This is a genomic window from Calidifontibacillus oryziterrae (genome assembly GCF_000331575.1).
Lineage (GTDB): Bacteria > Bacillota > Bacilli > Bacillales > Bacillaceae_J > Calidifontibacillus_A > Calidifontibacillus_A oryziterrae.
On the sequence record NZ_ANOK01000003.1, the window covers coordinates 461,371 to 519,041 of the forward strand.

52 protein-coding genes and 3 pseudogenes (1 of these 55 running past the window's edge) are annotated in these 57,671 nt (G+C 35.6%); 29 read left to right on the forward strand and 26 right to left on the reverse strand.

Annotated features, from left to right (window positions below):
• Positions 1 to 100 precede the first annotated feature (100 nt).
• The 3 genes from selB to D612_RS0102350 are packed head-to-tail and all read left to right on the forward strand — an operon-like array spanning position 101 to position 3,958.
• Positions 101 to 1,990, forward strand: coding sequence for a selenocysteine-specific translation elongation factor (gene selB, locus D612_RS0102340; protein ID WP_017753872.1), 1,890 nt, complete (start codon positions 101 to 103; stop codon positions 1,988 to 1,990).
• Between the two features lie 5 nt (positions 1,991 to 1,995).
• Positions 1,996 to 3,051 carry a glycosyltransferase gene (locus D612_RS0102345; RefSeq protein ID WP_017753873.1) on the forward strand — a complete coding sequence of 352 codons (1,056 nt, stop codon included), beginning with the start codon at positions 1,996 to 1,998 and terminating at the stop codon, positions 3,049 to 3,051.
• Between the two features lie 16 nt (positions 3,052 to 3,067).
• Positions 3,068 to 3,958, forward strand: coding sequence for a selenium metabolism-associated LysR family transcriptional regulator (locus D612_RS0102350; protein WP_017753874.1), 891 nt, complete (start codon positions 3,068 to 3,070; stop codon positions 3,956 to 3,958).
• 105 nt (positions 3,959 to 4,063) lie between these two features.
• Here the strand turns inward: D612_RS0102350 and selD are convergent, their stop codons facing one another.
• Complete coding sequence (gene selD, locus D612_RS0102355; RefSeq protein WP_407637443.1) at positions 4,064 to 5,095, reverse strand: selenide, water dikinase SelD; 1,032 nt, start codon at positions 5,093 to 5,095, stop codon at positions 4,064 to 4,066.
• Positions 5,096 to 5,282: 187 nt separating this feature from the next.
• Here selD and D612_RS0102360 point away from each other — a divergent pair, with 187 nt between their 5' ends.
• Positions 5,283 to 5,519 carry an Rdx family protein gene (locus D612_RS0102360; protein ID WP_407637441.1) on the forward strand — a complete coding sequence of 79 codons (237 nt, stop codon included), beginning with the start codon at positions 5,283 to 5,285 and terminating at the stop codon, positions 5,517 to 5,519.
• A 57-nt stretch (positions 5,520 to 5,576) separates the two neighbouring features.
• On the opposite strand, the gene D612_RS0102365 is transcribed toward D612_RS0102360, so the two are convergent.
• Positions 5,577 to 5,996 carry an Hsp20/alpha crystallin family protein gene (locus D612_RS0102365; RefSeq protein WP_017753877.1) on the reverse strand — a complete coding sequence of 140 codons (420 nt, stop codon included), beginning with the start codon at positions 5,994 to 5,996 and terminating at the stop codon, positions 5,577 to 5,579.
• Positions 5,997 to 6,133: 137 nt separating this feature from the next.
• Here D612_RS0102365 and selA point away from each other — a divergent pair, with 137 nt between their 5' ends.
• On the forward strand, positions 6,134 to 7,561 hold the full coding sequence (selA, locus tag D612_RS0102370) for an L-seryl-tRNA(Sec) selenium transferase (protein ID WP_017753878.1): 1,428 nt from the start codon (positions 6,134 to 6,136) through the stop codon (positions 7,559 to 7,561).
• Positions 7,562 to 7,669: 108 nt separating this feature from the next.
• Here the strand turns inward: selA and D612_RS0102375 are convergent, their stop codons facing one another.
• Positions 7,670 to 8,341 carry a YczE/YyaS/YitT family protein gene (locus tag D612_RS0102375; protein WP_017753879.1) on the reverse strand — a complete coding sequence of 224 codons (672 nt, stop codon included), beginning with the start codon at positions 8,339 to 8,341 and terminating at the stop codon, positions 7,670 to 7,672.
• A 246-nt stretch (positions 8,342 to 8,587) separates the two neighbouring features.
• Between D612_RS0102375 and D612_RS0102380 the strand changes: the two genes are divergently transcribed.
• The 3 genes from D612_RS0102380 (at position 8,588) to thrC (ending at position 11,169) form a co-directional block, all read left to right on the forward strand.
• A complete protein-coding gene (locus D612_RS0102380; protein ID WP_017753880.1) occupies positions 8,588 to 9,307 on the forward strand; it encodes an AzlC family ABC transporter permease in 720 nt (239 codons plus the stop codon).
• Positions 9,297 to 9,605, forward strand: coding sequence for an AzlD domain-containing protein (locus D612_RS0102385; protein ID WP_017753881.1), 309 nt, complete (start codon positions 9,297 to 9,299; stop codon positions 9,603 to 9,605). Before D612_RS0102380 ends, D612_RS0102385 begins: the two co-directional genes overlap by 11 nt.
• A gap of 163 nt (positions 9,606 to 9,768) precedes the next feature.
• Positions 9,769 to 11,169, forward strand: coding sequence for a threonine synthase (gene thrC, locus D612_RS0102390; RefSeq protein WP_017753882.1), 1,401 nt, complete (start codon positions 9,769 to 9,771; stop codon positions 11,167 to 11,169).
• A 100-nt stretch (positions 11,170 to 11,269) separates the two neighbouring features.
• On the opposite strand, the pseudogene D612_RS0102395 reads toward thrC, so the two are convergent.
• A pseudogene (locus D612_RS0102395) lies at positions 11,270 to 12,397 on the reverse strand (glycosyltransferase family 4 protein); the annotation flags it as partial.
• A 401-nt stretch (positions 12,398 to 12,798) separates the two neighbouring features.
• Positions 12,799 to 13,887 (reverse strand): annotated as a pseudogene (locus D612_RS0102400) (CotS family spore coat protein); the annotation flags it as partial.
• 305 nt (positions 13,888 to 14,192) lie between these two features.
• Between D612_RS0102400 and D612_RS0102405 the strand changes: the two are divergent.
• From D612_RS0102405 to D612_RS0102415, 3 genes are all read left to right on the forward strand, one after another.
• Positions 14,193 to 15,161: an NAD-dependent epimerase gene (locus D612_RS0102405; protein WP_407637444.1), complete on the forward strand. Its 969-nt coding sequence runs from the start codon at positions 14,193 to 14,195 to the stop codon at positions 15,159 to 15,161.
• A 345-nt stretch (positions 15,162 to 15,506) separates the two neighbouring features.
• Positions 15,507 to 16,499, forward strand: a complete 993-nt coding sequence (locus D612_RS0102410) for an MBL fold metallo-hydrolase (protein ID WP_017753886.1) — start codon at positions 15,507 to 15,509, stop codon at positions 16,497 to 16,499.
• Positions 16,500 to 16,692: 193 nt separating this feature from the next.
• Positions 16,693 to 17,124, forward strand: a complete 432-nt coding sequence (locus D612_RS0102415; protein WP_017753887.1) for a flavodoxin — start codon at positions 16,693 to 16,695, stop codon at positions 17,122 to 17,124.
• A gap of 95 nt (positions 17,125 to 17,219) precedes the next feature.
• Here D612_RS0102415 and D612_RS0102420 read toward each other — a convergent pair whose 3' ends face one another.
• Positions 17,220 to 17,354: a small acid-soluble spore protein P gene (locus tag D612_RS0102420; RefSeq protein WP_017753888.1), complete on the reverse strand. Its 135-nt coding sequence runs from the start codon at positions 17,352 to 17,354 to the stop codon at positions 17,220 to 17,222.
• Positions 17,355 to 17,546: 192 nt separating this feature from the next.
• Between D612_RS0102420 and D612_RS0102425 the strand changes: the two genes are divergently transcribed.
• Positions 17,547 to 17,807 carry a hypothetical protein gene (locus tag D612_RS0102425; RefSeq protein ID WP_017753889.1) on the forward strand — a complete coding sequence of 87 codons (261 nt, stop codon included), beginning with the start codon at positions 17,547 to 17,549 and terminating at the stop codon, positions 17,805 to 17,807.
• Positions 17,808 to 18,080: 273 nt separating this feature from the next.
• Here D612_RS0102425 and sspO read toward each other — a convergent pair whose 3' ends face one another.
• Positions 18,081 to 18,230, reverse strand: coding sequence for a small acid-soluble spore protein O (gene sspO, locus D612_RS0102430; protein WP_017753890.1), 150 nt, complete (start codon positions 18,228 to 18,230; stop codon positions 18,081 to 18,083).
• Between the two features lie 226 nt (positions 18,231 to 18,456).
• Between sspO and acnA the strand changes: the two genes are divergently transcribed.
• The 6 genes from acnA (at position 18,457) to D612_RS0102460 (ending at position 23,755) form a co-directional block, all read left to right on the forward strand.
• Entirely contained in the window at positions 18,457 to 21,162 is a 2,706-nt protein-coding gene (gene acnA / locus D612_RS0102435; protein WP_017753891.1) for an aconitate hydratase AcnA, read from the forward strand.
• A gap of 129 nt (positions 21,163 to 21,291) precedes the next feature.
• Positions 21,292 to 22,344, forward strand: a complete 1,053-nt coding sequence (locus D612_RS0102440) for a redoxin domain-containing protein (protein ID WP_017753892.1) — start codon at positions 21,292 to 21,294, stop codon at positions 22,342 to 22,344.
• Between the two features lie 188 nt (positions 22,345 to 22,532).
• Entirely contained in the window at positions 22,533 to 22,664 is a 132-nt protein-coding gene (locus tag D612_RS18915) for an FbpB family small basic protein (RefSeq protein WP_017753893.1), read from the forward strand.
• A 103-nt stretch (positions 22,665 to 22,767) separates the two neighbouring features.
• Positions 22,768 to 22,908, forward strand: a complete 141-nt coding sequence (locus D612_RS0102450; RefSeq protein WP_017753894.1) for an acid-soluble spore protein N — start codon at positions 22,768 to 22,770, stop codon at positions 22,906 to 22,908.
• A gap of 64 nt (positions 22,909 to 22,972) precedes the next feature.
• On the forward strand, positions 22,973 to 23,200 hold the full coding sequence (tlp, locus tag D612_RS0102455; protein ID WP_154649423.1) for a small acid-soluble spore protein Tlp: 228 nt from the start codon (positions 22,973 to 22,975) through the stop codon (positions 23,198 to 23,200).
• 129 nt (positions 23,201 to 23,329) lie between these two features.
• Positions 23,330 to 23,755 carry an acyl-CoA thioesterase gene (locus D612_RS0102460; protein ID WP_017753896.1) on the forward strand — a complete coding sequence of 142 codons (426 nt, stop codon included), beginning with the start codon at positions 23,330 to 23,332 and terminating at the stop codon, positions 23,753 to 23,755.
• Between the two features lie 27 nt (positions 23,756 to 23,782).
• Here D612_RS0102460 and D612_RS0102465 read toward each other — a convergent pair whose 3' ends face one another.
• Positions 23,783 to 24,070 carry a HesB/YadR/YfhF family protein gene (locus D612_RS0102465; RefSeq protein ID WP_017753897.1) on the reverse strand — a complete coding sequence of 96 codons (288 nt, stop codon included), beginning with the start codon at positions 24,068 to 24,070 and terminating at the stop codon, positions 23,783 to 23,785.
• 371 nt (positions 24,071 to 24,441) lie between these two features.
• Here D612_RS0102465 and D612_RS17715 point away from each other — a divergent pair.
• Positions 24,442 to 26,160, forward strand: a pseudogene (locus tag D612_RS17715) (IS1634 family transposase).
• A 222-nt stretch (positions 26,161 to 26,382) separates the two neighbouring features.
• Here D612_RS17715 and D612_RS0102475 read toward each other — a convergent pair.
• The 4 genes from D612_RS0102475 to yidD are packed head-to-tail and all read right to left on the reverse strand — an operon-like array spanning position 26,383 to position 28,732.
• Positions 26,383 to 26,796 (reverse strand): Fur family transcriptional regulator, encoded by a 414-nt coding sequence (locus D612_RS0102475; protein ID WP_017753900.1) that lies wholly within the window; start codon positions 26,794 to 26,796, stop codon positions 26,383 to 26,385.
• A 4-nt stretch (positions 26,797 to 26,800) separates the two neighbouring features.
• Positions 26,801 to 27,658, reverse strand: coding sequence for a metal ABC transporter permease (locus D612_RS0102480; RefSeq protein WP_017753901.1), 858 nt, complete (start codon positions 27,656 to 27,658; stop codon positions 26,801 to 26,803).
• The gene (locus tag D612_RS0102485) at positions 27,658 to 28,443 is read right to left on the reverse strand and encodes a metal ABC transporter ATP-binding protein (RefSeq protein ID WP_017753902.1); all 786 of its coding nucleotides are present in this window, start codon (positions 28,441 to 28,443) and stop codon (positions 27,658 to 27,660) included. Before D612_RS0102485 ends, D612_RS0102480 begins: the two co-directional genes overlap by 1 nt.
• A 22-nt stretch (positions 28,444 to 28,465) precedes the next feature.
• Positions 28,466 to 28,732 (reverse strand): membrane protein insertion efficiency factor YidD, encoded by a 267-nt coding sequence (gene yidD / locus D612_RS0102490; protein ID WP_017753903.1) that lies wholly within the window; start codon positions 28,730 to 28,732, stop codon positions 28,466 to 28,468.
• A gap of 189 nt (positions 28,733 to 28,921) precedes the next feature.
• On the opposite strand from yidD, the gene D612_RS0102495 reads away from it, so the two are divergent.
• Positions 28,922 to 29,896 (forward strand): HD-GYP domain-containing protein, encoded by a 975-nt coding sequence (locus D612_RS0102495; protein WP_017753904.1) that lies wholly within the window; start codon positions 28,922 to 28,924, stop codon positions 29,894 to 29,896.
• Positions 29,897 to 29,988: 92 nt separating this feature from the next.
• Here D612_RS0102495 and D612_RS0102500 read toward each other — a convergent pair whose 3' ends face one another.
• The 6 genes from D612_RS0102500 to D612_RS0102530 all read right to left on the reverse strand — a co-directional run bounded on the left by D612_RS0102500 (position 29,989) and on the right by D612_RS0102530 (position 37,997).
• Positions 29,989 to 31,164 (reverse strand): CapA family protein, encoded by a 1,176-nt coding sequence (locus D612_RS0102500; protein ID WP_017753905.1) that lies wholly within the window; start codon positions 31,162 to 31,164, stop codon positions 29,989 to 29,991.
• Between the two features lie 550 nt (positions 31,165 to 31,714).
• A complete protein-coding gene (locus D612_RS20020; protein WP_017753907.1) occupies positions 31,715 to 33,169 on the reverse strand; it encodes a C40 family peptidase in 1,455 nt (484 codons plus the stop codon).
• Between the two features lie 221 nt (positions 33,170 to 33,390).
• Positions 33,391 to 34,500, reverse strand: a complete 1,110-nt coding sequence (locus D612_RS0102515; protein WP_017753908.1) for a UDP-N-acetylmuramoyl-tripeptide--D-alanyl-D-alanine ligase — start codon at positions 34,498 to 34,500, stop codon at positions 33,391 to 33,393.
• On the reverse strand, positions 34,493 to 35,164 hold the full coding sequence (locus D612_RS0102520; protein ID WP_017753909.1) for a YheC/YheD family protein: 672 nt from the start codon (positions 35,162 to 35,164) through the stop codon (positions 34,493 to 34,495). Before D612_RS0102520 ends, D612_RS0102515 begins: the two co-directional genes overlap by 8 nt.
• Positions 35,164 to 36,567, reverse strand: coding sequence for a Mur ligase family protein (locus D612_RS0102525; protein WP_017753910.1), 1,404 nt, complete (start codon positions 36,565 to 36,567; stop codon positions 35,164 to 35,166). Before D612_RS0102525 ends, D612_RS0102520 begins: the two co-directional genes overlap by 1 nt.
• Before the next feature lie 110 nt (positions 36,568 to 36,677).
• Entirely contained in the window at positions 36,678 to 37,997 is a 1,320-nt protein-coding gene (locus D612_RS0102530; protein ID WP_017753911.1) for a YheC/YheD family protein, read from the reverse strand.
• A 193-nt stretch (positions 37,998 to 38,190) separates the two neighbouring features.
• On the opposite strand from D612_RS0102530, the gene D612_RS0102535 reads away from it, so the two are divergent.
• A complete protein-coding gene (locus D612_RS0102535) occupies positions 38,191 to 38,541 on the forward strand; it encodes a hypothetical protein (protein ID WP_017753912.1) in 351 nt (116 codons plus the stop codon).
• Positions 38,542 to 38,980: 439 nt separating this feature from the next.
• On the forward strand, positions 38,981 to 40,213 hold the full coding sequence (locus D612_RS0102540) for an ATP-grasp domain-containing protein (protein ID WP_017753913.1): 1,233 nt from the start codon (positions 38,981 to 38,983) through the stop codon (positions 40,211 to 40,213).
• Positions 40,214 to 40,406: 193 nt separating this feature from the next.
• On the opposite strand, the gene D612_RS18920 is transcribed toward D612_RS0102540, so the two are convergent.
• Positions 40,407 to 42,581, reverse strand: a complete 2,175-nt coding sequence (locus D612_RS18920) for a YheC/YheD family protein (protein WP_017753914.1) — start codon at positions 42,579 to 42,581, stop codon at positions 40,407 to 40,409.
• Between the two features lie 95 nt (positions 42,582 to 42,676).
• Positions 42,677 to 43,174, reverse strand: a complete 498-nt coding sequence (locus tag D612_RS0102550) for a hypothetical protein (protein ID WP_017753915.1) — start codon at positions 43,172 to 43,174, stop codon at positions 42,677 to 42,679.
• Between the two features lie 284 nt (positions 43,175 to 43,458).
• On the opposite strand from D612_RS0102550, the gene D612_RS0102555 reads away from it, so the two are divergent.
• Positions 43,459 to 44,049, forward strand: coding sequence for a guanylate kinase (locus tag D612_RS0102555; protein ID WP_017753916.1), 591 nt, complete (start codon positions 43,459 to 43,461; stop codon positions 44,047 to 44,049).
• 238 nt (positions 44,050 to 44,287) lie between these two features.
• The gene (locus D612_RS18595) at positions 44,288 to 46,906 is read left to right on the forward strand and encodes an EAL domain-containing protein (RefSeq protein ID WP_017753917.1); all 2,619 of its coding nucleotides are present in this window, start codon (positions 44,288 to 44,290) and stop codon (positions 46,904 to 46,906) included.
• 75 nt (positions 46,907 to 46,981) lie between these two features.
• On the opposite strand, the gene gdhA is transcribed toward D612_RS18595, so the two are convergent.
• The gene (gene gdhA / locus D612_RS0102565; protein ID WP_017753918.1) at positions 46,982 to 48,364 is read right to left on the reverse strand and encodes an NADP-specific glutamate dehydrogenase; all 1,383 of its coding nucleotides are present in this window, start codon (positions 48,362 to 48,364) and stop codon (positions 46,982 to 46,984) included.
• 201 nt (positions 48,365 to 48,565) lie between these two features.
• Between gdhA and D612_RS0102570 the strand changes: the two genes are divergently transcribed.
• A complete protein-coding gene (locus D612_RS0102570) occupies positions 48,566 to 49,468 on the forward strand; it encodes a LysR family transcriptional regulator (protein ID WP_017753919.1) in 903 nt (300 codons plus the stop codon).
• Positions 49,469 to 49,568: 100 nt separating this feature from the next.
• Positions 49,569 to 50,834 (forward strand): glycosyl hydrolase family 18 protein, encoded by a 1,266-nt coding sequence (locus D612_RS0102575; RefSeq protein ID WP_017753920.1) that lies wholly within the window; start codon positions 49,569 to 49,571, stop codon positions 50,832 to 50,834.
• Between the two features lie 57 nt (positions 50,835 to 50,891).
• Here the strand turns inward: D612_RS0102575 and D612_RS0102580 are convergent, their stop codons facing one another.
• Positions 50,892 to 51,086 (reverse strand): hypothetical protein, encoded by a 195-nt coding sequence (locus D612_RS0102580; protein ID WP_017753921.1) that lies wholly within the window; start codon positions 51,084 to 51,086, stop codon positions 50,892 to 50,894.
• A 290-nt stretch (positions 51,087 to 51,376) separates the two neighbouring features.
• On the opposite strand from D612_RS0102580, the gene D612_RS0102585 reads away from it, so the two are divergent.
• Together D612_RS0102585 and D612_RS0102590 are read left to right on the forward strand one after the other, a co-directional pair.
• On the forward strand, positions 51,377 to 51,577 hold the full coding sequence (locus tag D612_RS0102585; RefSeq protein ID WP_017753922.1) for an RNA chaperone Hfq: 201 nt from the start codon (positions 51,377 to 51,379) through the stop codon (positions 51,575 to 51,577).
• A 226-nt stretch (positions 51,578 to 51,803) separates the two neighbouring features.
• On the forward strand, positions 51,804 to 52,154 hold the full coding sequence (locus D612_RS0102590) for a hypothetical protein (RefSeq protein WP_017753923.1): 351 nt from the start codon (positions 51,804 to 51,806) through the stop codon (positions 52,152 to 52,154).
• A gap of 49 nt (positions 52,155 to 52,203) precedes the next feature.
• On the opposite strand, the gene D612_RS0102595 is transcribed toward D612_RS0102590, so the two are convergent.
• From D612_RS0102595 to plsY, 4 genes are all read right to left on the reverse strand, one after another.
• The gene (locus D612_RS0102595; protein ID WP_017753924.1) at positions 52,204 to 53,994 is read right to left on the reverse strand and encodes an FAD-dependent oxidoreductase; all 1,791 of its coding nucleotides are present in this window, start codon (positions 53,992 to 53,994) and stop codon (positions 52,204 to 52,206) included.
• Between the two features lie 76 nt (positions 53,995 to 54,070).
• The gene (locus D612_RS0102600; protein ID WP_017753925.1) at positions 54,071 to 54,391 is read right to left on the reverse strand and encodes a hypothetical protein; all 321 of its coding nucleotides are present in this window, start codon (positions 54,389 to 54,391) and stop codon (positions 54,071 to 54,073) included.
• A gap of 197 nt (positions 54,392 to 54,588) precedes the next feature.
• Positions 54,589 to 55,080, reverse strand: a complete 492-nt coding sequence (locus tag D612_RS17730; protein WP_017753926.1) for a copper amine oxidase N-terminal domain-containing protein — start codon at positions 55,078 to 55,080, stop codon at positions 54,589 to 54,591.
• Positions 55,081 to 55,214: 134 nt separating this feature from the next.
• A complete protein-coding gene (gene plsY, locus D612_RS0102615; protein WP_017753927.1) occupies positions 55,215 to 55,802 on the reverse strand; it encodes a glycerol-3-phosphate 1-O-acyltransferase PlsY in 588 nt (195 codons plus the stop codon).
• Between the two features lie 162 nt (positions 55,803 to 55,964).
• Here plsY and D612_RS0102620 point away from each other — a divergent pair, with 162 nt between their 5' ends.
• Positions 55,965 to 57,671, forward strand: the 5' portion of a protein-coding gene (locus tag D612_RS0102620; protein WP_017753928.1) for a glycosyl hydrolase family 18 protein. Its footprint extends 45 nt past the window's final position; 1,707 of the gene's 1,752 nt are visible here — the first part of the coding sequence; the start codon lies at positions 55,965 to 55,967; its stop codon lies beyond the right edge, outside the window.

Genomic DNA, 57,671 nt, shown 5'->3' on the forward strand with positions numbered 1-57,671 from the left:
TCTAATGCTATAATAAAATAATAGGCAATGTGTTTATACTTTTGTACGTACTATAGTATGATTATAGTATATATCGAGATTGAAAAAGCAGGTGGAATAGGTGACAGAACGATTTTTTACAATAGGAATGGCTGGTCATATTGATCACGGTAAGACGTCCCTTACGAAAGCATTGACGAACGTTGATACAGACCGTTTGAAGGAAGAAAAGGAACGGAATATTTCTATCGAATTAGGGTATGCCCCACTGAAAATAGATGATGAACTCCAAGTTTCAGTTATTGATGTACCAGGACATGAACGCTTTATTAGGCAAATGATTGCCGGTGTTGCAGGGATTGATTTAGTTGTTCTTGTCATAGCTGCTGACGAAGGGGTTATGCCGCAAACGAAGGAGCATGTTGAGATACTATCCTTTTTAGGAATAAAAAAAGGAATCATTGCGATTAGTAAAATTGATCGTGTTGATGAAGAGATGCTAGAGCTTGTGCAAGAGGATATTAAAGATCAGTTGGAGGGCACAATGTTTGCCTCATCACCAATCATTTTTGTTGATAGTTTATCAGGAAAAGGTATCGATGAGCTGAAACGACAAATAAAGTTTGAACTTCAGCATCAGGAATTAAGAGACTCCCGTGGTGCATTCCGTTTGCCAATTGATCAAGTGTTTACTGTGCAAGGTCAAGGCACTGTCGTTCGTGGGACTGTGTATGAAGGCTTTGTTGAAAAAGGAAATACATTACTTGTGTTACCCCAAGGAATTCCTGTTAAAGTAAGGCAAATTCAAGTCCATCACAAGCAAACAGATGCAGCAAAGGCCGGGCAAAGAGCAGCTTTGAACTTAGGGGGAATATCAAAGCATGAAGTCACTAGAGGTGACGTGCTAGTTTCTTCCGAACACTTTATCGTGACCGATATGATTGATATTACTGCTAAATTTGTACAGCATATGCTCGCACCAATAAAACAACGAGCACCGATTAAGCTACATATCGGCACAACTGAAGTTATGGGAAAGATCATTTTCTTTGACCGCAATGAAGTGCTCAATGAAGAAAATGAGATAGTTTGTCAGCTTCGTTTAGATGAACCGATCGTGTCAAAACGAGGGGATCGTTTCATTTTGCGACGACCAACCCCAGTAGAGACGATAGGTGGTGGTTGGGTGATTGATCCGAAAGGGAGCCGCTATCGTTTCGGTGAAAAGACAATTGAAATGCTCCAACAGAAAAGAGAAGGCACACCTGAGGATCGAGTTATTTCATTATTAAAACAGAAAAAAGTGATGACATTTACAGATATGATCACATTATCATCAATGGATAAGGACGAGCTTCATGACATTATAACAGACCAGCTCGGGATAACAATTTTTGAACTTGGACGAGATGAATTTGCGTTACTTGCTGATTTTGATTATTTGAAGGATAAGCTCTCCGAAAAACTAAACGAATATCATAGTGAATACCCGCTAAGATTAGGATTTAATAAAACAGAGATTGTTCATTTATTTGAAGAGTTTTATCCGAAGCGCTTTATTGAGTATGCAATTGATAAATTACTGACTGACGGCTTCTTACATAAAAAGGAACAATATTTGCACTTAGCAAGTTTCACGCCGCATTACCCTGAAAAGTGGAGCAAGCGTATGGAAGGGATTGTTGTTTCGATAGAAAGAGATGCAATTGAGGTTCAACCGTTTGAACAATACAGTAAGAATTCTGGAATTCCTCATGAGTATACGGAAGAATTAAAGTATTATTTATTACTAACAAAACAAGTAGTTGCCTTAGATGACAATCATGTTATTTCGTTAAAAGTTGTTCATAAGGCCGCAGACTTATTAAAATCAAAAACTGAAGGGGAATTTACTGTTAAAGATGCAAAAGATATTCTTGGATTAACAAGAAAATATTTAATTCCACTATTAGAACTATTTGATACGTTAAAGCTAACGAGGAGAATAGAAGACAAGCGGAAGTGGGTGTAATATTGTTGCAGCAGACACCTCGGATTATGCTATACACACCTTATTTACATGGGAATAGAGGTAATTCGACAACAGCAAAAAGAATTTATAATGGTTTACAGAGAAAAGGTTATAAGGTTGCAATCTTTTCTTATGAGGAGGATAAGTGGGATGAGGAAGCGAAAGTGCAGACAGAAAAGGCAGACCTTATTCACATTATTCATTTTTACCGATTTGCAAAGTGGCAAAAACAATCAGGCTACGAGTTGAAAAATCCTTATATCCTTACAAGCGGTGGTACGGATGTGAACGAGAATTTATTTAATAAACGTGATAGACTTGAGATGCAACATCTGTTGGAAAACGCAAACGCAATTACGGTTTTCACAGATGATGCGAAACAAAAATTAATCGCTGCCTATGAAAGCATACAATTAAAAATTGAAGTTATTAACCAAAGTGTTTGGTTTCCTAAGAAAGGAATTTCTCATCAAAAAAATATCTTAATAAATGGGAACCCAACTATTTTATTACCATCAGGTCTTAGAAAAGTGAAGGATATTTTCTACTTAATGGATGAAATTATTTCATTGAAATCAATCTATGAAAGGCTTCAGTTGGTCATCGTCGGAATGGCACTTGAAGCGGATGTATATAAGGTGCTACAACAATATATGTTGGAATATGACTGGATCACATTTTTTGAAAATATACCAATTGAGGGAATGCCCAGTTTTTATGAGTGGGCCGATATCGTCCTCAATACATCCATTTCAGAGGGACAATCTTCAGCTATCCTTGAGGCAATGCACTTTGGATGTTTAGTTTTTGCACGACAAAATCCGGGGAATGCCAGTATTGTTGACGATGGTAAAAATGGTTTTCTTTTTCAAGATGGAAGTGAATTTTTGGAAAAATTCAATGCGGTGCAACATGATCATGAACTAAAGCATAAGTTAATCACACAAGCAAAGCAATATGTTCAACAATATCACAGCTTTGAAGAAGAAATAAACTCGTATATTACAGTTTACAGCAATTGTCTGGAGGATCGGAAGGGCTTCGTGAAGGAAAAAGAATAGTAAGTGGGGAATTAGTATGAATTTAAATCATCTCAAAGCCTTTGAAAAGGTTGTTCAAGTAAAAAGCTTTCAAGAGGCAGCAAAGCAGCTGGCTGTTTCCCAGCCAGCAATTTCATTAAGAATTCAAGCACTTGAGGAGCACTTTAAAACAAAGTTAGTCAAACGGACGACGGACGGTGTTCAGCTTACTCCACAGGGTGAGATCATTTTTGCAAAAGTGAAAGAAATACTTAAGCTCTGGGATGAGCTAGAAGGGCAAATATTGGGCGGTCAACCAGTAGGAAAACTTGTATTAGGCGCGAGCACGATTCCATCTGAATATATTTTGCCTAAGATTATTAAAGCATTTAAAGCAATCTATCCGGATGTGGACTTTAGCATGAAAATTTCTGGGAGCAAGGATGTTGTCGAATGGCTGAAAAATCGCTCGGTTGATTTTGTTATCACTGGAGAACCAGCTGCTAATCAAATTTTATATTCGGTCCCTATTTTAAGTGAACACTTAAGCGTTATCGCACCTGTTGAATTTATTGCTGGGGATCCAATCCCTTTTCAAGACTTATTTGTTGAAGAATGGATTTTACGGGAAGTAAATTCGGATACTAGAGCTTCTTTTGAAAAAACAATCAAAAAGCTCGGTTATGCGTATGATAGTATTAATGTAATCGCGGAGCTAGGCAGTACAGAAGCAGTTATTGCCGCTGTAGAAGCAGGGTTAGGTGTTTCTGTCATATCTTCATTCGCAGCTGAAAAAGCTGAAAGGTATGGACGAATTAAAATTATCAAATGTCATGACTTTAACGTCGAACGGAAGTTCTATTTTTCCTGCTTAGAAGAAAATAAAAATCATCCATTAGTATCTGCATTTCTAAGCTTTATTCAAAAGCATGTTAAAGAATTCAGTTGATAATAATGTATTTTATACAAATGTTGAATTACAAAGAAGAAGGCTCTGGCTAAGCCCTAGAGCCTTCTTTTACCTTGAAGAAAAAGTACATCTAAAGTCTAAATTTTAAGCGTCACTATCTTTCACTTTTATTGAAACGCCATCAAACTCATGAACTTCACCTATCATGCAGGCGTCACTAATTCCATTTTCGTGTAATCTTCGTACATACGAAATTGCTTCCTCTTTGGGCATACTCACTAAGAGACCTCCTGAAGTAATTGCGTCACATAACGAATATTGGATATGTTGAGGTATCGAAGCATCATAGCTGACGTCATCCTTCACCCATTCATGATTTGCTTTTGAACCCCCAGGCAAAACCCCTTGTTCAGCAAGTTCGTATGTACCAACAAGAACAGGGACAGCATTTTTGTAAATAGTGAAACTCACGTTGCTTCCTTTTGCCATTTCACAGGCATGCCCTAATAGACCAAAACCGGTTACATCTGTGACTGCATGAACTTGGAAGCCATCCAAGCATTCTGCAGCAGTTTTGTTTAATGTGGCCATTGTTTCAATAACCTTCTGTTCCTGTGCTTCGGTTACAACCCCCCGTTTTATCCCAGTTGTAATAATTCCGACACCAATTGGTTTTGTCAGTACTAGTGCGTCTTTCGGCTTTGCACCGATATTCCGATAAAATTTTTTAGGGTGAACATAACCTGTAACTGCCATCCCGAATTTAGGCTCTTGATCATCGATCGAGTGACCACCTACAATTAAAGCCCCTGCTTCCTTAACTTTATCAGCAGCACCTTTTAAAATGTCTGCGAGCATGTCAGCGCCAAGTTTTTTGATAGGGAAGCCAACAATATTAAGGACTGTTTTTGGTACCCCTCCCATTGCATACACATCACTTAGCGCGTTGGCAGCAGCGATTTGACCAAACATATAAGGATCGTCAACTATCGGGGTGAAATAATCTAGCGTTTGAATAAGTGCTAATTCGTCAGATACACGGTATATTCCGGCATCATCTGATGTATCTAAACCAACTAATAGGTTTGGATCATGTTCACGTTCTGGTAATAGTCGCAAAACTTGCGACAATTCGGCAGGGCCAATTTTACAGCCTCAGCCAGCTTTTGTGGACATCGCGGTTAGGCGGATTTTTTCTTGTTCGCTCACACTTGTCACCTCCAACATATAGTATAGTATATCCTTGTACACTTTCTCTATCAAAATGAATTATAAGTAAAAATTTTGATGTTAAGTTATACTTATATTAAAATAATAGCACATTAAATTTACGAATCATTTTTAATTTTGAGGAGGAGTTTTAATGGCTTATAAACTTACAGTAGAATTTTGCATGCAGTGAAATTACGCTCCAAAGGCTGCGAGTTTCGCAGAACAACTATTGAATCACTTTCGCACAAATATTACGTCAATTGAATTGATTCCGAGCTCCGGTGGTGCATTTGAACTAACAGTGAATGGTGAAAAGATCTATTCCAAGCTTGATACAGGCGAATTTCCTAATACTGATCAAATGATTTCTGAAATTGAAAAAATATAAATAATCAAAAAGCGGTGCCTACTGGCACCTTTCTATTTTTATAAAAAATTAAACAAACTACTCAATGTTAATATAACGTTGTTTTTTGCGTGAGTCTTTTGGAATGTGGATTTCTAGTATTCCATTTTTATAATGAGCTTTTGTGTTTGCAGTAGATACTTCGTAAGGTAAGGAAATGATTCGCTCAACACGATGAACATTCCTTTCCTTTTTGAAATATTTTATCGACTCATCAATCGTTTCCAGTTCACGTTTATCTTCAGCAATTATTTTCAATCCTTCATGAATCGCTTCTATTTTTATTTGATTTTGTTCAAATCCTGGTAGCTCAGCTTCAACCACAATTTTTGATCCTACATCATATATATCGACACGGAAAGATTGATAGAAAAAGGAAGGGAATGGATTCTCAAAAAAATGATTAAATATATCGTGAATGTTGTTTGAAGAAGGTAAAGATTTTTTTTCGTTATTCATCGTCTTGCCTCCTTATGCTTTTTCAATATAAAAGTATTCATATATGCGAGAAAATGTCTAGGCTACTATCATAGTTATTGATAAAACGGATAACATGATATAATATGTGTGAATTGTATGAATGGAGGACCTATAAGATGAAGCAGTATTTACGCTATTTACCACCTGTTCATGAGCTACAAAAATCCGCTAGCTTCACAGAGCTATTACAAAAATATAATGTCAGTTTTGAGCGCCTAACCGCGATTTTACAAGAACAGCTTGAAAGTATTAGAGCGGAGATTTTGCAGCAGCAACTTGAAACGAATTGTAATCAGATTAATAAGGAATATTTATCGAATTTGATCTTTGTAAGGGTAGAAGCTGCTGTTAGCCAGCTATCACAGTATTATTTAAAAACAATCATTAATGCAACAGGAACAATCATACATACAAACTTAGGACGTGCTCGATTAGGTGAAAAACAAATTGAGCATGTTGTTAACGTTGCTAGAAATTATTCCAATCTGGAATATAAAATTAGCGAAGGGAAACGAGGTTCACGGCATGATATAATCGAAGACCTCATTCGTCGAGTAACAGGAGCTGAGGCCGCAATGGTTGTGAATAATAATGCTGCTGCAGTCTATTTAATTTTGCGGGCGTTAGCGAAAGATCATGAAGTCATTGTGTCTCGTGGTGAGCTTATTGAAATCGGCGGCTCGTTTCGGATTTCTGCGATTATGGCAGAAAGCGGAGCGAAGCTAATTGAGGTTGGGACAACAAATAAAACACATTTATATGATTATGAAGAGGCAATCTCAGAAGAAACCGCGATTGTTATGAAAGTTCATACGAGTAATTTTAAAGTGGTCGGGTTTACAGAAAGTGTTAATAGCAAACAATTAATTGAGCTTGCAAATCAGCATGAGAATGTCATTTTCTATGAGGACTTAGGTAGCGGAGCGTTATATGACTTCCGAGCACATGGGATAGGGAATGAGCCGGTGGTGAGGGATGTGCTATCACAAGGAGCACATATCGTTTCCTTTAGCGGAGATAAGCTATTAGGTGGGCCGCAAGCTGGTATCATTGCCGGAAAGAAGGAATTAATTGCGAAGCTGAAAAAGCACCAGCTTGCCCGTGTTCTTCGTGTAGACAAAATGACATTTGCAGCACTTGAAGCAACATTAAAGTCTTATTTATTAGGAGAACATGCGCTTAAAGATATTCCAACTCTACGCGACATTTTGCAAACAGAAGAGGCGATATTTACGCGGGCAGAAAAATTCCAAGACAAGTTAACTGAAGCAACTACTAGTTATACTTGCGCGCTTGAAAATGACTTTTCCCAAATTGGTGGCGGAACAATGCCAGGAGAAGAACTACCAACATATGTTGCATCTGTTTCTCACATTTCTATGACTAGTGATGAGCTAGCAACTAAACTACGACTATCCACCCCAAGCATTATAACACGCCAAAGAGATGGAAAAATATTATTAGATTTCCGTACGATTACGGATGATGAACTATCACTATTAGTGGCGGGGTTTCAGGCTATTAATATTGAAAGTGAAAAATAGAATGACCGAAAACTATAATTATCAAATGATTTATAGGAGATAGTTATCTAATTACAGAAAGTACAACATTACCTTGATACGTAATCGACAAGTGTCAGCACTTGTCGATTACTCATTTCTAGGCACCTCTACTTTATTGCTAAAAAGTAGTTTATAGGTCACATCTATTGTTTCGTGTCTAACTTTTGTTGCATCAAACTTAAGCAACTTAAAAGTTATTTGAACACAAAATCCGATTACAAACGCAGATATAATAGTTCCGATACCAACCATTCCCCCAAGCCACCATCCGACAAAAACCGCTAAAAGTTCAATTGTTCCACGGCAGACACCTATTGGTAAGCCCGTTTTGCGAGTAAGTGCAACCATCAAACTGTCCCTTGGTCCTGCTCCAAATGCAGATCCAATGTAAAAATAAGAGGCCAAAGCAATAATAAACAACCCTACAATCATCACAATAATTCCAAATACGAAATCGCGTGCAATTGGGATGATTTGTAAACTGATAAGTATATCTAAGAATACCCCAATAAGCACCATATTTAAAATCGTACCAATTCCGACTTTTTCACCCAACCATACGGTTACTATTCCTATAATTATGCCAGTAATAATTGAAGCTGTTCCGATGGTCATTCCTGTTGTTTTAGCTAAACCAACGTGAAAAACATCCCACGGAGCGTATCCAATATGGGCATTCATCGTAACAACGATTCCAAGCGCATATAGGAAAAGTCCAATTATTAAGCGCAGGAAACGGATATAATAATGCTTCATCATAAATTTACTTACCCCTCTCTATCTTATAAATTATATCATTACTTCAGATTTTTGGTACTTCGGATATTATGACTATAAATCTGAATAGCTATCAAGCATACTCGACAGAGTACGTTTTTTATTTGTACATGCTAAATTTATTTTGGCAGGATAATAAATAATTCGTCATCTTTTATTACAAATAATCAAACTATATGATAAAATCAGAGCAATTTGGTAGATTTAAAGCTTCGGAGGGACACATAAATGAATGAAAATTTTAAGGCTTGGAGAAGAGGAGCAAAAGATGGAATTCCAATTGCGCTTGGATATTTGGCTGTTTCTTTTACGTTTGGAATTATTGCGAAACAAGCGGGTTTAAATCCGTTTGAGGCTATCTTTATGTCTGCAACCAATTTAACGTCTGCAGGTCAATTTGCCGGTCTAACGTTGATAGCTGCCGCGGCAACTATTGTAGAAATAGCTGTAACACAACTTATTATAAATTCAAGATACCTACTTATGTCTTTTGCTTTATCGCAAAAAATTGATCCTAATACATCAATTTTACATAGAATGTTGATGGCATATGGAATTACAGATGAAATATTTGGTGTCTCGATGACAGTAAAAGGTAAGTTAAATCCATTTTATATATATGGGGCAGTAGGAGTTGCAATGCCAGGTTGGGCAATGGGAACTTTTTTGGGAGTCGTTTCAGGTGGACTTTTGCCACCAAGGATGATCAGCGCATTGAGTATTGCTTTGTACGGAATGTTGTTAGCTGTAATTATTCCACCTGCAAAAGGGAATAAGCTCCTTTCGAGTATTATTATTGTTTCGATGTTGGCAAGCCTGTTGCTTACGAAGCTTCCTGTTCTTCACTCGATTTCTTCGGGTGTGAAAATTATCGTGTTAACAATTGTCATTGCCGGGGTTGCTGCAGCTTTATTCCCTGTGAAAGGGGTCGAATATCATGAAGGCTGATGTTATATTATACATAGTTATGATGGCGGTGGTGACTTATCTTATTAGAGTGCTACCATTGACCCTTATAAGAAAAGAAATTAAAAATACTTTTATAAAATCATTTTTATTTTATGTACCATATGTTACGTTAGCAGTGATGATTTTTCCGGCAATATTGGATGCTACCGCCTCTCAGTTGTCAGCGCTGCTCGGATTTCTCGTTGCGATCGTATTAGCATATATGGGCGGCAGCCTGTTTAAGGTTTCTATTTTTTCATGCCTGGCTGTATTTATTGTAGAGCTTTTTTTGTATTAAACCTTTTAGACTTGCATCGTTTTAAATTTTATTTTGAATACTAAAAAAACCGACAAATTTTTGATTAAATGAAAAAAGATGACTAAATCTTTTGAATTTCTTATTGACTCCCGGCTAATTCTTGGTAACGTTATATTATATTATTTTTTTCTTGGAGGCTATTATGAAATATATAAGTACACGCGGAAAAGTGAATGAAATTGGTTTTATTGATGCGGTTTTAATGGGCCTGGCAACGGACGGCGGACTTTTAGTTCCAGATAAAATACCGCAAATTACGGCTGACGAGCTTCAGGCAATGTCGCAATTGTCATATCAGGAATTAGCATACGAGATTATTTCTTATTATGTTGATGGTGAAATTTCAGAAATAGAACTAAAGGAGCTTATTGAAAAAAGCTATGGAACCTTCCGTCATTCTGAGGTTACTCCTGTTGTTAAGGTGAAGGACAACATGTATATACTTGAATTATTCCATGGCCCAACATTCGCTTTTAAGGATGTGGCACTGCAATTTTTGGGAAATTTGTATTCATACATTGCTAAGAAAACAGGGGTTACAATCAATATTCTTGGGGCTACTTCAGGGGATACAGGAGCATCAGCGATTGAAGGAGTAAGAGGTAAAGAAGGTATTCGAATTTGTATTTTGCATCCTCATGGCAAAGTAAGTAAAGTTCAAGAGCTGCAAATGACGACTGTTAATGACCCAACTGTTTTAAATTTAGCAATAAAAGGCACATTTGATGATGGCCAGAGAATAATAAAAGAAATTTTTGCAGATCTCGAATTCAAAGACAAATATCATTTGCGAGCGATTAATTCCATTAACTTTGCTCGTATTTTAGCACAAACAGTTTATTATTTTTATGCGTATTTTCAAGTTTCAAAAAATAAAAAGATAAAGAGCATTAACTTTAGTGTACCAACTGGAAATTTTGGCGACATTTTTGCCGGTTATTTAGCGAAAAGAATGGGCCTACCTGTAGGAAAACTTATTGTTGCAACAAACGAGAACAATATTTTAGAACGTTTTATCAACGAAGGCGTATACAAGCCAGGTGAATTCCGTAGCACATATAGTCCTTCAATGGACATTCAAGTAGCTAGCAACTTTGAGCGATATTTGTACTACTTACTTGATGAAAATTCTGATGCTGTAACTACAGTAATGGAGCAATTTAAGTCAGAAGGTAAAATTGTTGTGAGCAAGGAGCAGCTTCGTCAAGTACAAGCAGATTTTGCAGCACATGGAGTACATGGTGAAGAATGCCTTGATACAATCAGGAAATATCATGCAAAAACAAATTATTTACTTGATCCTCATACGTCTTGTGGTGTTGCAGCATATGAACAATGTAATGATGCTAGCGAAGTTTGTGTCACACTTGCTACAGCTCATCCAGCAAAATTTAATGAAGCAATTGAGCGTTGTGAGATTGAACAGACTTATCCTGAACAAATTCAACAACTGTTTTCAAAACCTCAATTCCTTGAAGTCGTTGAAGCGGACAATGCTGAGATTGCTCGTAGGTTGGAAAAGCATTTTACTACTGCGGAGTGAAATGAAAAAATAAGAATGTAGAGTAAACTACTTTGATTATTATGAAAGTCGACAAGTTCATTTTGTACTTGTCGACTTTAACTATTTGTGGCTATTTGCCCCAAACAGTTAATAACTCAGTAGCGACACGAGTCCATCTATATCGAGAAACCGCAAGTTCTCTACTTCTCACACTCATTTTTTTCATTAATGTTTTATCTGCTAAAATTTCTGATATCACTCTAGAGAAATTTGTTGGATCGTCTGGATCCTCGACGATCAGACCGTTTTCACGCGGAATAATCACTTCAGGATTTCCACCTCTTGCTGTTGTTACAATAGGAAGACCAGCAGCCATTGCTTCATAATGCACACGAGCGAGCGGTTCTTGCCATACAGATGTACATATAAACAGGTCGGCTACTGAAAACCAATTCTGGATTTCATCGGCAGCTACAAATCCCGTTGATACAACAGGTATTGGAAGCTTTTTAGCCAAAGCTTTAACATAGGCTACATAATCAGTCATACCGTTTTGGCTGAACCATTTACTGCCAACGATTACTAGTGCAAGATTTTTGTGCTTTTTTTCAAGCTCTGGTATTGCCCTTATAAGCCGATCGACTCCTTTACTACTTGATAGTCTGCCGGCATAAAGAAGAACTGTTTTATTCTCGATTCCATGTTCACGTCGTATTTTTTCACGGATTTTTTTCATATCGGGATGATCCCCGGGTAAAAAACGATTAATATCAACTCCGGAATAAATTGTATGAAGCTTGCTAGCGGCTTCCGGGTAAAGTCCTTTAATGACGTTTCCTACGTAATTACTTACTGTTACAATGCTTGAAACCTCTTTTAATGCAGATTGAGCCTCTGCAGGCTTAATTTTTTCATGATTAAACATATCGTTATGCATACTTAAGGTTATTTTTGCGTATGGAGCTGCTTTTCGTACGGGAAGGACTAAGCGGGGGCGATTAAATATATGAATTAAGTCAAATTGATTGGTTTGAAGGTAGTTACTAACCCCTTTTTCATAAATGTCAAACACTTTACCAGGTATGCGTACATAATGGACACCATCAACTATTTCATCGCTAGAAAGTGATGGATCATCAACACCTAGAACTGTAATACGATGAGCTTTACTTAAATATGGAAGTATACCAGTGATATATGTCTGGATTGCTCCACCAAGTACAGGAGGTACTGGAAGTTTCTCAGTACAAATCATTAATACTTTCATTTCTTCTTTTTCCCCTCCTTTTTCTTTTTCTCTTTCCGTTTTTTCTTCTTTTTGATTTCAATGTTTTCATGATTATCTAGTATAGTTATTTCCTTTTGGACTTCAGTATCTTCATACTTAGCCTTTTTCCTTTTTCCCTTTTTATCTACTTTACTCTTATCCTTTTTGACTTCTATCTTTTCGAACTTATCTTTTTTCCTTTTCTTCGTCTTGTCTTTTTTCCTTTTCTTTTTCTTATCTTTTTTCTTTTCATCTACTTGAGCAAGGTCAAAGTTATCTTCGTTACCATACCCATGTATTTTTTCAAAATTAGTCATTGACTCATTAACAGTCCAATCAATTTTTACTGGAACTAGACCGGACTGAATTTGTTCGATATTTAATCGATCATATTGACCGATATCCTTTTTCAGTTCCTCAAGTACTGGCCATTTTGATTGATCTGTATCGACAATGGTTTTAATTAACATTGCTGTTTCATTAGTTAAAAACAATTCTGGTTCATAGACAACTTCTTTAATGTGTTTGTAAAATTCGTTTGGCATGGCCAAATCGATCAATAAGATCTCAAATACCTCTTGTGAGATTGGGTTTGCTTCATGGTACGCTTTAATCATTTCTCTTACCCATGTTTCATCCCACATGTATAAATCTGCCATCGTACCTGTAATGAGTTTTCTTAAATCACGTATTGGAATGTCATACGCAACACCATCAAGGTCGATGATCCACATACCGTTTTCGCCCATCTGTCCGTTTGACCAGCCATAGTCTTGATGAACTAATCCCCACGCTTCATTTCCTAGTGTTGTTAAGTCATAATAGCTAGATTGATTTAATGCTGCTAAACCGCTTCGAGCTTGGACTTCAAATTGATCAACTACCTCTAACAGTGTTGCGCTTGCAGGCATCTCCCCGTAGGCTTTTGCGATATTACGAAACCAGTCCATTTTATCAATTGCTTTTTTGTAGCTTCTTGGCCATTTGTATAAGCGCGAAGGTGTTTCAGCTTGATTCGGTGGGACATAACCTTTACTTAAACGGTGAAATTCTCCAAGAGCATAACAAAGATGCTTTGCACCCTCTATATCTTTCGTAACAGGTACTAAAGGTTCAATCCACTCTGCAACGAACCAACATTTCCCACCTGCTACTACATAGTTTGCACCATCTTTTGTTTTTATAATTGGTGGGACATTTGCTCTTTGAACAGTAACTAAATATTCTTGAGCACCTAAGCTAAACAAGCTTCTCGTTGGGCGCCGATGCAAAAGCTTTAAGCTTTTTGGTCCAGAGTTTGTTTCGAGCTTCCAAATACAACCGCCTTTATCAGATTTTGTTGTAATGACATTCATACTTTTAACAGAGAAGCTATAATGCTTCAAGACTTCTTGTGCATACTGATCAATGTAAGTTGGAATATAAAACTCATTGCCATTTGAGTTTTGAAGTTCTTCCTCCAGCCATGGTCCAATTAATTTCTCTTCCACACTTCTCCCCCTATCCAGTTTATGATGGAATCCTAATAGATTTATCAGTACTTTTTATTAAGCTATGAAAAATAAAGGATTGTGTATAGACAACCTCATTAGAAGCTCCATAATATAAATGACTATTTTTAGTATGCTTGTACTATTTTTTGACAGGACTATGGATCCATTTTTTATTAAAAATTTTTCAAATATAAGCAAATCTCTTATACAAAGCATTTCTTAGTTTCATAGAAATATAAGGAATTCTTTTACTTGAAAAGGCGTAAGGGGGGAGTCTAATAGAGAACCAACCAAATAAACATATATTTGTAACCGGCTGCGCTGGTTTTATCGGCTTTCATTTATCGAAGCGGTTGTTAGCGGAAGGATTTTATGTTCTTGGAATTGACAACCTTAATGAGTATTATGATCGTCAACTTAAAATTGATCGATTATCGATATTGAAAACACACGCGAATTTTACGTTTGTAAAAGGATCAATTGAAAATCTAGAACTTTTAGAAAGCTTATTTGAACAGTATAAATTTGAAACGATAGTTCATTTAGCAGCTCAAGCTGGTGTTAGATATAGTATTGAAAATCCTCACCATTATATACAAGCAAATATAGTAGGTTTTACAAATATTTTAGAATGCTGTAAGAAATGGAGCAGCCATCATCTTTTATATGCATCATCTAGCTCTGTTTATGGAAATAATCGTAAAGTTCCATTTTCAGTTACCGACCGCGTGGATCAGCCGATTAGTATTTATGCTGCAACAAAAAGGGCAAATGAGTTAATGGCGTATACGTATAGTAATTTATATAAAATACCTGTAACTGGAATGCGGTTTTTTACTGTATACGGACCATGGGGGAGACCGGATATGGCTCTATTTTCTTTTACAAAAGCGATCGTAAACGAACAACCAATCGAAATTTACAATCACGGAAATATGAAGCGGGATTTTACTTATATTGATGATGTCGTTGAATCAATTGTGCGGTTGATGGAGAAGGGACCATATACTACCTCTGTTATTCCTTATAAAATCTATAACATCGGAAATAATAACCCTGTTTCATTGCAGGTGTTTGTTCACACTCTTGAAAAATATTTAGGGAAAAAGGCTATTAAAAAACTGTTACCAATGCAGCCTGGTGATGTTGTTGAAACATATGCTGACATTAGCGAGCTAGAAAAGGATATAAAGTACCATCCTCAAGTATCAGTAGAGGACGGTATTAAACGGTTTGTAGACTGGTACAACAAATATTATCATCGTAAGTAGGATGTGTTGAATATCCAAAAGTCTAAAGTAGCAAGCAAATATTTAGTAGCTTACTTAGCCAAGGAACTTAATGGTTATATCCTTGGTTTTTTGCTATGCATCTAAAGACGCAAAATTCAGAAAATAGTGAATAAAACTTGAAATTAAAATTTTTACCCTTTAGAATAACATTTAATTAAAAGTATTTTATGAAAAAGCGCTATAACTACATACAAAAACTGTAACTACATACAAATGCTGTAACTACAAACATGAGAGAAGGGAGTAGCAAGTTTTATAAACCCAATTGTACTAATTAAATTTAAAGTAGTGATAAAAACTAATAAAACAATAGGAGAATTGAAAATGAATAATTTAATCGAAGAAATATACCCTCAAATATTTAGAGTATCATTACGTATTCCTGTTCCGCTAAAAGCGATAAATATTTATTTGTTTAAAGGCAGTGAGGGTTGGAGTATAGTTGATTGCGGGTTTCATGATAAAGAAAGTGAAATTGCTTGGCATAACGTTTTTAAGGAATTAAATATAGGGTACAACGACGTATCTCAAATTATAGTCACTCATTATCATCCGGATCATTATGGTGGTTCAGGTTGGCTTCAAGAACTAACCGGAGCACCAGTCTTAATATTTGATAAAGAGAAAAAGTATTTAGACAGAACTTGGCATGACAAATCTTTTCCAACCCAAATAGAGCAGTTTTTTCTCCAATATGGAATTCCTAATGATATTGCATTAGATATTAAGGATGAGCATATAAGCAGATATGCAGCTGTTTCACCACATCCTAACGAAATTACCCTAGTATCAGATGGTGATGAAATACAACTAGGTAAGTACCGTTTTCAAACGATTTGGTCGCCGGGGCACACAGAAGGATTAATGACATTATGGAGTGAAAAGGAACGTATTTTTCTTGCAAATGACCTTGTTTTACCAAAAATCACACCTAATATTTCTTTTCATGTAAATTCTGTTGAAAATCCTTTAAGCGATTTTCTATCTTCGTTGAGAAAAATTAGAGATTTACCCGCAGACATAACACTACCGGGACATAGACAAATCATTACTGATTTAGGGAAAAGAGTGGATGAAATCATTGATCATCATGGTGATCGTTTAGAAAATGTAAAAAGTATCTTAAAGAATAAATTAGTAAGTACTGATATAGGTGTTTCAGCATGGGAAATTTCAAAAGAATTATTTGGGCCATTAAAAGAAGCGGTCCAACACCGCTTTGCTTTTGCAGAAACATTATCCCATTTGGAATATCTTGTTCATGCGAATGAAATAAAAAAAATACAGGCTGATAATAATTATTTCTATTTTCTTTAACAGAAAATAGGTAATATAAACAGGCGTGCCTTTTAGGGTAGTTGAACCAATTTTGGGTCATATTTTCCTAAAGGGTTTTTTTATTGGTTAAAAAAATGATCTTGATCAATTTTTTTAAATGATAATTGAGATATGATTTCCTTGTAACAGTTGCACTAGAAAATCAATCAAAAAGATTAGGTGGTGTGATTTTTTGAATACAATAATCGTTTATACAAGTATGACTGGTACTACAGAACTTATGGCAACTACTATTGCAAAAGAATTAATTAAGTTAGGAGAAACAGTGGACCAAAAAGATGCAATGGAAATCTTTGTAGAGGAGCTAAAATCATACGATAAAATACTAATTGGGAGTTATACATGGGGAGATGGGGAGCTTCCAGATGAATTATTAGATTTTTACAATGAAGTAAAGAATACAGATTTAACAGGCAAAACAGGGGCGGTATTTGGTCCTGGTGATTCATGCTACGAACATTTTGCTAGAGCAGTAGATATATTGGAGCAGACTTTAAAAAGTCGAGGCTGTGAAATTATAACAGATGGGTTGAAAGTAGATAGAGAGTCAGATGAACAGATAAAATCAAAATGTAGAATATTTAGTAACAAATTAGTTATCTAGATTTGAAGATGTTTTGCATCTATTCCCCACCCAAATAGAATTTGTCCTCTTTTGGGTGGGTTTTAATCTTTGCCCTGCTGCTCATTTAATTAACCTTAAAGATCGTGTCCTTGGTTATTTTTTTGACGAGTATGGTTATGGTTTTTTACCTTTTTAGATCCACTTAATGGCTGCGGTTGATTATTCCGTTCTTGCTGGTTTTTTGGTTGATTTGTACGTCCTGATCCCATAAATAGCTGTCCCTCCTTTAATATTTAGGATGGATAAATCGTTATTATTTATTCAGTTGAGTGAAAAATTAATCTGCAGTGTCGGATAAATGAATGTATCCAATTGTTTCGAAGCTTTTAACGAATGGATTACAATTTTTTTGTACACAATATAGTCTACGATACTGTATTTTTTACAAAGGAGTTGTAAATATGCCCTATAATAAGAACAAACAACAAGCATTTCAAGCTGCACAACAAGGTGTTGATCACGCCGTTGATATTTATAAAGACCTAGTCAAAAATGACCCCGATTATGGTCATCATTTAAAGGATTTAAAAAATGAAGTAAATGAGGCATTTCAACAAATTGATAACGCACTCGAGGTTGCTTCTGAAACTCAACTTGCACAACTTCGTAAATTTAGAAATGATCTTGAATCAATAGTAAGCAATGTTGATTTTGAGCAGTAAGAAAAACCGCTTCAGTTAAAAACTGGAGCGGTCTTTTCGTTGTTTAGGAATTATAAAATTTGATCCTGTGGATAAATACTATAGCACAGAGAGTAGTCCTCCAGCGCAAGCGCCTTAGCGACTAGTAAACCCCGCTCATCTCTTTTGCGAGAAGTCAACATCGACTCGTCCCTCGACGTGTTTCCTTTATCTCAGTCGATGCACTCTTATTTTTACGTCGCTAATCAGGGCGCTTATAGCTTTTGTTCCTTCTAGAGAATTGTAATCATATTTTTACTGCTTTTTCTTACGTTTTTTGTTGTTTTGTTTTTGCATTTCAGTCAATGGTTCGTTTGATAGCTCTTCATTGAACCCTGCTCCAGTTCCTTGTGCTTTTGCGGCATTCATTCCCGGAATCACGTGATTTGCTTTACGCTTAGCCATGAATTATCACCTCCACATTTATTGTTTGTCAAACTAATCATATTTATGAAAATTAAGTATAAATAACCAAATGAATGAAAAACTTATGTAGAATGATGTCTTCTAGTTGTTTACTTATATTCAGAATTCTATTAAAATGGTAGAGTAAAAAATATTTAGTGGGAGTCATATTGTTTGGCTTTTTTGATAATTCAGACAATATGAATAATTTAAAAGGGGGATCTAAATGGCAACGAATGATGTATTTAATGCTCGCAAGTCGTTTGAGGCAAACGGCAAGAAGTATGCCTTCTACGATTTGAGCGCCTTAGAAGGGGTTGGCAACATTTCGAAGCTTCCTTATTCTATTAAGGTTTTACTAGAATCAGTGCTTCGTCAAGTTGATGGTCGTGTAATTACGAAAGAGCATGTTGAAAATCTTGCAAAATGGGGCACGAAAGAATTACAAGATATTGATGTTCCATTCAAACCAGCACGTGTTATTTTACAAGACTTCACTGGTGTTCCAGCTGTCGTTGACTTAGCTTCGCTAAGAAAAGCAATGGCTGATATGGGTGGAGATGCAGCGAAAATTAATCCTGAAATTCCAGTTGATCTCGTTATTGACCATTCTGTACAAGTTGATAAAGCAGGAACAGCTGATGCTTTAGATTTCAATATGGAATTAGAATTCCAACGTAATCAGGAGCGTTATCAGTTCCTAAGCTGGGCAACAAAAGCATTTGATAACTATCGCGCAGTTCCACCAGCTACTGGTATTGTTCACCAAGTAAACCTTGAATATTTAGCAAGTGTTGTTATGACCAAAGAGGATAACGGTGAAGCTGTAGCCTTCCCAGATACACTAGTTGGAACAGACTCACATACAACTATGATCAACGGTATTGGTGTTCTTGGCTGGGGTGTTGGTGGTATTGAAGCAGAAGCTGGAATGCTAGGACAGCCTTCATACTTCCCTGTTCCAGAGGTTATTGGGGTTAAATTAACAGGTTCACTTCCAAGTGGAACAACAGCTACTGACATCGCTTTAAAGGTTACACAAGTATTGCGTGAGAAGAAAGTCGTTGGCAAGTTTGTAGAATATTTCGGCCCTGGTCTTGCTGAAATGCCACTTGCTGATCGTGCGACTATTTCAAATATGGCACCTGAATATGGTGCAACATGCGGCTTCTTCCCAGTTGATAAGGAAGCATTGAACTACTTACGTTTAACAGGCCGCTCTGAAGAGCAAATCGCTCTTGTTGAAGCATATTGCCGTGCAAACGGTTTATTCTATGTTGCTGGTGAAAGTGAAGATCCAGTATATACTGATACAGTAGAAATTAACCTTTCTGAAATTGAACCAAATCTTTCTGGTCCTAAGCGTCCACAAGACCTAATCCCGCTTTCAAAAATGCAAGAGCAGTTTAGAAAAGCGGTTGTTGCTCCACAAGGAACACAAGGTCTTGGTTTATCAGAAGCTGAGTTCAACAAAGAGGTTACAGTGAAGCTTGCAAACGGCAATGAAACAACTATGAAGACTGGTGCCATTGCCATCGCTGCAATTACAAGCTGTACGAATACATCAAATCCATATGTGTTAGTGGCTGCAGGTTTAGTAGCGAAAAAAGCTGTTGAAAAGGGCTTACAAGTACCTGAATATGTAAAAACTTCATTAGCACCAGGATCTAAAGTAGTTACTGGTTACCTACGTGATTCAGGCTTATTACCTTACTTAGAGCAGCTTGGCTATAACATTGTTGGTTACGGTTGTACGACATGTATCGGAAACTCAGGTCCATTAGCAGATGAAATCGAAAAAGCAATAGCTGATAATGATTTAACTGTTACTTCTGTGCTCTCAGGTAACCGTAACTTTGAAGGACGTATTCATCCGTTAGTAAAAGCAAACTACTTAGCTTCACCACCATTAGTAGTAGCATACTCATTAGCAGGTACAGTTGATATCGATCTAAAGAACGATTCACTTGGAAAAGACAAAGATGGTAACGACGTTAAATTCGCTGATATTTGGCCATCTTATGATGAAATCCAAGCTGTAGTTGAGAAGACAGTTACACCTGAATTATTCCGTTCAGAGTATGCGGAAGTATTCAAGAGCAATTCACGTTGGAATCAAATTAATTCTCCTGATGATGCTTTATATAAATGGGATGAAAATTCAACTTACATCCAAAACCCTCCATTCTTTGAAGGGTTATCAAAAGAATTAAGAGAAATCAAGCCGTTAACTGGTATGCGTGTAGTTGGTAAATTTGGTGATACCGTTACTACTGACCATATTTCACCAGCTGGTTCGATTGCAAAGGATTCTCCTGCAGGTAAATACCTACAAGAGAAGGGAGTTAGTCCGCGTGACTTCAACTCATACGGATCTCGTCGTGGTAACGACCGCGTCATGACTAGAGGCACATTTGCTAATATCCGAATTCGTAACCAAATTGCTCCTGGCACTGAAGGTGGCTGGACAACTTATTGGCCAACAGGGGAAGTTACATCTATCTTTGATGCAGCTATGAAGTACAAAGAGGATGGTACAGGATTAGTGATCTTAGCTGGTAAAGATTACGGTATGGGTTCATCTCGTGACTGGGCAGCCAAAGGTACTTTCCTACTAGGTATTAAAACAGTTATTGCAGAGAGCTATGAGCGTATTCACCGTTCAAACCTAGTGTTAATGGGCGTTCTACCACTTCAATTTAAAGACGGTGATAACGCAGAATCATTAGGTTTAACTGGAAAAGAAACAATTGAAGTTCAGCTTGATGAAAACATTAAACCACGTGACTTCGTAAAAGTAACGGCTACAAAAGAAGATGGTTCTAAAGTAGAATTTGAAGCGCTTGCTCGTTTCGATTCTGAGGTTGAAATTGACTACTACCGCCATGGTGGTATTCTACAAATGGTACTTCGTGAAAAATTAGCTCAATAATATAATTTTATTTCATAAATGCGTTGTACTGTACATGTGAATTTTTAATGAAGCGTAGTATTGTTGTTTGCAATACTACGTTTTTTTGTTATGATAGATACGTGTGCGGGTATTTTAGGAGGTGCGTACTTGCTAAATGATGCAATTAAACTAGGACCATTTTTGCTCCGTTATCATTACTTAGTTATTATAATCTCCGGGATCATTGCTTATCTTTTGATGAGGCATCGACTGAAGTCAAGTCCGGATACACGTGAGACCATTCTGAATTATGCTGCAAATAGTGTTTTTATTTGGTTCGTGATTTGGAAGTTTAGTTATATACTGTTTAACTTTTCAAAGGCTATTAGCAATCCTCAAACGATATTGTTTTTTTCAGGTGGAAAAAATGGAGCACTTGTTGGAACGGCAGTAGCTTTATTATATGTAGCATTTACGGTCAAAAAAACAGAAGTCAATCATAAAATGGTAATTGATACATTTATACATGGAATCATAAGCTTTTTAGCTGTTTATTATGTGGCATTATTATTTTTGATGAATGAAGTGTTCCAAAACAGTATTAAATTAGTTGTTCTAGTTGTGATATATTTGATATATAGGCGCTATCGCCAAAAGGAACATGTACATAAAAAGGAACTGTCTTTACAAGAAAGGAAGGAAATTATGAAAAAAATCATAGTTACAATCATCTTAGTTGGACTCATTGGCTATACGATATATAATGCTGCATTTTCGGAAAAAACAGCAGCAGTAGGTATAGAAAAAGGCAATGTTGCACCTGATTTTGAATTAGTCAAATTATCGGGGGAAACAATCAAGCTTTCTGATTATAAAGGTAAAAAAGTTATGTTAAATTTCTGGGCTTCTTGGTGTGGACCTTGTCGTGCTGAAATGCCTGATATGCAAGAGCTTCATGAGGAAGGTAGGGAGGATCTAGTGATCCTTGCAGTTAATGCAACTCATACAGAACAAAGTGAATCTGGACCCGCTAATTTTGTAAGTGAATATGGATTAACTTTTCCAATTTTAATTGATGAAGCAGGAAGGGTAAACGAAACATATCAAGTAATCGCTTTACCAACAACATACTTTATCGATTCAGAAGGCAAAATTGCTGACAAATTCACCGGAACATTATCATATGAACAAATGTTAAACGGGATTAGTAAATTAAATTAAAAAGCAAAGATTTTAGTATCGTAGACATTGGGATGTAATTCCCCATGTCTACTTTTTGTTTCTTGACAAATTTTGCAAATAGCGGCTTCATGTAGTTCCAAACTTTTGGCGTAGTCATGAATATAATAATATCGGTTTGGGAAAAATGAAACTAAAGTTTTTGGAAAATTTTAAATGGAGTGAAGACAATGAGAAAAATGAAAAAACGTTCTTTTAAAGAATTAGTGAATGAAAATAAGCAAGAACTGCTGCGTGATCGGGAAGCGTTAGCTAGAATTGAAGAACGGTTAGAACAACGAGCTCAAAAGAAACTTGTATAAGTAGGGAAAAGCGATCCAGCTTTTTCCTACTATTTCTTTTATATAAATCACTATTTTTGCTGATATTAAGAAGGAAAGCAAAAAAACTTTTGGAGGTATAACATTGACTAATCCTAATCAATTTCAACAATTTCAACCAAATCATATCGGAACACAGCCAAGAAAAGCAGGTAATAATAATGGGAAAAAATATCAAAATAAAACTGGAGAGTCACCTCAGGTAATGCAAACAAAAGGAGAATAATACACCAGAATTCAAGAAATACTAGTACTTAGTAATTATGAGTAAAGGAGAGATGGATATGACAATGAATCAACCAAAGCCAGATGATCGTAGTGATAATGTGGAGAAGCTCCAAGATATGGTTCAAAACACATTAGAAAATATTGAGGAAGCAGAGGCTACGATGAAATTTGCTTCACCAGAAGAACGGGCACGAATACAAGAAAAAAACAAACGTCGTGAGGAATCAATTCAAGGGATGCGTGAGGAAATAAGGGATGAAGCAGCCGATCGCGAAAAAGGCTATCAATAGAGGTAATTACTATTATTAAGAGATAACAATCTAAGTTTGCCAGAGGCTGTCTAATAGGACAGCCTTTTAACATTATGGTAAAATAAAGAAATAATAGGTGATTTGTCGTAGGAGAGGAGAAATATAAGCATGCATGTTACAGAAGTGAAGGTTGATGTTCGATATGCGGAAACAGATCAAATGGGAGTCGTATACCATGCAAACTATTTAGTTTGGTTTGAAATTGGTCGTACGAACTTGATTAAAGAATTAGGATTTGATTATGCGGAAATGGAAAAGGGTGGTATTGTTTCTCCTGTATTAGATGCGAATATTTCGTTTAAAAAGCCATTACATTTTGGAGAAGAAGCTCTTATCAGAACATGGATTGATTCCTATGATGGCTTCCGCTCTGTGTATGGATATGAAATTTTGAACCCAGAAGGGGAAATTGCTGTTACAGGACAAACTCATCATATTTGTGTAGACAAGGAAACGTTTCGCCCAATTCGATTTAAAAAGCATTTTCCGGATTGGCATGAAGCATATGAAAAAGAAAAAAGACAAATTGATTAAAAGAGGCTATTTAATAGCCTCTTCGTATTAATTATATTGAAATTCTATTTCATTATTTGCTTTATTGTAAACAACAGTTAAGTTATGATCATTAAAATACCATTCATCTTCCTTTTCAACAAAGAAAGTAATTCCATCAGTAACAACCTTTACACAAGGTTCATTTGGTAGCTCCAGTGACATTCCTAATGAGAATCCTTGTTGAATTGTGCTTTCGCCGCCATAACGAGCAAAAAATCGGATAAAGTCCCCATTAGCAACGTCCATTTCTTGTTTGTACCATTCTAGTGCGGGTTTCGTGATTGTCAGTTCCATACTAAGTTAGTCCCTCCCATATTATGCTTGTACAATAATAGTATAAAATCTAGATCATTGGATTCCAATGATAATTTTCACAATAATGATTGATTTCACATAAATGAAAGAATTTTGTCAAAAAATCTTCTATTGCATGTAAAAGTATGGAATTTCTAAGTTGTTCATTCTAGGAAAGACAATCTGGGCACTTCCCATAAATTTCAAATTTATGTCCTGTAATTTCGGGAGTTTGACACTTAGAATTAATTAAAAATGCTAGAAGCCTTGATAGGGCTTATTTTTTTTGTCAATTTTTCTGTTTTAATATTGAGTACTATTTAGTACTATGTTATTATATAGGTAGATTATAGGGAATCGAGGAGTCGACTATGCGAATAAAAAAGAGCATCTCTAAACATTCTGTTTCTTATTCAGTTATTGAAAATGTCCGTGATGTAAACGGAAAGTCAACCACTAAAGTGGTCGAAGCTCTTGGTAATGAGGATGAGATTCGTGCCAAGCATCCTGGTGTAGACCCAGAAGAATGGGCACGAGCCTATGCGAAAAAATTAACGGAAGAAAAGAAAAAAGAGAAGACCCCTATTATAGCCAAATACCATCCTCATAAAATGATTGATCAGCATCAACGTCGTTCTTTTAATGTTGGTTATTTGTTTTTACAATCGATTTATTATCAACTAGGTTTATCGCAAGCAATGAAAGTCATTCAAGAAAAATATAAATTTCAGTACGATTTAAATGAGATTTTATCCAAAATAATTTATATGCGAGTGCTACACCCAACCTCTAAAAAGAACTCTTTTGAACAAGCAAAATCTTTATTAGAGGGGATTCATTGCCAGCCACATCAAATGTATCGTGCACTAGATATCCTGCAAAAAGAATCAGATTTTATTCAACAAACTACATATAAAAACAGTTTAAAATTAGTCAATCGCCACACGAAGGTTTTGTATTATGACTGTACAAACTATTATTTTGAAATGGAACAAGAAGATGGAGATAAACGGCATGGCATCTCTAAAGAAAATCGCCCTAATCCAATTGTTCAAATGGGACTATTCATGGATGCCTCAGGCCTCCCTCTAGCTTTTTCTATTTTTCCTGGGAATGAAAATGAACAAGGTTCACTCAAACCTTTAGAAAAGAAAATCCTCAAGGATTTTGAATTATCGGAAATAGTTGTTTGTACGGATGCCGGCTTGTCATCAGAAAAAAATCGTATCTATAATACGTTGGGGAATCGGGGATTTATTACAACACAATCCGTAAAAAAGTTAAAAAAACACTTAAAAGAGTGGGTACTAGATCCAGAAGGATGGCACATTACCCCTGGTGATAAAGCGATTCACCTTTCAGAAATTGATGACAGCTCCAACAATAAAACTACCTATTTTAAAGAACGTTGGATTAAAGAAGGCGAATTAGAGCAACGATTACTTGTCACTTTTTCACCGAAATATAAACATTATCAGCAAACCATTCGTGAACGGCAGATTGATCGGGCATTTAAAAAAATAGATATGCCGTCGGCTTTAAAAAAGAAAAGACCAAATGATCCAACTCGTTTTATAAGTGCGCACCATGCCACAAAAGATGGAGAAATTGCTGATAAAACGCATTTTTCAATAGATGAAGCAGCAATCCAAAAAGAAGCTCAATACGATGGTTTTTATGGGATTTGTACAAACCTAGAATCAGATCCATTAGAGTTGATACGTATCAATCATCAACGTTGGGAAATTGAAGAAAGCTTTCGTATCATGAAAAGCGAGTTTAAATCCAGACCCGTTTATGTGAAAAAAGATCAACGAGTAGAGGCGCATTTTCTAACGTGTTTTCTCTCCTTACTGATTTATCGCATACTCGAAAAAAATTTAGATGAACAATTCACTTGTTCAGATATAAAGCGTTGATTACGTGATATGAGAATGATGGAGCTATCAGGGGAAGGCTACATTCCGCTATACGAACGAACGGATTTAACCGATAAGCTGCATGAAGCATTTTCTTTTCGGACTGATTATGAAATTGTTCCAACAAAAAATATGAAAAAAATTTTAAAACAAACGAAAAAAACAAAATAGTACTCATTTTTCAACCAACTAAAAAACCTTCCAGCACCCTATTATAACAAGGGTTTGGAAGGTTTTTCGCTAAATTAACTGTCAAACTCAGGAGTATAAAATCTAGATCATTGGATTCCAATGATAATTTTCACAATAATGATTGATTTCACATAAATGAAAGAATTTTGTCAAAAAATCTTCTATTGCATGTAAAAGTATGGAATTTCTAAGTTGTTCATTCTAGGAAAGACAATCTGGGCACTTCCCATAAATTTCAAATTTATGTCCTGTAATTTCAAAATCATCCATCTCTTGTATTAAATTCCCCATTGGACACGTATGGATTTGCTTAGTTTTCCCACAATCAGTACAAATAAAGTGATGATGATGGTGGTTCGGATCGCAAGTTAAGCGAAAATGTTTTTCACCATTAATTTCAGTTGTTTCTAAAATATTTAATTTAGAAAATAAGTAAAGATTGCGGTATATTGTATCGAAACTAAGACCAGGATAATTTGCTTTTAAATAATCTAAAACATCCTTTGCAGATAGGTAGCGGTTAGTATCAGAAAATAACTGGAGCATATTTTCACGTTTATCCGTATACTTATAGCCGTTATCCTTTAAGATTTCGATCGCTTGATTTACATTCATATTATCAGCCCCTCGAAGCTTTCTTACGAATTGAAAGCTTCAATTTTTTATATAAGATCGTTATCATTAGAATAATAATTGAAAAGATGACAATTGTTCCACCTGGCGCAATATCCAAATAATAAGCTGAGATTAACCCGCTTATAACAGCAAGTTCACCAAATAACACTGAATAAATAAGTGCTTCAATAAATCCTTTCGCAATCCTGATACTAGCTGCTACTGGTAATGTCATCAAAGCTGATACAAGTAAAACACCAACAATTCGCATTGAGGCGGCGATAACAAGCGCAACCATCACAATAAACAAAAAGTGGATCGATTTTGCATTAATACCGGAAACAACTGCATGTTCTTCATCAAAGGATAAAATGAACAACTCTTTGAAAAAGAAGAAAATCGTTAAAATTACAACAAGTAATACGACTGCAATTGTCCAAAGGTCGGAGCGACTTACAGCAGTAACACTGCCAAATAAATAACTAAATAAATCTGAGTTAAAGCCGTCTGCCAATGAAATAAAAACGACGCTTAAACCGACGCCGCCTGACAAAATGATCGGGATCGCCAGTTCTTGATAATGCTTATATACATTGCGTAATTTTTCTATAAACATCGCTCCGCCAACAGAGAATACCATCCCCATATATATTGGATTAAGACCTTGGACAGCTGCCATCTTCTTTTCAACAAGCAAGCTAAATGCAATTCCTGCTAACGTTATATGACTTAACGCATCAGCAAGCAAAGATAACCGTCTGACAACGATAAACACGCCAAGGAGCGGTGCTAATATACCAATCATAATGCCTGTAAAAAAAGCATTTTGTAAAAATTCATAATGAAGTAAGCTAGCGAACATTAATGAGCACCTCCATGGTGGTGGTCATGTGTCAGCAAATGTAAATCATGGCCATAAATCTTAGATAAAGCACTGTTATCCATATGATGAAATTGTTCCGAATCACCATGAAAATGCAACGATTTATTTAAACAAGCAACATGACTGGCGTGATTGGTCATCGTTCCAATATCATGGGATACCATTATGAGCGTTAGCCCATTTTGCTTATTTAATTGTGCCAGCATCGAATAAAAACTCTCAACATTTTTAATATCAATTCCAACCGTTGGTTCATCCAATATGAGTAATTTCGGCTCACTAACTAATGCCCTTGCGATAAAAACACGTTGCTGTTGTCCACCGGACAGTTCCCCGATATTGTGATTGATATACTCACTCATACCAACACTAGCAATTGCTTGCAGAGCCCTTTGTTTATGTTTCTTTGTAAACATTTTAAATAAACCAACCTTTGCAACGAGGCCACTTAAAACAACCTCAAGAACAGTTGCAGGAAAGCCACCATTAAAGCTATTTGCTTTTTGAGAAACAAACCCAATCAAGTGGCGATTTTTTAGCTTGGCAATCGGTGTTCCAAATACACTAATTTCTCCTTCATCTGGCTGCAATATTCCTAAAATTAATTTGATTAGTGTTGATTTTCCTGAACCATTAGGTCCAACCAAGCCTAAAAAAGTACCTTGTGAAATTTTTAACGTAACGTTATCTAACACTTTTTTGTTATCGTAGCGGAAAGATACATGCTGAACATCTACAGCAAGCTCTTTTGAGCCATTATTCATAGTTAATCACCGACTGTTTATCTTAAATTTTTGTGTCATTGAGATTTTCTTCATGGTTATTTTCATCCTTGTTTCGTTTTTCAGGAACAGGGTCAAATCCCCCAGGATGAAAAGGCTGGCACTTTAAAATGCGAATAATCGTTAAATAACCGCCTTTAATCGAACCAAAGCGCTTGATTGCTTCCAAGCCATAGTGAGAGCATGTCGGATAGAAGCGACACGTAGGAGGCTTTAATGGAGATATAAAGCGTTGATAAAACTTTATAAGTTGAATAAAAAGCCACCTCATAACAAACTCAACCTTTCAAAATTGCCAATTTAATGGCGAAATTGTTATTAGTAAATTCGTAACCATTACGATTTATAATAGAAAAAAATAGCCAAAAAGTCAATAAAAACACTACTAGTTAACTTTCATTACAAAATGCCTGTTTTATATTATAATGAAGAGTAGAAGGATAGGGTTAGGAGATTTAATATGCGACTTATACATATTTCTGATTATGACTATGATTCAATGCAGCTAGCAAAGCCTATATTTGATTCGAAAAAGCGGGTGCTTTTAGCGAGTGGACGTCATGTCCATCCCAAATATATTGAAAGATTAAAACTAATGAATATTACACATATGTTTGTAGAAGACAATATTTCTAGGGGGATTAACCTCGATGAAATGATTGATATGCCTACATGGATGGATGCAATAGATTTAGTTCAAGACACGTTTGAAAAAGTTGAAAAAAATGAAAAAATCGATGTTATAGCTATTCAGCAGCTAGCAGGTAAGTTAATTGTTGAGGTGCAAAAGCGGCCTTTATTAGTGCTTGTTCCTGTTTCAACGATTCCAAGAAATTTATATCCATATGCACATGCAGTCAACGTTGCGCTTTTATCCGTTCAAGTTGGAAAGAGATTGTTCTTGAATCAACTACAATTACGGGATTTAGTGATCGGCTGCTTATTGCATGATATTGGAAAAATTAAGGCTGATGAGGACGAAGGTCATCCGAAAGAAGGCTTTGAAATTATTAGGAAAATTCGTGAGTTTAATATTGTTTCTGCCCATGTTGCTTATCAACATCATGAGTCATTAAATGGGACAGGATATCCAAGGAAGTTAACTGGTCAAGACTTTCATAAATTTGCTCAAATATGTGGCATCGCAAACCAATATGAAAATATGGTCACAAAAAAACAAATTCCGCCGCATGAGGCAATGGAGAGACTGATGACGATGAGTGATACTAACTATGAAACTAGTATTGTTCATGCCTTTGTTCAAGGTATTCCATCATACCCACCTGGGACAAAAATAGAATTAAACACTAATGAAAGAGGAATTGTTATAAGATTAGAGTCACAGCTGCAACGTCCAATTGTTCGAACACTTCCAGATGAAAAGATTATTAATTTAGAGGACCATCCAACAATTATCATCAATGGATTGGCATAGATGATCAAGGTTAATTCTTCTTTTATCGCAATTTCAATAGACACACAAAAAATGACTCCCATTCTAAAGTAGAAGGGAGTTTCTTTCTGTTCTTATTGTAGTATTGCCAATTCTGGCATCCATTTTTTCATATGTGATTCTATATCTTTATAAATATTTGAATCTAGAGGATATTGCTCATTTAAAGGAATGACTGTAAATTTTCGATTTACAACATATGTTGGTAAAAAAGTAGGATTTTTAATTTCAATCGTATAATTGTCAGCAAATCCGGTTTTTTCAACAGTTAATTGAACGATTCCACCAATTTCCCGATATGGATGGCGTTGTCCAGAGATAAAGTTTCCTAATGAATAAATGACAAATGCTTTTCCCCCGTTTTCTTTTTCAATCCACTCTACAGGCTGAAGAACATGGGGGTGGTGACCTAAAATAATATCAGCCCCAGCATCAACGAGCTGTTTAACAATATTCTTTTGGTCATCACTAGGCATTCGTTGATATTCATTCCCAAAATGTATGCTCACAACTGTTACATCAGATAGCTGTTTTGATCGCTCAATCTCTTTTTTCATAGCTTCTAAGTTTATTAGGTTTACAAGATAATCCTTACCCGTTGGAATGGGAATTCCATTTGTCCCATACGTGTACGCTAAAAATGAAAACGTAATATCGTTTGCATCAAGAATACGGATTTCCTCCTTGTCTGCTTCACTTTTATAGGAGCCGACATAGGCAACACCAAGCTTATTCCAATAATTAATTGCATTTTGAATTGCAATTTCACCACGGTCTAATGTATGATTATTTGCCATGGAGACAATATCGATTCCAGCATCCTTTAAGGCATCACCAACCTCATAAGGACTATTAAATCGTGGATATGACGAAAGGCCAAGCTCCGTTCCGCCGATCATTGTTTCTTGATTTGCAAAAGCGATGTCCGCACCTTCGATGAGCGGTTTGACTTTTGTTAACATTGGTTTAAAATCATAGAGATTATGTTCAACTCGTGCTGCATTATAAACGGTGTCATGAATTAATATATCACCCATACCCACTAACGTTGCACTTGTAGTTTTGGGATAATATTTCTCAACTTCTAACAGCGGTTTTGTAGTGTGCAGGGCTGCAGTTTTCTCCGTTTCGGCTGTTTGTCCAGAAACCGTATAATCTTTCGTAACGTACATTTGCAAAAGCATAAAGATTGAAAGAAACATTAAAGTTAAGGATACTATTGATATAAACATTTTTATTTTTAGTTTCATCGAACTACCGCTCCTATAAAACTCTATTTCTTTTATCATACATAAACAATCCATAATTTGATATATTTCCCCAAAATTTATTAAGCAATATTTTTTGAAAAAGTGTGGAAAAAGTATTATAATATACGTAGTGGGGTATCAAAAAGAAATTTGAGGTGAAAAATATGGTAACGATCACGAAGCCTGCGATTGAAAAAATGCAGGAGGAAATCGATCAATATGTTAAGCAAGGAGAAAATTATTTCATTCGCTTAAGTATGGGCGCTGGCTGAGGCGGTCCACAGCTTCGTCTGACTCTGGAGGAGTCAGCTAAAACAGGTGATGAACAATTTGAACAAGACGGCATTAAATTTTTGTTAAATAACAGGGATAAGTCATACTTTACTGGTTTAGCAGTTGATTTTCGTACGTCTTGGTATGGTGGTGGCTTCTTTACCCTTATTGCTTCCGATGGACGCCAAGTAGGGGGAAGCTGTTAAAAAGCTTAACCTTTAATACTACTAAAAAACCTCTATCATTTGATAGAGGTTTTTTAGTGCTAGTTTATAGTTTATAATACTCTGCGAGCTGTTACATAATTTTTTGTTGCCCAGTCAGTAGTCATACTTTCTTTAACTACATCATTTTTTGGAGTTAGGTGAATATATTGATTATTACCAACATAAATTCCTACATCAGCGATCGTAGTTCCACTATTATTGTTGGAAAAAAAGACAAGATCACCTTTTTGTAGATTTTCCTTTTGGACAGCTTGTCCCAATGTAGCTTGATAGCTTTGTAGAGCTAATCTTAAGTCAACGCCGTTCTGTTTATATACATATCTCGTAAAGCCACCTGCTGTAAACGTAAGATTTTTTTCATCATATACGTAGCCAAATTTTGCTTTGCCGATTAAACTGTTTGCAAAGTTGACAAGTTGATCTCCTTTAGTAGGTGCAACAACTTCAGGTGTCGGTTCCGGTGTTGGTTGTACAGGTTTCGGAGCTGGCGTAACTGGCTCTGGAGCAGGAGTTGGTTGAACCGGTACCGGAGTAGGCGCTGGTGTGACTTGGCTGCTTGATACAACACGTCTTGCCGTTAAATAGTTTTGCTCGAACCAATCGAGTGGTAACACTCTTGTATAAACACCACGGTCAGGCAGTGAAAGGATTAAGCGTTGATCCCCAGCATAAATTCCTACAACCCAAGGAGTTGTAGAGCCTACATTGCTAGTAAAGAAAACAAGGTCGCCTTTTTGTAGGTTATTTTTCGATACGGCGGTCCCTAACTTTACTTGCTCTTTAATAGTAGTAGTACCTAAATTTATTCCGTTCTTTTTATAAATATGGTTAACAAAACCAGCATTTGTAAATGTGAATGAAGTTTCATTGTTTGTTGATGATGAAATTGTTACTTTTGGCTGTAAATCAAAGGCAGTTGTTACAATTTGATCGCCTTTCGTCGCAGGGTTTGCAGCTAACATGCTAGGTAATACGCGGCGAGCACCAACATAGCTATCTCTGTAATAGGATGTGCTATCTAAATCAGATATGACAACATTTAGTTTTGTATTGGCCATATGAATAATTTTATTATCGCCAATATAAATACCTACATGGTTTGTCGGATCATCATTCGTTGGCGTACTGTCGAAGAAAACAAGATCACCTTTTTGCAATTGGTCTCTTGAGACCGCATAGCCTTGCTTAAACATCATGTTTTCATCAGCTGTAGCTAAATCGACACCGTTTTGTTTAAAGACAAAATGAACAAATGAGCCACAAGCAAATTGATAAGGATATGTTGATTTTACATCATGACTATAAGTAGCTTTTCCAATAAGATATTTAGCGGTCGCAATAATCTGATCTGCTTTTGCATCAACAGCAGCTTGGTTATTATAAGGATTTGTAATTTGCATTGTTGCCGCTGAGATTGGATCTGGATTTATTGTGAAAGTTGGCAGACTCAATCCGCTTAATGTAATCATTACTGCGGTTGTAGTTGTAAAAATCTTTTTTTTCATACGTTTGTTTCCTCCTCGTTTTCTGAATTAGTTGTAGAATTCATGATCTACGGCGGGAACAAACTCATCTTAACATAGAAAACAAAAGAGAACTTCGGCCAATTTTTACCTAAGTTCCCGCTATTTGTTGATTATTATATTATTAATAAATTTAGTTTATCCATTGCTATGAAACGGATAATTATAAAATCGCACAAGGGAAAATGCTGTTTAGTTTTTCCTCATTTTGAAAAATTATCAACTAAAAACTGTACGACTTCAAATAATTTTTGTTTACTTGCACCTTTCACTAATACAGTTGTACCGGGCTCAATTATTTTCAAGAGCTCCTCATGTAGTTTCTTTCGCTGCAAATTGTAAAAGTGCATCGCTTTTTCTTTCGGATAGCCGGCTGCAATTGCGCCTTCATGCGTATGACTTGAATAATTTCCAAAAGTATAAATCGCATCTACATTTTTAGAAGCAGCATAAGCCCCAATTTCCCGATGTGCTTCCTCCATGAGGACACCGAGTTCTCCCATGCTCCCTAAAACAGCAATCTTCTTTTTCTTGCCAACTTCTAACAAAACATCAAGTGCTGCTTTCATTGCTGGTGGATGAGCATGTACAGTATCATCGATGACGATAATATCATCTTTAAGTCGATACAAATGGAGACGGTGCTCTGGTTTTTTTATATATTTTAAGCCATTTTTCATTTCTATAGGGGAAAAACCTAGAAGGTCTGCTACTGCAATGGCAAACAATGCGTTATATATATTATGTTTCCCAATTACAGGGATGTAAAAACGATCGTTTATTCGATGTGAGATTACATCAAATTCTATACCGTCTTTAGTAAAGGAAATATTTTTTGCTTGATAATCGGCAGGAAATGATATTCCCACTGTTGTAATTTTTCCTTTAAAATCTTTTGTATGCAGCAATTTCGAGTTTTGATCATCTTTATTAATAAACAGATACCCCTCAGGGTGCATTCCTTTAATCACTTCAGATTTCGCAGCTGCCAAACTTTCTACTTTTCCATCAAAATTTCCGATGTGGGCAGAACCAACATTTGTAATAACAGCAATAGCTGGCTGGAGGATTGAACAATGTTCGGCGATTTGACCCGCAAAACCCATACCATATTCAAGAACGACAGCCCGATGTATAGGCCTAATTGCTTCTTTATGCTGCGGTGTATTAACCGTTGTATTGTAATAGTCTCTAGATTCAAAAATAATCCACTTTTCTCTTAATATAGCGGAGATCATTGCTTTTACTGTTGTTTTACCGGAACTACCTGTTACTGCTATTATTGGTTTTTCTGGCAGATAGTTTTTACTCATAATCAACAACCTCATTTTTCACATCAAATACCCAAATGTTGTGTAAGTCATCAAGGACAACATTAATGACTATTTCGTGTATATCCATATTTGAATCACCTGAAGAAATTTTTCCTAAGGCTGAAGCGAAGCGTGGAGCAAATTGCACGAGATCATGCTTTATATTGTCTGCCTGTTCCCCAAATTGTTGTGGTAAAAACAATTCAATTTTTTGAGTAAATCCACCATAATTTGGATTAGTAATCATACTACCAAGTCGAGCAATTTGCGGGTAAATGGCTGTAAGCTGCCATTTCTGATTTCCATGTTTGTTTACATGTAATTTTAGGCTATAGCGATTTCCAAGTCTTGTTTTACAAATAATATACGGCTGAATAAAGTGGGGTTTGTCAGTAATTTTATGTTTTACTAAAGCTCTAAGCTGTTCCTGATCCAATTCGGATATTTTTTGGGCTTGATAAATAAAGTTCGAATTACCTTTACTTTCTATTACGAATGTATCGCCATGTTTCACTCGTTCATTTGGCTTTAAAATGATTCTCCTGTAATCATTTAATAATCGTAAAAATTGCCCAGAAGTTTGAATGCGAATGGAGGGGACGAGATTTTGTGTGAATTGCTCGTCAGTTTGCAATGTGTCATATATATCAACCCAGTTATGCATTAGCTTTCACCTCGATTAACTACTTTTTTTTTAAAAAAAGCAGCTAGCTCAATCATTGGCAAGTTATTTCCAAAGCTTTTGATATATATAGTTGAGTTTTTGTTCGAAATTTTTTGTAGGAGTTTATATATTTCATCATAATTTGTAAAGGAGTATATTTTGCTATTTAAACCTAATGAGGCGGCGTAATGAGCCATTTCTTTGGCAAGATTTCCGATTGTTATAATCGTATCGACGCCGTATTTATGAATGATTGAACCGGCTTCTTTATGAAGTTCATCTTCATAGTCACCTAGGGAAGCCATGTCCGAAAATAAAGCAATGCGTTGTCCACCGTTAGCAACATGATTTAAAACCTTCATTCCGGCTTCAAGTGAGGTCGTATTAAAATTCCAAGTATCATCAATAATGGTAGCTCCGTTATAACCGGTTGAAACTTCTAAATGCCTTACTATATTTTTGAATGATTGTAACCGTTTTGCTGCATCTTCTATATTTATACCTATTTCAGTCGTGGCTGCTAAAGCAGCTAGTGCATTATAAACTTGATGATCACCATAGCCCCCAACAAATACCGGATAGCTTCTGTTTTTTAAATGAAGCGTAAATTTCATGCCGCCATTTCCGTATTCGATATTTGTTGCCTTAAAATCTGCTCTGTTTTTAATCCCGAAGTACAAAATCCTTCCGTGAAAATGGTCCAAGCTAAGTGTTTTCGTCTTTTCGTCATCCCCGTTTAATATGAGAACGCCATGATTTTCCAAGCTTGTTACCAATTCTCCTTTTGCTTTAATATAGCCTTCAATTGTTTTGCAACCGGTTAAGTGACATGCCCCGATGTTTGTAATAATCCCAATCGTTGGTTTAAAAAACCGACAAGCTTGTGTAACGTCCCCAGGCATCCCTACAGCTGTTTCGAATACAGCAGCTTCTGTTGTTTCGTCAATCCCGATTAAATAATGTAAATGAGCAAGTCTTGAATTTGCACTACTATAGGTAGATTGAACATGTTTTGTATTCTTTAGTATGTGGGTGATCATTTCTTTCGTTGTTGTTTTTCCACACGTGCCTGTTACAGCTACTACTGGAATATCAAACAGACTACGGTAATAATCTACAAATGTCCAATATGCTTGATTTACATTAGCAACTTTTATGATCGTTAAATCTTTCATCGTCTGATAGTAATCTTCATTTTTATCGATAACAATTGCACAAGGAAGTCTTGCTTTTAGAGAATTCCAGTCAAATTGTTTTCTATATTTTAAGAAAATGAGGACATTTTTTTTATTCCTTCTAATTTCTTTATAAGTTGGAATATAGTTAATTACTAGGTCAAGAGACCCTTGAACGAGTTGCCCCTCGATAATTTGACAAATTTCTCGAATTGTAAAAGCCTTCATTAAAAGTTCTCACCCTTTCTCAATTGTTACAGAACTTCTTTTATTGTATGAAAGATTGTTTTTTTTGTTTGTATACATGTCCGTTACTATACAAAAAGAAGCAAAGTGGATTAATTTTCTTTTTCCTGCTTTTTTGTTTTATTTAAAATATTTTTGTATATGCTTTTGTCTTTTAGACGTGTAAAAAGGCCAATATCAGGTACAAGGTTCATTTCAAACATCCACAAATCTCCGTTTTTATCAATTCCCATATCAGCACCAATTCTTGTTACATCTCGATAATACTTTCCTAAATGCAGCGCTCCTATTAGACAAGCTTCGTCCATTTTCATTACAATTTTTTTGGCTGTATATATATTTATATTTGCCCTTGCAAATGCTTCCTCAACTGGTATCAGGCTTTTTGCAACATTCGTGACAATATAATTTTTGGCGGCAATCTTTGTTATTTTTGCGGCGATGTCCCAATTGCTAAGACTGTCTTCACGCAGAGCTAGTATCCTTGTGTCAAAAGGGCATTCATCAATTGTGGCAATATTTATTCTTTCTTGGACAATACACTGGTCCTTTGAAAAACAGTTAATTTGAAGATAATGAATCATTTCTTCGACATTGACGATGGTAAGTTTATTTCTTCCGTAGTGGACATCAAATGTACCATCTGTCGTTAATGATACTTGGACGATTCCCATTCCCCATTGCCCATGACATGGTTTTATCATGATTTCTTTAAACTCTTTCATAAATAGAAGAAATGATGCCGGAGTAGCAAGCTCTGTTTTCGGGAGGAGGGGGGATAATGACTGAATCTTTGACAGAATTTGATATTGACTCCATTTACTTTTGGGATAGTGGACATTAATATCACAAAGCCACAGATTCTCGTTAGAGGTGGTTATCTCGATGACAACGGTTGTATAGGAGTCTGCATTATTCACTAAATAAGAAGCTACTTCAATGGCAACTTCTTGAATCTTTGCTTCGTTTAATATAGTTTTCCTTGCCTTCGAGGCATCATATTTACTGAGAATGCCGACGACTTTCCAGCAGTTATTTAAATCACGTTGTACAGTAACAAGGAATTCTCTCCTCAACTCATTCGTTATATATAAAGGGCTTGTGTCTTGAAGTATATAAAATTTTTCTTTTTTACAAATGGTTTGTAAATATTGAAAAGCTTCGGACTTGGTACTGCAATATTTCGCCACTTGGTTAGGCATTGTTACAACATATTTTTCTACGTTGTCCTCTGTTTTTGAAACCATAATTTTTGATTGACCGAAACAAGGTCTAATCGTTAGATGATCTTGTAAATATTGATATAAAGTTTCTTCTTCAAGTAATTCAGTTTGAAATAAATGAGGCGTTAAATTTTCATTACTTCGAAGTATTTGATATTGACTCCATCTACCTCTAATATTTCTAGCCATTTTCCAATCTCCTTTGTAAATCCTTCGCTATTATAACGTATGTATCGCTGTTTAACTTTGCTCTAGTTAAACCGTCTGAGGAGTAATTGACTTTATAAGTAGATTAGCCGTTTTTAACACGAACTCATTCATATACCTATTCGCCTTTTTACGCTTAGCATAAGATATACAAAATGTGGAGGAGGTGAGAAGTATGGGGATTTTACAAGGATGCACAATTGGATTTTGGAGACAGGAACAACATTTTGATGATTGGGTTCCAACGGGGTTTGCACCAAATGATGATTTCGATACAGTATTTGGCAGGGATGCATTTGACCCAAATATCACTTTGTTACAGGCATTAGAGCTTGGTGGTGGTGGATTAAATAACTTAGCACGGCAAGCAGTCGCAGCTCTTTTAAGTGCAGCCCATCCAGATGTTGCTTATCCGCTTACAGTAGCCCAAGTCATAAGCATGTTTCAAGCTGCATTCGACAGCGGGGTTTTTGAACCTACAGCTCTACAATTTGACGAATTTAATAACCTCGGTTGTCCTTTATAATCGAAATTTAAACTGGATAACTAAAAATTTAGGAAAGATGTGTGTTAGTGGTAAGCGTATTCTCTCTGAGAATACGCTTTTACTTTTTGTTTAGGAAATTATAAAATTTGATCCTGTGGATAAATACTATAGCACAGAGAGTAGTCGTCCAGCTCCAGCGCCCAGCGATTAGTAAACTTTGCTCATCTCTTTTGCGATAAGTCAACATCGACTCGTCCCTCGACGTGTTTTGTTTATCTCAGTCGATGTGCTCTTAGTTTATACGTCGCTAATCAGGGCGCCTATAGCTTTTGTTCTTGTCTGTGTTTAAGAACTATAAATAAATGTAATAGAGACTTACATAAAGATATCATGCAAAAGTCCATGCAAAAGTAAAATTTCCTACATACGATATTATGCATTGAAGTATTGTCTGCGGCAATAATAGGGGGGGAAGTTTGTGAAAACAATTGTCTTTATCGGAGTCAATAAGTCTGGTTCAAGTAGAGAAGCGGTAAAAGCAGCATATCAATTAGGCTATCATACCGTTGTTTTTACAAATCGGAAAAAGCAATTGGAACAAAGAAAGGAATATACGGATGTTCACCAATTAATCTTTGTAGATTCCTTCGATATAGATATCTTAAAAGAAAACATTAGATTTTTACAACATCGCGGTCATGAAATAATAGTGATTACGAGCTTTGTTGATCAGCTTGTCTATATAGCGTCGAGTTTAGCCGATGAATTTTGCCATAATTACCTATCAACAGATGCTATATATATAATGGAAAATAAACGAGAGACACGACAATTTTTTTTGAATGAACGATTCACTCCTGCCTATTCAATAATAGAAAAAGACACTCAGCTTCCCCTGAAAAGACTTCCCAAAAATTTAGATTACCCTGTAATGGTTAAATGTGCGACATCAACTGGATCAAAGGATGTATTGTTTTGTGACAATTTAACTGATCTTCAAAAAAACATCGCGTATTTAAAAGAAAGAAATATAGAAGAAACTATTATAATTGAGGAATATATCATCGGGGATCAATATTTAGTTGAGGTCCTTGTTTATAATGAACAAATTTTCACTGCTGCAGTTGTTCAACAGGAAATTACTAGAGGCAAACGGTTTATTATAACAGGCTATGGTGTGTTAGCAGAAGTTGATGACGATTTAGAACAGGAGATTAGAAATATTGTAGAATCGATTACGGCTTCATTAAATATTAAATACGGTGCATATCATTTAGAGCTAAGACAAACTGAAAAGGGCTTGAAGCTTATTGAAATCAATCCACGAATATCCGGTGGGGCTATGAACAAGATGATTCATGCAGCATTCGGCTATAGTTTAGTAGAAGAAACAATAAAGATGCTCATAGGTGAGGTACCAACTCTTAATAAGCGTATAAACAATTTTGTTTATACTCAGCATGTGACGGTCAAGAAAAAAGGAGTATTAGAGAAGGTAACAGGAAGAGCAAAGGCAAGGAGAACACCTGGTGTTGTTGAAGTATATGTGAAACCAAGAAGAGGAACGGTATTAATACCACCAATGTCGATGGGGCATAGATATGCATACGTTATTGCGATTGGTGATACCATGAAAAAAGCAAGAAAAATAGCAAAGGAAGCAGCAAAGCTAATAAAATTTCATATTATTAATAATGATAAAGAAGAGTGACAAGGGGCTGTCCGATAAGTCCTTAAAATGATTAAAGATATGCTGAATACTGGTGATTTTGAAGAGCGAAGGCGTCCGCCATAGTGATCAAAATCACCTTTTTATTAGGATTCAAAAAAAGGAGCTGCAAAAAGTTATTAATTATGACTTTTTAGACAGCCCCTTATCTTTCGCAACTGCACACTTAGTATTTTTACTTATGTTCGCCGATGGTTGTCGTAATGAATTTCACAGTATCAAACATTTTAGTTTTACTTGCTCCTTTTACAAGAATAGTATCATTTTTTGTTAGGATCGTTTGCAGAAATTCGTGTAGTTTCTGTTTGTCTGCAAAATGTTTGACGTTTTTTGCTGACATACCACTTGCAATGGCAGCTTTTCCAATTTCATCAGCTTTATAACCGTAAGTAATCACAATATCAATTCCTTTATTACTTACATATTCACCGATTTTTTTGTATTGTTCCATTTGTAAATTGCCGAGCTCTCTCATTTGTCCTAAAATTGCAATTTTTCTTTCATTACTTATATTTGTTAGCACATCGACAGCTGCTGTTACAGCTTGTGGGTGTGAATGGACAGTATCATCTATTAGGGTGATTGACTGCTTCAGCTTGTAAATTGTCATTCTGCGAGAAGGTTTTTTAAATAACAATCCAGATTTAATCTCAAGAGGGGTAAATCCTAAATAATCGGCAACAGCCACGGCATTGATAGCATTATATACATGATGTTCTCCTAAAATTGGAATGAAAAATGTTTCTTCCTTATTGTTTAATTTCATTTTGAAATTCATTCCGTTGTCACTATAACTAACATCGTAGGCTTGATATTCTGCAGGTTTTGTAATACCAGTTGTAATAATTTTCCCTTTAAATGACTGTAAATCTAGAAGTTTAGAATTTTCATCGTCATTATTAATAATTAAAAGACCGTCTTGCTTCATGCCATGAATGATCTCAGATTTAGCTTGGGCAAGTTTTCTGATATCACCGTCAAAATTTCCAATATGCGAAAGTCCAACATTTGTCACAATACTTATATTAGGTTGGATAATGTGGCAATGCTCCGTAATTACACTTGGATAAGCCATGCCATATTCAAGAACAACGGCTTGGTGAGAAGCTTTGATTTGCTCTTTATGAATTTTCGTATGTTCTGTCGTATTCCAGTATTCTTTAGATTCAAAAATAATCATTCTAGTTTTAAGAATGGAAGAAATGAAAGACTTCGTTGTCGTTTTTCCAGCACTTCCTGTAACAGCTATAATGGGCTTTTCACGTTTTTCGCTTACTTTAGTAGCTACTAGCTGTATATGCTCGTTAATTTCCCTCTGATTATTGGCGATATACATTGCATACTGAATCGTATTTTTGACAACATCCATTTCCAAATAAAAGGTAGGTGGGCAGCCCGGTCTCCAATTTACCTCGTAAATCCAGATTTTATAGTCTTCATCTAAGCCTACATCAATCCCGATTTCATCGATGACTTCCTTATATTCTCTAATTTGAAGCTCATCTAAGTGGCTAGCAAGGGAAAGAGTAAAGTGCTCTAATGTGTTCTTAATATTTATAGCTTCAATTTGACCAAATTCTTGATTTAGAAAAGGCTCTAAATAATTAGTATAACCTCCATTATTAATATTCGTAATGATAGAACCTGGAGGTGCAATTCGTGGATATATTGTTGTGATTACCCATTCGCCAGTACCATTTTTTTGGACATGAAGACGAAAATCAAAAACAAGGCCTGACTTTGTTCGGCTAGAAATATATGGTTGGACAATAAACGTATTTTCTTTTAAGAGAGTATTTAAAAATTGAATTAGCTCCTCTTGTGTATAACTTGTATCAGTTGTACCTTGCTTTACAATAAAGCCATCAGCAAACGATCTAATATAATAAATACTTTGTCCTTTTCGACCATCTATCGGTTTGACGATAATTTCTTGAAATGCTTTAATATACTGATAAAGCTCCTCCCAGTTCGTTAAAATAATGGTGGGAATTAAATACTGAGCAAAATCAGCTCCTCTTTTTATACGTTTATTCACACTCCACTTATTTCCAATCGAATAGGTCGTAAATGGTATTTTTTCCTGTAAGCTATTAATTATTTGCTGTTGTTTTTTTAGTTTTTCTGGGCTTCCTGTATTATAAATAACGTCAGGATATGGCGTAATTCGTTTTTGCCAAGAGCCATTTTCATAAATATAGCCGTTGATTGTGTTGTTTTTAATATCAACGCAACCAGGGGAAAAATAAACAAAATCAGCTCCTTCCGCTTTTGCAACGATGGCATAGGCATAAGATTTCATGACTGTACTTGGATCTTTTCGATGATGAAGCATGCCTATTAAAGTCATTCTTTACCCCCCTTTGGAAAGCATATATTATTACATTATGTTATATGCAATACCATGGTATAGAGTAAATGCGGAATTTTTACCTCTTATCATTATTAATTCATTTCAAACATGATAGAAAGACTAATAATAATTAATAATGAAAAGGTAAATACAGTCCGAACGTATGTTGGACTTTTAACCCATCCAAACATATAAATGGGTAAATAACTGAGAAAAGCAAATATTGTTGCAAAAACTAAAATAAAAGAAAGCCAATTGTATATTGCACCTGCTTGAAAAAACATATGGGTAGTAGTATTTTGCATCGGATTATTATTTATATTATTTACTAGCTTAATAGCTAAAGGAAACAATAAGGTGGAAAATGTAAATAGACGAAGCTTGATCCAAATTGACTGAACAAATTGTTTTTTTCCATCAATTAAAATATTTGCTAATAACAATGGAAAAACGCCTCTAAGGAGATAAAGTTCAAGATCGATCATAATTGTATTCCACGAAGATTCACTTATTGTGAGAAAACCAAAAATAATTGCAAATAGTAGTAGAGCGATACCAATCACTTTTTTCAAGAAGAAACGAATTGGCAAAAAATCAACCCCTTATGTGTACCTCAATCGCTGCAATTGAGATAAATACTATAGGTAGATAATGATAGTCGAACAAGAATCATATTCCCTTTATTGTATTCTTCGTACAAGCACGATTAGAATTGATTTTTTTGCTATATTATCAGGTTTCTAATTTTACAAAAAAAGTTTTCAGAAAAAAAAGAAAATTTTAATGATATTTACAACATGTTTATGATATAATTTAATAATCCCCCTTAAATGGGCACATTCATTATACTAATTATCGAAAAGGAGGCTATTATATGTATCAAATTAAAGAAAAAGAAATGATATTCGTTTACACAGGACCTGATGGCTCTGGTCGAAAGGCACTTGCGAAAATGGTTGCAACTGTATTTGATATGGAAACTGTAGTATCCTATACTACTAGGTCTCCAAGACATTTCGAAAAAAATCGTGTAGACTATCATTTTGTAACGGATGAGGATTTCAAACAAATGCAAACAAGCAATGAATTTCTAGAATATGTTGAAATAGATGGCTTCAAATATGGAATTCGAGAACAAGATATTGTTGAGGCATTCAAAAATCATAAGCTTGTCTATTTAACCTTGAACCCTGAAGGTGCCGATAAGTTAAAAAATATGTACGGAGATCGAGTGATTCGTTTCTTTATTTATGCGGATCGAGAAACGGTCATAAAAAGGCAGAAGGAAGAACAAGTAAGTGAAGAAGATATTGATCGTCATATGAGCCATTATGATGAAACAATGAACTACAAAAATAATTGCGAGCATACGTTTGAAAATTATGATCCACCCCAAGTATCATTCCAAATTAGTGAAAAGATTGAAACTTATTTAGACAGGGATCTTACTGTAACAGATTATTAAAATATTTTACGTTTTCCTCACTTTTAGTGAGGATTTTTTTATGATATTTTCACTTTATTGCCATAGTTCGAGTGGAAAGTATGACTTATGTCACAATGCTCCATATTGTCAACTGTTAAAATAATACCATTACAATAGTGGTATTGTGTCCAATTGATCATATTGTCTTCATTTTAACAATCAATACAAACGGTACATAAACGGGAAATAGGGGGCGGTCCTACTGAAATCACTTCATTTGAAAGTAGCCATCTTTTTCTTAATAATTTTGTCTATAAGTGGTGCAACCTATTTTATTGTTACCGCTTCATTAGCGAAAGAGGAAAATATTAGTCATATCATAAATGTTGCTGGACGCGAGAGGATGCTTACCCAAAAGATAAGCAAAAAAGCGATACAAATCGTTTATATGAATGATGCTAATGCAGAAGATGAACTAATTGCTGCTAGACATGATTTTGAACAAAATTTAAATGGGTTGATATATGGGGATGATAGTTTAGGATTATTTACGTTAGCGAACGAGGAATTGCATCTGCAATTAATGCATGTTGAAGAGCATTGGAAAGCTCTTAAGAAAGATCTTGATGATGTTTTATCAGAGAGGGGCGATCAAGAATCATTAATTCAAAGAATCAATAGTGTAACTGATGAGATGATCGAACACCTTGATTCTGTTGTTGAGATGTTTGAAAATAGAGGAAATCAAAGCCTACAAGGTTTAACAACGAGGAATACTATTCTTGTCTTATTTAATTTACTTTTTGCAATTGTATTGTTTACTACGTGGCGCTTACTTGTTAGTTTGAAGAAAAGTGAAAAGAAATACCGCATGCTCGTGGATCATTCTCCGCTCGGGATCGTCATATCAAAAGATGACCAGATTCAATTTGTTAATAAATTTGCTCTTGAGACATTACGGTATTCTAATAAAAATGAATTAATTGGGAAACCGATATATATTACAATTGATCCAGAATGTCACGCTTTAGTAAAGTCACGTCTTGAACATGTGCGTGAGCAAGATGAAATTGCTGACTTTGTTGAAGAAAAGCTGATAAAACAAGATGGAGCAACTATTTTTGCAGAGGTTATGTCATTACCATTTCATGTTATGGGGACTAATAATACACTTACGATTTTTCGTGATATTACCGAACAAAAGCGTTCTAAGAGTGAAATGCAACACATGTTCAAAGAGCTTAACGATATTAAAGTTGCCCTTGATATGTCAAATATAGTTGAAATAACGGACGATAAAGGTGTCATTTTATATGCCAATGATAAATTTTGTAAAGTGTCAAAATATAGCAAAGAGGAAGTTATTGGGAAAACGTATAAAGTGATTAATTCTGGTTATCACTCAAAAGAATTTTTCGCATATTTATGGAAAACGATTCAAGCAGGACGAGTATGGGAGGGGCATGTTAAAAATCGTGCAAAAGACGGAAGCTTTTACTGGGTCGACACGATGATTATTCCATTTATAAATAATGAAGGGAAGCCTTATCAATACTTAACAATTCGTAATGATATCACAGATCGAAAGCTAGCCGAAAAGGAGATTCATTTATTAGCAACTAGAGATGATTTAACAAAATTAGCAAATCGAAGAGTTTTTGAAAAAAAATTGAAGGAAGCAATTGCCCATCATCAACAAATTGCTGTCTTATTTTTAGATTTAGATCGCTTTAAATATATAAATGATTCTCTTGGTCATCATATCGGAGATCGTTTAATCAAGAAAGTTGCAAATCGATTACGGACAGTTGTGTCTCAAGTAGGATTTATCTCTCGTCAAGGTGGAGATGAGTTTACAATTTTGGTAACGGATAAGGACCGCTGCTTCCTTTCAACACTTTGCCAAGAAATAATGGATGAAATTAAAAAGCCTTACCTTATTGAAGGGAAAGAGATAGTAATTACATGCAGCATTGGGATTAGTATTTTCCCTGAGGACGGAAAAACAGTTGAAGCATTAATGAAAAATGCCGATGTTGCGATGTATTACACAAAAGATCAAGGAAAGGATAATTATTCATTCTATCAAAATAAAATGGATTACATCCCTAACAAAGTGATGCAAATGGAGTTAGATCTACGTAAAGCAATTGAACGAGAAGAATTTGTTTTGCATTATCAACCGAAGCTTGATTTACGAACAGATAAAATTATCGGTATGGAGGCATTAATTCGGTGGAAGCATCCTACTCTTGGATTAATTTCTCCACTTGAGTTTATTCCTCTTGCCGAAGAAACGGGTTTAATCAATTTAATCGGTGAATGGGTATTAAGGACTGCTTGTCTGCAAAACAAAAAGTGGCATGATGACGGGTATTCGTCACTAACTATTGCTGTTAATATATCCGCACATCAGTTTCGACAAGCAAATATTGTACCAAAGATTGCTCAAATATTAAAAGAAACGAATTTAACACCACATTTTTTGGAATTGGAAATTACAGAGAGTATTGCAATGCTTAACGAAGAAGCTATTATTGAAAAGCTGATAGAATTAAAAAAGTTGGGCTTGAAGTTTGCGATTGATGATTTTGGTACAGGATATAGTTCATTTAAGTACTTGAAAAAATTTCCGATTGATACACTTAAAATCGATCGTTCCTTCATTTCTACTAATGAAACGAATCAAAAGGAGCCATCACTAATGGCGAATGCGATTATTTCATTGGCTAAATCATTAACTTTAGAGGTTGTTGCTGAAGGGATTGAAACGAGTGAGCAAATGGCTTATTTAAAGAAACACCGATGTGATGTTGGACAAGGATATTTAATTAGTCGACCTTTACCTGCAACTGATCTTAACGGAGTATTAAGGGATTATTACCATAAAGATTAGGAGTTTTAAAATGCAAAGAAGGGGTATAACCAAATCGGTTATACCCCTAAGTTTACATTATTTATTGGTTTTCTATTATACTAAACCTTGGAACATCATGGCATCAGCAACTTTTAGGAAGCCAGCAATGTTTGCACCAACAACTAAGTTCCCTGAATAACCGTATTCTTCAGATGCTTTCACACTTTGCTGATATATATTAATCATGATTTGATGTAGTTTAGCGTCAACCTCTTCAAATGTCCAAGAAAGTCTTGCACTATTTTGAGCCATTTCTAGAGCTGAAACTGCAACACCACCAGCATTTGCCGCTTTAGCTGGCCCAAACAGAATATTGTTGTTTAAGAAGACATCAATAGCTTCTAATGTAGAAGGCATGTTTGCTCCTTCACCAATAGCTTTTACACCATTTTTAACAAGAATGTTTGCCGATTCTTCATTAATTTCATTTTGAGTTGCACATGGTAACGCAATGTCACATGGAATTGACCAAATACCAGTGCAGCCTTCATAATATTCTGATTCAGGGTGTTCCTTTACGTATTCAGAAATTCTTTTTCTTTCTACTTCTTTTATACGTTTAACTGTGTCAAGATTAATACCATTTTTATCATAAATATAACCATTAGAATCACTACATGCAACAACCTTAGCACCAAATTGTGTAGCTTTTTCAATCGCATAGATTGCCACGTTACCAGAACCAGAAACAACTACCGTTTGATCTTCAAAGCTCATGCCTTTGTCTTTTAACATTTCATTTACAAAATAAACTGTTCCGTAACCTGTTGCTTCTGTTCTTGCTAAGCTTCCTCCGTAACCCACACCTTTACCTGTCAAGACGCCAGCTTCATACGCACCACGAAGACGCTTGTATTGACCGAACATGTATCCCACTTCACGTCCGCCAACACCAATATCACCTGCAGGTACGTCAACATCTGGTCCAATGTGTCGGAAAAGCTCAGTCATAAAGCTTTGGCAGAAACGCATGATTTCGTTGTCAGATTTTCCTTTTGGATCAAAGTCGGAACCACCTTTACCACCACCAATTGGTTGGCCAGTAAGGGAATTTTTCAAAATTTGCTCAAAGCCTAAAAATTTAATAATACTAATGTTAACAGAAGGATGGAAGCGAATTCCACCTTTATAAGGGCCAATGGCACTGCTGTACTGAATGCGGTAACCGCGGTTTATTTGTGCTTTGCCTTGATCATCGACCCATGGTACGCGAAAGATGATTTGGCGTTCTGGTTCGACCATTCTTTCTAAAATTCCTGCTTCCATATATTTTGGTTGCTTCGCAAACACAGGTATTAATGATTGAAAAATTTCCTCAACTGCTTGATGAAATTCCGTTTCATTTGGATTGCGTTTTTTTACTGTTTCAAATACTTCATTTACATAGTTTTTCGCTGTTACCTCATTTGATTGTTCAACTCTTACTGATAAAGTCATACTTCATTCCCCTATTCCTATTTTTATATTGCAAATTTCAATTTTTGTCCGATATTCACTAAATATGAATAATTTTAATACATATCTGAATATTAAGGTTTCGATAATTACATTTTATACTTGAAAATCAATCGAAAACAATATATTAATTAGATATAATTAATGCTAAATTGATATGTATTGGATGGAAGGTGGAGTTTAATGGAATTAAGACAGTTAATTTATTTCAAAGAGGTTGCAAAACTAGAACATGTTACAGAGGCTGCAAATGCGATGCATGTAGCACAATCTGCTGTTAGCCGACAAATTTTCAATCTCGAATCAGAACTTGGTGTCGACCTATTTATTAGAGAAGGTAGAAATGTCCATTTGACTCCGATAGGGAAACTGTTTTTAAAACACGTCGAAAATGCACTAAATGTCCTTGAAGAAGCAAAACGCGAAGTAAGAGAATATTTGGATCCTGAACAAGGAACTGTACAAATAGGCTTTCCGAGCAGCATGGCGAATTATACGTTACCAACAACAATTTCTGCATTTCGTGAAGAGCATCCGCTTGTAAAATTTAAGTTTAGGCAAGGTTCTTATCATTATTTAATCGATGCAGTTGTTTCAGGAAAGGTTGACATGGCATTGATTGGCCCTGTTCCAAGAAACAATCCTAAGCTTAAAGGAGAAATATTATTTCTTGAAAATATTGTTGTCTTGTTACCTGTAGATCATCCGCTAGCTGAGAGAACGGAAATACAGTTGAATCAGCTTCGTAATGAAGGATTTGTATTATTCCCACCTGGATTTGGATTACGGGAAATCATCGAGAATGCCTGCCTACAACAGGGTTTTACCCCTAATGTTTCTTTTGAGGGGAAGGATATTGATGGAATAAAGGGTCTGGTTTCTGCTGGGCTTGGTATTACATTAATTCCAGAAATGGCGTTGAGTGATAGTATTCCAAGAGGAACTGTGAAAATACCAATTATTGAGCCAGAGGTTACCCGTACAGTAGGGATCATTATTCCAAGTGAAAGACAGTTGCTTCCAACTGAAAAAATATTTTATGAGTTTTTGAAGGGATTTTTCAAAAAGCTAGACGATTATTATTAAATCTTTTATTAAGTCACCATTTAATAACGGTATAAAGTACTAACTATCAGCCATTTCGGCATAAAATGTTCTAAAGACGTGGTGCGAAGGGTGATAGTAAGTGGCAATTCATATTGTACAACCAGGCGATTCATTGTGGGAAATATCGCGGAATTATAATGTTACAATTCAAACGATTGTTGCTATAAATGGGATACAATTACGGGATCGTATTGTACCCGGATTGGCTCTTTATATTCCAGATGAGAGTTTCCCATTTACAATGTATGAAATTAATGCTGGGGATACGTTGTGGTCTTTAGCGCAAAGATATAACATTGATGTTACGAATATTATAGCAGCAAACCGTGAGATAGATCCGAATCGGTTGTTTGTTGGACAACTGATTCGTATTCCCCTCAGAAGAAGGTTGTCATTACAAACATTAGGATTTATCGTTCCATATTCAACCGAACAATCCTTGGTAGCTCTAAATCAAGTTGGGGAGTATTTAACATACATTGCTATCGTTAGCTATTCCTTTACAGATGAAGGCTGGGCGTATCGACGCTTAATGGATATACCAATTATTGAGCGTGCGAAACAGCTTGGTATTAAACCTTTATTAATGATCCGCAATATGGTTGGTGATAACTTTAGTCCAGAATTAGTAGGAAATGTGTTAGCCAATCCAATGTATAGAAGAAATTTAATCGCCAGTATAGTAAATTTGGCAAGCCAATTTGGCTATAATGGTGTAAGTATTGATTTTGAATTTATCCCACCGCCGCAAAGATATGACTTTATTACGTTTTTAAACGATTTAAAGGCGGCGTTAGGGAATCGTATATTACATGTAAATGTTCATGCAAAGACTGAAGATATCCCAACGAATCGAATCATCGGCGCTTATGATTATTTGGAAATAGGGAAAGTAGCGGATATTGTCGCTGTCATGACAATGGATTATGGCTATCCCACCGGGCCACCGAATCCAGTGTCACCATTATGGTGGATGGAGGATGTTGTCCAATATTCGCTGAATTTAATTAATGCAAGCAAGCTTCAAGTTGCATTTCCACTTTACGGCTATGATTGGAGGCTTCCTGACAATGCAACGACTGCATTATCCGTTCTCTCTGCACAAAATTTAGCAATTTCAGAGGGTGTACCAATTCAATATGATCAAATTGCCGAAACACCATACTATTTTTATCGTACTGAAACAGCAGAATATGCTGTTTGGTTTGAGGATATTAGAAGTTTTTTAAATAAATATCAGCTTGTTTCCCGTTACAATTTATTGGGAGTAACATATTGGCAGATTCAATTTGATTTTCCGCAAAACTGGGTGTTTATCGATCGAAATATCATAGTTGTAAAGTAAGCTAATCTGATTATTCGCCATTTATAATTAGCAAACCATATATCAAATAAAGATCAATCACAACGAGTAATCCCAATATCCAGATTGAATACGTTCCCTTAATCCACTTATATATTGAACTAAATCCTTTTCTAATTCCTGTTTTTCAAGTTCATCAATTGTAAACTCAATAATTATCCCTTTTTTAAAGTTAAAGACAGCTATTTTTCGTTGTCCACCATACCATGAAGTATATAAAATTTTATAAAACACATAAAACAGCCCCTTTTTCAGAACGCACGTTCGTTTACGTTTATTAAAACATATGTTCGTGTGGAGTGCAAGCTCTAATTAAGCATAAATATTTAGTGAACATTTATAATGAAGGAAGGATTTTTATCGTAAAGCGAGAATAAACAAATAGATAGTAAAATGTATTTTAAATATAATAGTTGTTAATACATGTATTTAGGTGAATTTTTTCAGACTTGCTGATTTTGAATTTTAAGTTGCTCGATAAGGTGCATAGAAGGAAATCAAATAAACGCATAAGGAGTTTTGATATGGCAAATGTTAAATTTGATTTACAGACTAAATTTTTAGACGAAATAATACAAAGTGGTCAAGTTGTCACCATTTATACTACAAACGGTGTTCCATTGAAATGTAAAATTCTTGGTCATGATAATTTTACGATTCTGATCGACTCAAGAGGCCAGCAGCAAATGCTCGGAAAGGGAGCCATTAGTACAATCGTTAAGTAATCTTTCTCAGAAAGAAAGTCTCCAAAATATTTGGAGGCTTTTTTTTTCTTCTGATACCTTTTGTAAAAGAAACAATGTTTTTACAAAAAAATATAGGGTATTTATAAAAAAATAACAGGGTATTCCCTAATATGATAGAAAATCGTTACATAGTACGATATACCTATAAGGTGATAATGAGTTTAGAAAGTTTTGTTGCTTTTTTTATGGGGAAGGGGATACGAAGATGAAGTTTCGCTATCATGATCGACTTTTTAATTCTGAACAGGAATTAATGCAAATATTATTAGCAGAAGCTAGTGAGCAACTTAAAAAAATTGATCATAAACTGTTACATAATATAAACGAACATCGTATACAAATAAAGTTTAGGCTTCGTGCTGTCGGCAATTATATTAATCACCCACATTTTGAAAAAATTAAATGCACATATAATACACTTTGGAGTCGGCTCTATCAGCTTGAACACTCAGTTAATTTCCGACACCCTTATTTAAAGGTAGCTATGGAAAAGATAAAAAAACAAAAAAATGAGCAAATGAGCAATGAAAAAAAAGACTACTACCGTACTCGATAAATAGTTTTTTGCTTAGTTTGGTTTATTGGAATTGGAAATTTTAAGCGTTTTAAAGCCAATCAAAAAGCTTGCCAACGATAATGTATAAGCTTTCTCTAGTGATCTGTTCATGACCGTCAAGCTTGTTTGCTTCAATTAAATAGGCATTGCTAAAATGTTTATATGGCAACCCGTCAATGATTGCTTTTACTTCATTTACTGTTAATCTTTCTATAGGGTGGGAAAGGTTATATTCGGTTAAAAAACTTATATTTTCTTCATAACTTGGATTTTGGCTTAGTTTAGCTCGGTACATGTGCAAAAGTAATAAGGAAAAGAAATGATTGTCAGCTATTTCATTTTCTAAAATATCGTTATTGTAGCCACCAAACAAAGCACGATGATTTAATAATTCGCGAATAGCAGGATAGTACCATTTATTTTCGTATGGAAAAGGAATCTTGAACCTTTCCACGTTTAAACCTTGCTGCTTCAGCTTATGTTGCAGATTGGTAATCATATCTTTGCTGTTCGCCATCGAGTGGAAATCTATATTTTTGGCAGCAGCTAATGCACTTGCTGTACCAGCAGCCTCTCCTGTAGCCATACCAGTTGCAACGATGCGGACACTGCCTTGAGCGAGCGATGAATATCCAGCGGAGCGTCCAACCACAAGCAAGTTTGTCAATCTTTGTGGCACTAGGCTTCTAAATGGAATGCCGTATTGCTTTGGATTGACAACAACTGCTCCAGGATCATTAACGGTTGTTGCTTGGATATCTGAAGGATAGCCACCGTAAGCTATTGTATCATCATGGTATTTATTTTCCCATAAATCACTGACTGGAAGCTGATATAGTGATTTAATATGACGAGTTTCACGGACATATAATTCACTAGGATAAGAGGCGACTTTTGCATGTTCAAACCCAGGGAAATTCGCTTGTAACCACTTTACGATATTGGCAATTTCTTGTTTTCCTCGTTCAATCCCTTGTTGTTTTGAAGCCTCATCTAATCCGTTTACACCAAAAATTTGCAGGGCGTTAATGTAATAGCCTTCCTTATTTCGAATTAAATTTAACCCCCGTAAGCGAATATTCGGATCGTTCGGTTTGTATCGTTCCCTTAGCTTTACAAAACCCCATGCTGCTTCGTCTGTCACTTTTGCCTCACCAAATGTGAGGTTTTTTGCAACCCCGTAAATTTTGCTCCAATCCACATCTTTAAGGTGAATCATTAATGTTACCGCCATCTGTCGTCCATCATAGCCAACATCTTCAGCTCCGAGATAGTAGGGGACACCACTATTGGCTGCAAATTCTGCATCTTGTGTTGCATCGATGTATGTAGCTGCTTTAACATGATAATTGTTTTGACCGTTTTTAATATTTATTGTTGAAATTTTATTTCCCTGTTCAATTTCAATATCTTCTATTGTTGTGTTTAATAGTAACGATAAATTTTTTTGATTCAGCACCATTTTAAAAAAGGCTTGCTTTGCTTTTTCAATTTCAAACGATTTTCCGTTGCCAATCATATTGTGCCACTCTGAGAAAATAGGGGTTTTTAATATCCGATTATTGATTCCATGAGGGAAGTCTAATACATTCATTTTGGCATATGTAAACAAGCCGCCCAGGCCATCACGATGCTCAATTAATAAAGTGTTGGCCCCATTTCTTGCAGCAGATAGTGCAGCAGCGATACCTTCAGGCTCACCGCCGATAACGATCACATCAAATTCGCTAACGCCATCATTACTATTTAACTGAATTGCTTGGCCTTGTCTGTGCTGCTCATTCAAATTATTTGGAAAGACAAATAACAAAATTAATAGTAAAAAAGCAATTTTTTTCATGAGCAAACGAACCCCTAATTCACGTCGTGTATTAGGGGTTAGTTTGCTTCTGTTTCTATTTTTTATTACACATCATTTATTTTGTTAACTCAAATGTTTTCATTACGTCCGGGACCGCCTGTTGTAATTTTTGAAATTGGGCGATATCAGTTGTATCAATCAACGCAATATCATGTGGTCCGTCATAAACATATATTTTGTTATCAACGGTTGCTAATTCTTTTAACTCGAGGAGTGATGGTTCTTGCGCCCAATTTTTTACACACGTAAAAATAAGTCGTTTCATTTGTTCGCCATAGTTATCAAGTAGCCATTTAAACGCTTCATCTTTATCATATCGCAGTAATTCTTCAAAACTACGATCATTGTTTATAAATGAATTTTGATTTTCACTCATAATAAAACGTCCTTTACTATTATTTTCTATAGCTTTTGACGACAGAGTGACGATTAGGGCTTCGAAAATGGGAAAAAATACAAAAATGCAGCGGAGCTGGACTAGTACCTTGTTTTCAGAAACTTATATAAGGGAGCAAATTTTACAATTTAGTAGAAATGTAAAAAAAAGAAGCCCAAAAGTGGAATTTGGCTTCTTTAATATATTCTTATAACTCTAAAGTCTGTCTTGTTTGAAGCTGAGTCTGAAGCTGAGTTTCCAGCGCTTATCGTAATTGTTCTTGTTGTACCATTCCAATTCACAACAGCTCCTAATGATTCACTTACAAACCGTAACGGTACAAGGGTGCGGCCGTTGACAATTTTTCCGGGAACTTGAATTTCTGTTTTCTTTCCGTTTATTAGTGGATACTTTGAACCTATTTGTAACTTGATCTCTGTTCCAGATTTACTGGCAAAAACAGTTTGTGATTTTCCATCATAGGAAATGGATGCTCCGAGAGATTCAAATATTTTACGCATTGGGACAAGTGTTGTTCCGTTTTGTATTGTCGGACTTACATCAAAGCTTAGGCGATTTCCGTCTAAGTAGACAGTAATCTCATTTTGCGCAGAAGCTTGTGTTGAGATAATAAGTGAAAATGATAGTAAAAAAACGAATGCAGTAATATATTTATAAAATAATTGCATCAATGATCCTCCTTGGAAAGGCTAATGACTCTATTATACAATGATTCGTTTGTGATGTATGATTCCATTTCTAGGAAGTCTTTATAATGGTTGGAAAAAGCTTATTTAGTAGCCAATTCACTTCAAACTACACGTTACATCCATTTAATTTTAGGTTCAGTCTTATTGATAATACGCTTAATATTAGCACGGTGACGGTAAATAACAAAGATAGTGAGACCTGTCATAACTAAAATCAAAGGGAGGTCATTTGCGATAAGGCTATAAATAATCCCAACGATTGCAGCAACCATTGAAGAAAGCGATACATATTTAGATATATATAGGGTTGTTATGAATGCGATAACTAGCACTAGGAATAAAAGTGGATCATAGCAGAGCAGCACACCAGCCGATGTTGCTACAGCTTTTCCACCATTAAAGTTTGCAAAAAGCGGATATGTATGTCCAATTATGGCACCAAGACCAGCTAACAAAGGATTTAAAACATCATCGATTCCAAAAATAAACGGTAAACCAGCGGCAAGCGTTCCTTTTAGAATATCTGCAATGGTCACGATAATTCCGGCTTTTTTGCCAAGAACTCTAAAGGCATTTGTAGCCCCTAAATTTCCGCTACCATGTTCACGAATGTCGATATTATGCTCCACTTTGCCAACTATAAGTGCAGATGGGATAGAACCTAATAAATAAGCTAGGATAATTGTTATAACGATTACCATGTTAAAACTCCTTCGTTTAGTCTTTCTTTATTTTAGCATGTGTTCCTCAAAAAGGCATCTGAATCCTTACGGAAATTTAAATCTCTCCAAATTTTTCAATCTTATAATAAAGGTTTTCTTTTTGTTGATAATTTCGTAGGATGGATAAAGGAGGAGAAAAATATGTCGAGAATTGAAATGCATCACAAACATAACGTTAGTTCAAAAAGTAAGCTCGTGATTTGGCTAGGACTTATTTTTTCAATCTTTATCGTTTTATCAAGTCTACTATTTATTTTTATATATTTTAAAGGAAATCAAAAGGTTGCTTATACAGAATTCAACCATCCAATTATTTATAATGGGACTATTTATGGTGTCGAAGGGTTACTTGAAGGCGATGAGGTTTATTTACCTTTTTCGTTTATTAAAGATGTAATTGATGAAGATGTAATTTTTGATGAATCTTCACAATCTATTATATTGACAACAAATGATCAGGTTATTCAATTACCTAATAAAAAACTGCAATATTTTGTAAATGAGCAACCAGTATCTTTGCAATTTCCTGCTGTTAAGGACAATGATGGATTTCAGTATGTGGCAGCAGAGCCATTACTATCGATTTATCCATATGTGTTCGAGTATGTACCGGAAACAGGAGCAATAGTCGTTCAAAAACATGGTGCAATTATTTTACCAGCAACTATTCAAGAGGATGCTTCCGAGTTGAAAATACGAGAATATCCTTCCTGGTTTTCAGCTTATGTAGACGAGGTTTCTGCAGGAGAACAAGTTTTCATCGAGAAGGATGAAAAGAATTATTATTACATTAGGAAGCAAAACGGGATTGCAGGATTTATATCAAAAAACGATGTCGTCCTAAAAGAACCAACTATCGTCACACTTGACTCTTTTACAGAGCGTAAACCTTTACCACAACGGGAGCTGGCGTGGCCAATTTATTTAACGTGGGAAGCTGTATACTCTAAAAATCCAAATACAGCAACGATTTCAGATATGCCAGGATTAAACGTGGTATCACCGACGTGGTTTTCTTTGAAAAATAGTGAAGGAGATGTTAGCAATTTAGCTTCGCTTGATTATGTAAAATGGGCTAAATCAAGAGGATATCATGTATGGGCATTATTCGCGAATGGTTTTAGTGATCCTAAACAAACCCATGAAGCGTTAAAGGATTTTACGACACGACAAAAAATTATCCGTCAGCTATTACATTATGCAACTATTTATGAACTGGATGGAATTAACATCGACTTTGAAAATGTGAATCTAGCGGATCAAAACTTAGTCACCCAATTTGTAAAAGAACTTACTGCGTATTTGCATCAAGCGGGGCTTGTTGTATCAATGGACATTACGTTTATCTCTTCAAGTGAAAATTGGTCGATGTTCTATGATCGTGAAAAGCTTGCAAATACTGTCGATTATCTTATGGTCATGGCCTACGACGAGCATTGGGGAAGTTCACCAGTTGCTGGTAGTGTCGCAAGTCTTCCATGGGTTGAAAATAATCTCAAAAAGCTATTAGAAGTCGTTCCAAATGAAAGGTTAATCCTTGGGGTTCCGACCTACACAAGAATTTGGAAGGAACAAAAAACGCCAGGTGGAAATATTGAGGTTTCATCTAAGGCATATAGTATGGATGGTGTGAACCAGTGGATTCAAGAGCGTGGTCTCGAAATCCAATATGATGAAAAATCTGGTCAGGATTATGTTGAATATTTTAATGAAAAGGAGCAAGCAACTTATAAAGTATGGCTAGAGAATGAAAAATCTTTGAAAAAACGAACGCAGCTCGTTCATAAATACGGGCTTGCAGGGGTTGCAAGCTGGAATCGTAGCTTTACAAATGATAGTGCTTGGTCA

Coding starts and splice junctions, on each gene's coding strand:
- D612_RS0102350 (WP_017753874.1), top strand. CDS start 3,068: ATGAATTTAAATCATCTCAAAGCCTTTGAAAAGGTTGTTCAAGTAAAA.
- D612_RS0102365 (WP_017753877.1), bottom strand. CDS start 5,996: ATGAATAACGAAAAAAAATCTTTACCTTCTTCAAACAACATTCACGAT.
- selA (WP_017753878.1), top strand. CDS start 6,134: ATGAAGCAGTATTTACGCTATTTACCACCTGTTCATGAGCTACAAAAA.
- D612_RS0102375 (WP_017753879.1), bottom strand. CDS start 8,341: ATGATGAAGCATTATTATATCCGTTTCCTGCGCTTAATAATTGGACTT.
- D612_RS0102380 (WP_017753880.1), top strand. CDS start 8,588: ATGAATGAAAATTTTAAGGCTTGGAGAAGAGGAGCAAAAGATGGAATT.
- D612_RS0102385 (WP_017753881.1), top strand. CDS start 9,297: ATGAAGGCTGATGTTATATTATACATAGTTATGATGGCGGTGGTGACT.
- thrC (WP_017753882.1), top strand. CDS start 9,769: ATGAAATATATAAGTACACGCGGAAAAGTGAATGAAATTGGTTTTATT.
- D612_RS0102410 (WP_017753886.1), top strand. CDS start 15,507: ATGAATAATTTAATCGAAGAAATATACCCTCAAATATTTAGAGTATCA.
- D612_RS0102420 (WP_017753888.1), bottom strand. CDS start 17,354: ATGGGATCAGGACGTACAAATCAACCAAAAAACCAGCAAGAACGGAAT.
- D612_RS0102425 (WP_017753889.1), top strand. CDS start 17,547: ATGCCCTATAATAAGAACAAACAACAAGCATTTCAAGCTGCACAACAA.
- sspO (WP_017753890.1), bottom strand. CDS start 18,230: ATGGCTAAGCGTAAAGCAAATCACGTGATTCCGGGAATGAATGCCGCA.
- acnA (WP_017753891.1), top strand. CDS start 18,457: ATGGCAACGAATGATGTATTTAATGCTCGCAAGTCGTTTGAGGCAAAC.
- D612_RS18915 (WP_017753893.1), top strand. CDS start 22,533: ATGAGAAAAATGAAAAAACGTTCTTTTAAAGAATTAGTGAATGAAAAT.
- tlp (WP_154649423.1), top strand. CDS start 22,973: ATGAATCAACCAAAGCCAGATGATCGTAGTGATAATGTGGAGAAGCTC.
- D612_RS0102460 (WP_017753896.1), top strand. CDS start 23,330: ATGCATGTTACAGAAGTGAAGGTTGATGTTCGATATGCGGAAACAGAT.
- D612_RS0102465 (WP_017753897.1), bottom strand. CDS start 24,070: ATGGAACTGACAATCACGAAACCCGCACTAGAATGGTACAAACAAGAA.
- D612_RS0102475 (WP_017753900.1), bottom strand. CDS start 26,796: ATGAATGTAAATCAAGCGATCGAAATCTTAAAGGATAACGGCTATAAG.
- D612_RS0102480 (WP_017753901.1), bottom strand. CDS start 27,658: ATGTTCGCTAGCTTACTTCATTATGAATTTTTACAAAATGCTTTTTTT.
- D612_RS0102485 (WP_017753902.1), bottom strand. CDS start 28,443: ATGAATAATGGCTCAAAAGAGCTTGCTGTAGATGTTCAGCATGTATCT.
- yidD (WP_017753903.1), bottom strand. CDS start 28,732: ATGAGGTGGCTTTTTATTCAACTTATAAAGTTTTATCAACGCTTTATA.
- D612_RS0102495 (WP_017753904.1), top strand. CDS start 28,922: ATGCGACTTATACATATTTCTGATTATGACTATGATTCAATGCAGCTA.
- D612_RS0102500 (WP_017753905.1), bottom strand. CDS start 31,164: ATGAAACTAAAAATAAAAATGTTTATATCAATAGTATCCTTAACTTTA.
- D612_RS20020 (WP_017753907.1), bottom strand. CDS start 33,169: ATGAAAAAAAAGATTTTTACAACTACAACCGCAGTAATGATTACATTA.
- D612_RS0102515 (WP_017753908.1), bottom strand. CDS start 34,500: ATGAGTAAAAACTATCTGCCAGAAAAACCAATAATAGCAGTAACAGGT.
- D612_RS0102520 (WP_017753909.1), bottom strand. CDS start 35,164: ATGCATAACTGGGTTGATATATATGACACATTGCAAACTGACGAGCAA.
- D612_RS0102525 (WP_017753910.1), bottom strand. CDS start 36,567: ATGAAGGCTTTTACAATTCGAGAAATTTGTCAAATTATCGAGGGGCAA.
- D612_RS0102530 (WP_017753911.1), bottom strand. CDS start 37,997: ATGGCTAGAAATATTAGAGGTAGATGGAGTCAATATCAAATACTTCGA.
- D612_RS0102535 (WP_017753912.1), top strand. CDS start 38,191: ATGGGGATTTTACAAGGATGCACAATTGGATTTTGGAGACAGGAACAA.
- D612_RS18920 (WP_017753914.1), bottom strand. CDS start 42,581: ATGACTTTAATAGGCATGCTTCATCATCGAAAAGATCCAAGTACAGTC.
- D612_RS0102555 (WP_017753916.1), top strand. CDS start 43,459: ATGTATCAAATTAAAGAAAAAGAAATGATATTCGTTTACACAGGACCT.
- gdhA (WP_017753918.1), bottom strand. CDS start 48,364: ATGACTTTATCAGTAAGAGTTGAACAATCAAATGAGGTAACAGCGAAA.
- D612_RS0102570 (WP_017753919.1), top strand. CDS start 48,566: ATGGAATTAAGACAGTTAATTTATTTCAAAGAGGTTGCAAAACTAGAA.
- D612_RS0102585 (WP_017753922.1), top strand. CDS start 51,377: ATGGCAAATGTTAAATTTGATTTACAGACTAAATTTTTAGACGAAATA.
- D612_RS0102590 (WP_017753923.1), top strand. CDS start 51,804: ATGAAGTTTCGCTATCATGATCGACTTTTTAATTCTGAACAGGAATTA.
- D612_RS0102595 (WP_017753924.1), bottom strand. CDS start 53,994: ATGAAAAAAATTGCTTTTTTACTATTAATTTTGTTATTTGTCTTTCCA.
- D612_RS0102600 (WP_017753925.1), bottom strand. CDS start 54,391: ATGAGTGAAAATCAAAATTCATTTATAAACAATGATCGTAGTTTTGAA.
- D612_RS17730 (WP_017753926.1), bottom strand. CDS start 55,080: ATGCAATTATTTTATAAATATATTACTGCATTCGTTTTTTTACTATCA.
- plsY (WP_017753927.1), bottom strand. CDS start 55,802: ATGGTAATCGTTATAACAATTATCCTAGCTTATTTATTAGGTTCTATC.